The following is a 45,932-nucleotide window of genomic DNA, read 5'->3' as shown; positions in this document are numbered from 1 at the left end:
CACTAAAGCCTGATTTAGCAGCGCAGCCAATCTGGGTGAGTTTATCTTCTTGTCTGAGTTTCATGTATAGCTTTACCTGTTCTGTTGTGACTCGTTTTCTTGCCATACCTTAATCTTAATTATCTGTAGCTTTATTGATTAAGGAATAGCCTACATGATTCAACCGGCAATTCTAGTTGTCGTGATCGGTAAAGCTAATTGTCACCTAATAGATCTTGCTATAGCAATGCGCCAGCGTTTGAAAAATTTTTATAGTGTCATTAAAGCGCAAGATGAATATATTAAGTTTGTGATGCTAACTGGCGTTTCAAAGTTTAGCAAAGTCAGCTTGTTTAGTGACTTAAATAACCTAAAAGATATTACTTTAGATGCTAAATATGCTGATATTTGTGGTTATACGCAATTAGAGCTTGAAGTATCTTTTAAAGCGCATTTAGATCAGGGTAATGTTGACAGAAACTTGTTAAGGCGCTGGTATAATGGTTATAACTTCGCAGGAAGTGAAAAGCAAAAAGTTTATAATCCCTTTGATATTTTACTGTTTATTGATGAAGGCTATCATTACCAAAACTACTGGTTTGAAACGGCAACACCGACTTTTTTAATTAAAATGATTGAGAAGTATCGCTATTTTATTCCCAATCTTGAAAATGCTATCGTCGGTGAGGATGTCTTAAAAACTTTTGATGTGGATAATATGCCTATTGAGACCTTATTATTTCAAACAGGATATTTAACGGTGAAAAATACGACAACGATAGGCACGCAATATGCTTATGTTTTAACTTATCCAAATCTAGAGGTTAAGGCTAGCTTAAATGGTGCTCTGGCGAGTGTTGCAACTAATATGATGGTCAAAAATCAACATTTGCAATATATTGCCCAAGCTTTACTGCAAAATGATTTTGAAAGCTTATTTCAGATCTTTACCAGTCACTTTGCTTCAATCCCAAATGATTGGTATCGTAATAATGATATTGAGAGGTACGAGGGATTTTATGCCAGTATTGTCTATAGCTTTTTGGCAGCACTTGGCTATGATTTGATCGCCGAAGATGTGACAAATCATGGGAAAATTGATTTAACACTTGTGATGCCCTATAAGGTGATGATTATTGAATTTAAACTACAAAAATATGGTGATGCCAAAGAGGCTGTTGCGCAGATTAAATCACGTCAATATGCACAAAAGTATGAGTCTTATAATAAACCAATTTATTTAATTGGGATGAGTTTTGATGATAAACAGCGCAATATGGCTGATTTGGCAGTGGAGAGATTTTAAACTAATTATGAGTTATGAGTTATGAGTTATGAGTTATGAGTTATGAGTTGAAGGTTTGATGTGTAATTAAAAGGCTCTTTGCTTTGTAGTAAAATTGTAAAAAAATCTCTGATATGCTTGTGATGGAATAGCAAAAAGTATATGATCTTGACCTTAAATTACGGCTGCCCACTGTTAATTGGTGGTTATTTTATATTTGTAGAAGATAGGACTTAAAATTAGACTTATGAAAGGTATTATTCTGGCCGGTGGTAGTGGTACACGACTTTATCCAGCAACTTTAGGTGTGAGTAAACAGTTGATTCCCGTGTATGATAAACCGATGATTTATTATCCATTATCCGTGTTGATGTTGGCAGGAATCAAAGAAATTGCGGTTATTACAACAGAGCATGATCAGGCAGCATTTCAACGACTTTTGCAAGATGGTAGTCAATGGGGTGTGCATTTTGAATATATTGTACAACCATCGCCAGATGGTTTAGCGCAAGCTTTTATTTTGGCTGAGGATTTTCTGGCAGGTGATTCAGCTTGCTTGGTTCTTGGTGACAATATTTACTTTGGACATGGCTTGCCAAAGTTGTTAATTGATGCAAGAAGTGATGTTGAAAACAATGGAGGCGCACAGGTGTTTGCCTACTGGGTGTCGGATCCTGAACGTTATGGTGTTGTGGAGTTCGATGAAAACAAGCAGGTGCTTTCCGTTGAAGAGAAGCCTAAAAAGCCAAAATCAAATTATGCTGTAACGGGTCTTTATTTTTATGATGCAGATGTTTGTAAACTTGCTAAAGAGGTAAAGCCCTCGGATAGAGGAGAACTTGAGATATCCTCTTTAAATGACCTTTATTTTAAGCAGAAAAAACTTAATGTACAAACTATGGGGCGAGGCTATGCTTGGCTTGATACTGGTACGCATGAAAGTATGATGGAAGCCTCAAGATTTGTCTCTACAATTGAACATAGACAGGGTTTGAAAATAGGCTGCCCTGAGGAAATTGCCTATCATAATGGCTGGATTGATAAAGTTCAGGTATTAAAAATAGCAAAACCATTATCAAAGACGCATTACGGTAAATATTTAAAAGAGCTAGTGAATTAATTTATGAAGATTATTACAATGGCTATTCCAGAGGTTAAAATTATTGAGCCCAAGGTTTATGGTGATCATCGCGGCTTTTTTTATGAAAGCTTTTCTCAGGATCGTTATCAAGAAATGCTCGAAATGGACTATCAATTTGTGCAGGATAATCTATCGCGCTCAACCAAAGGCGTGCTACGCGGACTTCATCATCAACGAGAACACACGCAAGGTAAGCTGGTAAGTGTCTTAAGAGGTTCAGTTTTTGATGTTGCTGTCGATATACGGGTTGGCTCACCAACTTTCGGTCAGTCTGTAGCTGTTGAGTTAAGCGAAGAAAATAAACGGCAGTTTTGGGTGCCGCCGGGCTTTGCACATGGCTTTGTTGTATTAAGTGAAACAGCAGACTTTTTCTATAAATGCACGGATTATTATTACCCGCAGTCTGAGCTGGCATTGAAGTGGGATGATCCAAAGCTTGAAATTCAATGGCCGGTTTCAGGTATGACTTTGTCGTTATCACAAAAGGATCAAGAGGCGTTGACGCTCGATGAGTTGTTGACGCGAGGTTTATTGCCAAGCTATCAGGATTGGAGTTGATTTATGCATATCTTAATCATTGGTAAGAATGGTCAGGTTGGCTATGAGTTAGTTCAAGCATGCAAAATGCGCAATATTTCTTTCGATGCAACAGCGCGTGATGAATTAGATTTAACTGATCTTCAGGGTATAAATCGCTTTTTTGCTAGACACCATAACTATGATTTTGTGATCAATGCGGCTGCTTATACTCAGGTAGATAAGGCTGAAGATGAGCCTGAATTGGCTGATCTTGTTAATCATCAGGCAGTAGGCGTGATCGCGCAAATGTGTCAACAGTACGATATCCCGTTATTGCATATATCAACGGATTATGTGTTTGATGGAAAAAGCGAAATTTTATACAGTGAAGAGGATGAAGCAAATCCATTGAACATATATGGTAAGACTAAGCATGAGGGAGAGAAGGCAGTTATTAAATATTTGGACAAATATATAATATTGAGAACAGGATGGATATTTGGGCGTCAAGGTGAAAATTTTGTCAAAAAAATTGCCAGTCTGGCATGTGAAAAAAAATCACTAAATGTTGTGGGAGATGTCTATGGTTGCCCGACTTCAGCTATAGATGTTTCTCGAGTGCTTTTAGAAATTATATTAAGCCCAATCAAAGTTTGGGGGCTTTATCATTATAGCGCTTTTCCTTTAACAACATGGCACCAATTTGCATGTGCAGTTTTACGGTATGTGCCAGTTAATAATGTTGAATTTGTGCAACCTATACTAAGTCATCAGTTTTACCAAAAAGCTTTGCGTCCAAAACATTCAGGCTTGAATGGTAATAAATTAAAAGCTGATTATCATATTGCGCAAAATAACTGGGAAAAATATATTGCGGGATGTTTAAGTGATTGATTCTTGAATATTGGATTATGATAAGTGAATAGGTTGAATTTAAACAAGCGAGTATTAATAGTTATTGTGAGTTACTATCCTAATAAAAGTTTTTTTGATCATAATTTGAAGCTTGAAAAATTTAATTATCTTATTGTTGATAATACTCCCAATTTAAATAGTTCATTTGTTGAAAGAATATCACAATATGAAAATGTAGACTTGAGCTTAAATGGAAACAATTTGGGCATTGCAAAGGGGTTTAATGTTGGTTGTGATTTTGCACGTAAAAATGGCTATCAATTTGTGGTTACAATGGATCAGGATAGCTTTTTGAATGAAGATATAATAAATGATCTAGTTGATTTCTATGATCATAATGAGGATAAAAAAAGCTTGGCAGTAATATCGCCGAGACATATTAGTAATACTAATCGGGCCTTAAACAATGTTGTCTATGATGCTGATGGTGTTTACGAAGGAATTGCAACTATGTCTTCGGGTAATTTATTACCATTAAATATTTGGAATGAAATTGGTGGTTTTGATGAAAAATTGTTTATAGATATGGTTGATACAGATTATTATATAAGGGCAATAATGTGTGGCTTCAAAGTAATAACTTTACGAGATGTTGAAATGGGGCATGTTTTAGGTGAGCTAGAGGAAAGACACATTTTGGGGCGCGCAGTAGCCGTTCTTGGTCATAACCATATTAGAAAATATTACCAGATACGCAATGCTTGTTATATTATGGCGCAGTATGGAAAGTATAATTATGTAGCAATGGTGTTTGATAAATTTATGATAAAAACTCTATTAAAAGTAATATTGTTTGAAAAAAATAAACTAAAAAAAATGAAATACATGTTAAAAGGGTATATAGACTTTAAAAGAAAGCGCTATGGGAGTATTTGATGTCTTCTGTTAGAAATATGTTTTCTTGAGCAAAATAATAATTGAAAAAGGATCTAGATGTGAATAAAAAAGATAATAAGACAATTTTGGTGACGGGTGGAGCTGGCTTTATTGGTGCTAACTTTGTTGAGTACTTGTTAGGAAAATATCCAGAATACACCGTTGTGAATTTAGATGCCTTAACTTATGCCGGAGAGTTAAGCAATCTGTCGTCTATCAGCAATAGTGAGAAATATATTTTTATTCATGGTGATATTGGAGATAGAACTTTGATTGAAAGCATCTTTAAAAATTATAATATTCAAGGTGTAATCAATTTTGCAGCGGAGTCTCATGTAGATAACTCTATCCACTCGCCTTTATCATTTATTGAGACGAATATTAAAGGCACATTTACACTTCTAGATGTAGCTTATAAGCACTGGATGGAGAGACCGTTTGTATACAAGAAACCGTTTAATAATAGTAGATTTCTCCATATCTCCACAGATGAAGTTTATGGAAGTTTGGGAGCGGAGGGACTATTCACCGAGACTACAGCATATGCTCCAAATTCGCCGTACTCAGCATCTAAAGCCTCAAGTGATATGTTGGTGCGAGCATATCATGAAACATATGGTGTAAATACAATTGTGACTAATTGTTCCAATAACTATGGTCCAAAACAGCATGATGAGAAATTTATCCCAACGATAATTCGCAAAGCACTTTCTCATGAGAAAATTCCTGTGTATGGTGACGGTCAAAATATTAGAGATTGGCTATATGTAATTGATCATTGTAAAGGTGTTGACTTAGCATATCACTTTGGCGAAAGCGGGCAAACTTATAATATTGGTGGTAGAAATGAAAAAACAAACTTAGAAATTGTTGATGCGATTTGCACTATTCTCGATAAAGAGGTTGCTATAAAATCTAATATGATTAAATCCTATAAAGACCTGATATCATTTGTAGATGATCGGGCTGGGCATGATAGACGTTATGCAATTGATGCCAAAAAAATAGAAACTAAGCTTGGATGGTGTGCAGATGAAAACTTTGAGTCTGGAATTAAAAAGACAATTCTTTGGTATATTAATAAATATCTATAATGAGCGGTAATATGAACATACTTACTAAGCAGTCGTTTCAGATTATAAGAACGCTAACAGTGAATCATTTGAAAATCAAATATAAAAGAACTTCCTTAGGATTTTTTTGGTCACTATTAAACCCTCTTTTTACTGTGGGTGTCATTTCATTGGTGTTTTCTGCCATTATGAAAATGGACTTCTCTCACTTTGTGGCATTATTTTTTCCCGCGTTTTTAGCATGGACTTTTTTTGCTAACTCAATTAATGCTTCAACTTTATCAATTGTAAGCAATGAATCCCTTTTAAGAAAAACACCTATAAATGTTATGATTTTTCCTTTAGTAAGTGTATCTATCAGCTTTGTTGAATTTGTTTTAACTTCAGTCGTATTCCTAATTATTTTAGTTATTGTAGGATATATTCCAAGCCTGTCCCTAATCTGTCTATTTGTTTCGGTAATATGCTTGCTTTTAGCCACGATTGGAGTATCACTCTTAGCGAGTGTGGTATCAACGTTTATGAGGGATGTCGCATATCTCATAGGTGTTTTTATACAGCTTTGGTTTTACCTTACACCTGTGCTTTATCCAAAAGAGTTTCTTATTGGGAAATATAAAATATTGGAGTTGATACTTACATTTAATCCAATGGTTTACATTATAGAAATGTTTCGAGACCCCATAACATATCACAAATTTATATCAACAGATACGTTGTTAATTAGTGGTATATTTTCAGTCGTGGTTTTTCTACTGGGAGTGTGGGTTTTTAACAAAAATAAGCATAAGTTAGTATATAGGTTATAAGTAAAAATGGACAAACTAATCAATTTCAATGATGTTTCTTTTGAGTATTTAAAAGTTATAAATACTTCTACTGGGTTAAAGGAAAATATTTTAAAGTATATTACTAATTTTGGTAGGAATGCATATAAAGAAGAAAAACATGAAGTTTTAAATCATTTAAATTTCAAATTGGAGAATGGTGATAGGCTTTGCATTATTGGGAAAAATGGTGCAGGCAAAAGTACTTTGCTTCGACTGATTACTGGAATATATAGACCTACACAGGGACAAGTTAATGTACAGGGGAAGATTTCTTCGTTAATAGAAATTGGTGCGGGTATGGATCCTGAATTAACGGGTAGAGAAAACATTTACATAATGGGTTTGATATCAGGGTTTAGTAAAAAAGAGATAAGAGCAAAGGAACAAGAAATTATAGACTTTGCAGATATTGGAGATTATATTGACGTCCCAGTGAAGTATTACTCGACAGGAATGGGCGGGAGGCTTTCTTTTAGTATGGCAACGTCAATACACCCAGATATATTAGTAGTGGATGAGTTGTTCGCAGGTGGTGATATTAACTTTATAAATAAGGCTTCTACAAGAATTGAACAGATTAAACAAGATGCATCTATTTTTGTTTCGGTTACCCATGATATGAAGTACGCAAAACAATTTTTTAATAAAATTTTATATTTAAAAAATAACCAAATGGAATACTTTGGTACTGATATAGAAAGTTGTATTAATCAATACATAAATGATAATGTTTGTTAAGTGAGGGTAATTAAGATGGAAAATATACAAGTATTTAAACCAAGTTATAGAGTGGATGAAACTTTGGCGTTAATTCGCGATTGTATGGAAATTGGTTGGACAGGAATGGGGTATAAAACATTAGAGTTTGAGGCGCAATGGAAAGAATACACAGGGGTGAGCCATGCACACTTTCTAAATTCAGCGACCGCTGGACTTCATGTGGCAATTGCATTGTTAAAGCGCAAATATGGGTGGGAAGATAATGATGAAATCATTTCAACTCCGTTAACATTTGTATCTACAAACCACGCAATAAAATATGAGAATATGCAACCTGTTTTTGCTGATGTCGATGAATATTTATGCCTGGATCCTGAAGATGTTAGAAGAAAAATAACAGGAAAAACTCGTGCAGTCATTTTTGTGGGTATTGGCGGGAGCACGGGTCAGCTAGAAGAAATTGTTAATCTATGCAAGGAAAATAATTTAAAACTTATTCTTGATGCTGCTCATATGGCAGGCACAAGATTAGATGGAGTTCATGTCGGGCTTGAGGCTGATGTAACCGTATTTAGCTTTCAGGCTGTGAAAAACCTACCGACATCTGACAGTGGTATGATTTGTTTTCTTGATGAGGAACTTGATAAAATGGCAAGGGAATTTTGCTGGCTAGGAATTAATAAAGATACCTATGCAAGAAGCTCAAACGATGGTTCGTATAAATGGAAATATGATGTACCGACTGTAGGTTATAAGTATCATGGAAATTCTATTGTCGCATCTATGGGCATTGTTGCGTTGAAATATTTGGATCATGATAATGCCTATAGAAGACAAGTTAAATCATGGTATAAAGAGTTACTTGTAGATGTTAAAGACCTAGAATTTGTCAAGACCCCAGAAGCTTGTGAGTCATCAACACATATTTGTGCAATTATGTTGGATAATCGAGATGAAGTAGTTGACAGGTTAACTCAGGTAGGCATTTATCCAGGGGTGCACTATATTCCTAATAATCAATATGCTCCGTATAAAGATCAAGATGGGAAAACGCCTAGATCTGATACAATCGCAAAACGTTTACTATCGCTTCCAATACATCTTGGAGTGACCAGAACTGATGTTGAGCGAGTTTGCAAAGAATTAAAAAAAATTTTAAGGGGATAGCTTATGTTACATGGGAAAAAAGTGAGACTCAGATATTATGAGCCAGAGGATTTTTCCTTGGTTCATAAGTTGAGAAATTTACCCGAGTCTTATGACTATTTTTATGAGTATGAACCTATTAATTCCTATATGACTAAGAGTTGGTGGGAGAGTTCTTTCACAAGAAAAAATGAAAAGAACTTTATAATTGCTAATATACAGACAAACGAGGCAATTGGAACTTGCGCTCTTGTAGATATTGATTTTAGAAATGGGACTTGTGAGTTTGGGCGACTTTATGTTGATGAGTCCAAAAGTTTCTTAGGTGCATCGGTTGAGGCGGAATTATTATGTCTAGAATATGCCTTTTATCATATGAATATAAGAAAAATATGCCTAGAAATATTCTCTGATAATAAGCAAGTAATCTCCTTGCATAAACAGTTTGGTTTTGAAAAAGAAGCAGAGCGTAAAGCCCATGTATATAAGAATGGTGAGTATAAGGATATTTCGATTTATTCAATGTTTAAGGCAGACTTTATAAATATGCAAGAAAAAATAAAAAATAAATTAGATAGGATGCAATAGATTTATGGATGGTTTTGGAGAATAAAATAAAAATAAAATTAGATAATTATTGATGAAATACAAAGGGTATCAAAATAGATAAAGGTTATATGTATGTGCCTTTCTATTGATTTGTATGGTAGAATCAAGAGGTTGTCACAATCGTTTTGCAATGCTCCTAAGAACTATCAAAACGTATTAAGAAAGAGTGGAATTGTTAAATTAAAAAAGGTCAGGTCCAATGTCCAAAAGAAAGCAGATTGAAGATATTATAATCGAAGCATTAAAGGAAATTAAGGATGAGTTAGATGTTGATGTATTCGATCAAGAGATTACTGAAAATACGACTCTTTATGGGAGAAATGGTGCTTTAGATAGTTTGACATTAGTCTCATTAGTAGCAGATATAGAGGATAGGGTCTCAGAGGAATTTGCAGTTGACCTTGTTTTAGCAGGCGACAAGGCGATGAGCCGTACTACGTCTCCTTTTAGAACTATAGGTTCTTTAACTGACTATATTGAAGAACTTTTGTTGGGATAAGGGTGTTTTATGTCTAGAGTCATTCTTATCACTGGGGCGCGCAAAGGAATAGGAAAAGAGTTAGCTGAATATTATCTGGCTAATGGCGATATTGTAATAGGCTGCAGTCGAGGCAATGCTAGTATAGATCACGTGAACTACCGACATTTTGAGCTAGATGTTTCTGATGAAGCTAAAGTTGTTCGTATGGTTCGCTTAATTAAAAAAGAATTTTCTAGAATTGATATTTTGCTTAATAACGCAGGGATCGCTTCTATGAACCATTTTTTGACAACCCCGGTTAATACTGTTGACAATATATTTTCAACAAACTTTCTAGGGACATTCATAATTACTAGGGAAGTCTCAAAAGTTATGATGAAACATAAATATGGAAGAGTCGTAAATTATACCACTGTGGCGTCGCCGTTAAGGCTGGAGGGTGAAGCAGTTTATGCGGCTAGTAAAAGAGCTGTCGAATCTTTGACACAAACCATTGCGAAAGAGCTTGCTCCGTATGGTATTACAGTAAATGCAATTGGACCAACCCCAATAGAGACAGACTTAATAAAAGCAGTACCTAAAAACAAAATTGAGGAACTTCTAAATCAACAGGCCATAAAAAGATTTGGAACTTTTGATGATGTGAAAAATGTAATAGACTTCTTTATTAAAGATAGTAGTTGTTTTGTAACTGCTCAAATATTGTATCTCGGCGGAGTTTGTAATTAGATGAAAAATAGTTGGCTTATAAATAGAGTGATAGAATATGGCTCTCAAACTGCAATTGTACATAACAGTGAGGCTTATACGTATGCCGATGTGTTCGCATTAATGCAAAAGTTCAAAATTGATCTTGTAGATAATGGTGTACATGAAAGAGATGTTATCATGGTGCTTTCTGATTACTCTTTGGCGAGTATAGCCTTATTGTTAGCTTTATATGAAAATAATAATATTATCGTTCCAGTTACTACCTCAATTGTTACAGAGGTAGATGCTAGAATTGAAGAGTCTTATTGTGATAAAGTTATCTCCATAATTGGCTCAGATCTACATATCTCGGATAGAAAGTCAGAAGGTAAGCATGAGTTAATTATAACTCTTCAGAAGGAGGGATGCTCTGGGTTAATTCTTTTCTCTAGTGGGAGCACAGGAAAACCAAAAGCAATGGTGCATAATTTTGATAATTTGGTAAATCATTATCAAGCTAAGAAGGCAAAACAAATCAATATGATTTTATTTTTAATGTTTGATCATATTGGTGGATTAAACACATTACTAAATATATTGGCAATGGGGGCCACAATGATTATTCCATCCAGTCGGGATGCGGAGCATATTTGTGAGCTTGTTCAAGATTATAATATTAGAGTATTACCAGCGTCTCCCACCTTTTTAAATTTAATTTTAATGAGTGAAGCGTATAAAAAATATGATTTAAGCTCTTTAAGAATGATAACGTATGGAACTGAGTCAATGCCCGACTCATTGCTTTTAAGTCTCAAAAAAGTTTTTCCCAAAGTTAAACTTTTACAAACTTTTGGTACAAGTGAAACGGGTATAGCAAATACATCGTCAAAGTCTTCGGATTCTACGTATATGAAAATTGATGATCCTGATCTCCAATATAAGATTGTGGAAGGTGAATTATGGTTAAAAAGCACTACACAGGTAATGGGTTATTTAAATGCTTCAATGGACAGTTTTACTAATGATGGGTGGTTTAAGACTGGCGACTTGGTTGAAGATACGGGAGATGGGTATATCAAAATTACGGGGAGAAGCAAGGAGGTGATTAATGTCGGAGGAGAGAAAGTTTTACCTAATGAAGTTGAGTCAGCCATTTTATCTATCCCTGAAATAAAGGACGTTTTGGTATATGGAGAAAAAAGTGCTATTACAGGAAGTTCAGTTGTTTGTGATGTGGTGCTAAATTTTGAACTTTCTTCACGGGAAGTCAAAAAAATTATTAGGGCTTACTGTAAGTCAATTCTTGACATGTATAAAATTCCAACGAAAGTTAACGTGGTTGATGCATTAAACGTTAGTGAGAGATTTAAAAAGATTAGGAAAAAAGATAAGCTCTATTAGTCTGAAAATGATTAGAGAGTAAGGTCGAATCTGAGCAGCGACTATGAAGTATGCTGGGTATAAATTGACTGGTCTTTACTTCATGTTTTTATCATTTTGCTGGAAAACCCAGCAGTAAAATGATGATAGATAAGAATCACCATCTTATGGATGTTTTATATGCAGAAAAATACAATAAGTTATAAACCAAGGGTTCTAGCAATAGTTCCATCTCTAATCCCATCTGTAACTATAGGAGTGGTAAGACCAATGCTTGCACTTCAAGCGGAAGGTCAACTGTCCTTTTCTGTTACTTTATCTTGCTTTTTTAAAGAGAAGTACTTAGAAAATGTCGACTGTATTATTTTTTGCAGAAACTCACTTCCCAGTGAGGAGTGGATTATTAAAAAAATTATTGAGTCTGAAATTCCATACATCTATGAAATAGATGATAATTTTTTTGAGATTCCAGTAGACACTTTAATAGGTCGTATGCATCGGCACCCCTCTAATTTAGTTACTTTGAAAAATTTTGCTAAGCATGCAGCATTAATTAGAACTTATAGCAATATTTTGGCAAATAGCTTGCGTTTGATAAACCAGAATGTTGAAGTAAATAAAGTGTATTTTGATGTAAGCCTTATTGAAAAACTTAAAAAAGACAATCAAAGTGGTTGTGTTAAAATTGTTTATGCAACATCAAGAATTGAAGATGATCAGCAGCTAATTATCTTAGAAGCATTATCCAGAATTGCTATTAATTACAAAAAGAAAGTACAAATTTACTTCTGGGGTGGAGATGAGAAAGCTCTACCAAAACATTTGAAAAATGTTCACTATTTAAAACCGATTAGAAATTATGCTGAATTTATCAAGAAGTTTTATGAACAAGGGTTTGATATTGGCTTAGCACCTATCTTCCAAGGAAAATTTTTTAACTCTAAAACAAATAATAAATATAGAGAATACGGAGGCTGCGAAATTGCAGGAGTATATTCAAGGCAACCATTATATGAGTCGTGTATTACAAATGAGGAAAATGGCATTTTAGTTGATAATAGTGTTGAAAGTTGGTTCAATGGAATTGATCGTCTCATTAATGATCAAACGCTAAGGCAAAAAATTATTGCAAATGCGAAGAGTGATATTGAAAAAAATTATAGTTTTGATATTTTTTGCGATGGCTGGGTGAAAAATATTTTAGAGGTGACTAACTCGGTGATAAGAACATCTAGTGTTGGCGGAAACGACCTGTGCAATAAAGGAGGCTACACACAAGCTGTGCTGCTATATACTCAGGATATTGTTGGAAGTTTTAAGTTGAGTAGGCTAAAAAAGCTTCTTATGAAGAAAGCTTACCCAAGAGGTGCTTTGTGTGAGATTGTTGATGAGGTGGTTATACAGGAACCTGATGAGCTACTGGACTTAGAATTTATTTATTTACAAAGAAAGAATTTTTTTATCCTTTGTAATGATGAGAAGGTTATTAAAGCGATTGATCAACTTAGTAGCAAGTTTAGGCTTAATAGTATATTGCTTACTGAGATTGAGGAGACTGACTTTATAAGAAAAATGCACGTTGTTAAAATTTCACCAGAGCAAAGTGTAGATTTATATGAGACCTTTTATGAAAATATTTATATAAAAATAGAAGAAATGATGAGGCAAGTGTTTTTATTTCAAACAGTTGAACATCACTCTAGACTTTTTACAAGCACTTTAAGTTGGGTTAAGCGTAGTCGATTCGGAAAGCTTATCAGAATAATATTAGACTTATGTGTAAGATTAAGGCGTAAAACAGAAATATTAATCGAGCTTTATCTGATTAATCACCGCAAATAACTTTCATAAGAAGCTTTTCTAATATTTTTTCTAATATTATTTGAATTTAAACAAGTGTAAGATATACAGCGAATTAGATTGGATAAAATATTTTGGAAATTATTTAAGTGTCACAGGCAATAAAATTAGTAACTTCAGTAGTGTTATATGAGGAAAAGGAAGAGGACTTAGTGAGTCTCCTTAACTCATATAAAAAAGCCGTTGAATTTGCTAATAAGAAATACCTGTTGACGACTTCTCTGGTATTTATTGAAAACTCTACAAATCCTGAATCTAAAGAGCTGTTGTCAAGCTTGATACAAGAGTTAGGTTTGGCTCATTGCTATATCAAAACAACTAATAATATTGGTTATGGCGCGGCACATAATTTGAGTTTGCCGCATTCAGATGGTCAATATCATTTGATTTGCAATGCCGATATTATCATCAAAGAGGATGCGCTATTGCATGCTTTAGAGTATATGACTTCTTTCAATGATGTAGGCTTGATTACACCCGCTGTATATGGCAAAGATGGGCAGCGCCATCATTTATGTAAGCGTAACCCCAAGCTCTTTCATTTATACTTAAGACGTTTCGCGCCAAATATTTTACGCAGATATTTTCAAGACTACTTAGACGCTTACGAATATCGAGATCGTTCATATAATGACATTATTGAGCAGGTTCCTTTTTGTACGGGATGTTTTATGTTTTTTAAAACAGATGTCTTAAAAAGTTTGCAAGGGTTTGATGAGCAGTTTTTCTTGTATATGGAAGATGCAGATTTATCGCGCCGCGCGCTTAGTTATGGTAATAATGTTTATTTACCACAGTGCCAAGTAATACATGCATGGGGGCGGGGGTCGTATAATTCCAAAAAGCTAAGAAATGTTGCTATTCAATCAGCGTTAAAGTACTGGCGAAAATGGGGTGGGGTGTTTTAATGTTATCCGAGTTCCGAGTTCCGAGTTCCGAGTTCCGAGTTCCGAGTTCCGAGTTCCGAGTTCCGAGTTCCGAGTTCCGAGTTCCGATAAGGTTGAGAAGATGGAACCAATAATTTCGGTGTGTATGGCGAGTTTTAATGGTGAGCGTTATATTGCTGAACAGATTGCTTCAATATTGAGGCAATTACCTAAAAATGCTGAGTTTATTATTTCTGATGATGGGTCGAGTGACCAAACACTTAGTATTATTAAAAGCTTTAACGATGCGAGAATCCAATTATTGCAAGGGCCAAAGCAGGGAGTGGCTCGGAACTTTGAGTTTGCTTTGCGTCATGCAAAGGGTCAATACATATTTTTAGCAGATCAAGATGATGTTTGGTTAGATAACAAAGTAGAGTTGATGTTTGAAGCATTGCAAACATATCCGGTGGCAATCTCAGACGCAAAGGTTGTTGATGGTGACCAAAGCACAATAGCTGAGTCACTTTTTAAGTATATTGGTTTTAAAAGAGGGTTTTGGGTTAACTGGATTCATAACCGCTATTTAGGATGCACAATGGCTTTTCAACGTGAGTTTGTTGAACAGACTTTACCATTTCCGCAAACTATCCCCTCAGTACACGATTGGTGGCTAGGTTTGATTGCCGAGAAGCAAAACCAAGTTAAGGTCATTAATAAACCGCTGATGTTATACCGCCGCCATGGTGCGAACTTATCAACCGTGGGTAATAAATCTAAATATAATCTCTATTCTAAACTGTCCTTTCGCGTTAAACTCTTACTACAGTTGTGTCAACGGTTTAAATCATCGCGTGAGCTTAAAAAACATAACGAAAATACTTATCATTAGATAGTTTTTCGCGTTAAACTGCTGTCACTTTATACTAAGCTGTAAGAACCACCTTAAGTTATAGCTGCTGTGTGCAGTGACATATAGGTGTGGAGATGGGTATGCAAAGAAAAATTTCCGTGATTGGGTTAGGCTATGTTGGCTTGCCGGTGGCAGTGGCTTTTGGCAAAAAACAGCAGGTTGTTGCATTTGATATTAATCAAAACAGAATCACCGCTTTAAAATCTGGATATGACTCAACTCTGGAAGTTGCTGATATGGACTTGCAGCAAACAGACTTGCTTTTGACGCATGATATGAATGATCTTAAGCTTGCAGATTTCCATATTGTTGCCGTACCTACCCCCATTGATGATGCGAATAAACCTGATCTCTCGGCGCTATTAAGTGCTTCAAGAGTTGTCGCATCTGCGCTTAAAAAAGGTGATATTGTTGTTTATGAGTCGACTGTTTATCCGGGGGCTACTGAAGAGGATTGTGTGCCAATATTGGAAAGCGAATCAGGGCTAAAATATGGTGTGGACTTTTTTGTGGGGTACTCTCCTGAGCGGATTAACCCAGGAGATAAAAAGCATACGTTTACCAAAATTCAGAAGGTGGTTTCAGGGCAAACGCCCGAGGTTTGTGATATTGTTGCATCGGTTTATTCATCTGTTGTTGAGGCGGGTGTCTACAAAGCAAGTTCTATTAAAGTGGCTGAAGCAGCGAAGGTCATTGAAAACGCACAGCGAGATCTCAATATTGCATTTGTCAATGAGCTATCCAAAATTTTTCATTTAATGAATATCGACACGCAAGAGGTTCTTGATGCTGCTGCGACTAAGTGGAATTTTGTGCGGCTTAACCCAGGTTTGGTCGGTGGGCACTGTATTGGTGTGGATCCATATTATTTAACGCATAAAGCAGAAAAATTAGGATATCATCCAGAGGTTTTGTTAGCGGGTCGCAGGATTAATGATGGGATGGCAAAATATGTTGCTGAGCAAATTGTTAAGTCGATGATTCGTGCAGGAAAACTCATTAAAAATGCCAAAGTTGCGTTGCTGGGCGTGACCTTTAAAGAGGACTGTCCGGATATACGTAACTCGAAAATTTTTGATCTGATTGATGAGCTTAGAGATTATGATATTAGTGTGGATGTGCATGATGCCTATGCAGATCCACTAGAGGTAGAAAAATATCAGTCGATTAAGTTAAAAACAAATCATGAGCTGATGCGTGAATCCTATGATGTGTGTATCGTTGCTGTGGCGCATAGTGCGTATAAAGATGTGATGCAATTGCCAAAGCATGATATTTTGATCGATGTGAAATCAATATATCAAAAGAGTTTATCTCAATTTAGATTATAGGAGAGGCAGTATTCATGCACTATAAAAACTTACCTTTTAAGAAATCTGATATTGTGTTAGTCACCGGTGGCGCGGGCTTCATAGGCTCTAATTTGTGTGAAGCACTACTTGAAATGGGTGTGCAGGTCAGATGTCTTGATGATCTATCAACGGGTAAAGTGGAAAATATTCAGTTATTTGAAGGGTATGCAAATTATACTTTTATACAAGGTGATATAAGAGTTTTTGAAACCTGCTTAAATGCCTGTAAAGAGGTTAAGTATGTATTGCATCAAGGGGCATGGGGCAGTGTGCCAAGAAGTATCGAAATGCCTTTGGTTTACGAAGATATTAATGTCAAAGGGACGCTAAATATGCTAGAAGCCGCTAGACAATCAAATGTTGAAAAATTTGTTTATGCGTCAAGTTCGTCTGTTTATGGTGATGAACCAAATTTGCCAAAAATTGAAGGTCGTGAAGGTAATGTTTTGTCTCCTTATGCCTTTACCAAAAGAGCCAATGAAGAATGGGCAAGACTGTATACTAAACTCTATGGATTAGATACGTATGGTATGCGTTACTTTAATGTCTTTGGCAGAAGGCAAGACCCAGATGGTGCTTATGCAGCTGTTATTCCCAAATTTATCAAGCAATTGCTAAATGAGGAGTCACCAACGATTAATGGTGATGGTAAACATTCGCGAGATTTCACATACATTGAGAATGTCATTCAGGCAAATTTAAAGGCATGCTTTGCAGAAAGCAAGTATGCTGGAGAAGCGTTTAATATCGCTTATGGTGGTCGAGAGTACCTGATTGATTTATATGATGTCTTATGCAAAGCATTGGATAAGGATATTAAGCCAATTTTTGGTCCTGAACGAGCAGGAGATATTAAGCATAGTAATGCTGATATATCAAAAGCAGTGAAGATGCTTGGTTATAAGCCTGAGTATGATTTTTTAAAAGGGATAGATGAAGCGATTGATTGGTATAAATTATCATTTGCAAAATAATACTATTTCATTTTGGATAGGAGCGAGCTTGTCAAGCAATGTATAACAAACATATCTTTAGCAAACTAAAGTTATTTGCAGCAACTTCTTCGGCACAATATGTCAGTATGCTCGTTGGAGTATGTGGTTTAATTATCACAGTTGCAAAATTTGGCGTATATGGCAGAGGTGAATATGCTGTTGCTTACTCCATAGTATCTACTTTTGGGTTGTTATTCGGCTGGAGTTTAGGGCGGTCAGCAATTTATTTTATTAAAAACACCAAACTGACTGCAAAAGAGTTTTTTGTACGCCATTTAATGTCAATTATGCTGTTGTTTTTGCTGCTAATGGTAAGTGCTGTTGTAATATTCTTAATGCTGTTATGGCTTCTCCCTAGCTTTAAAGGTGATCTGAAACCACTGTACTTAATGATTATGTTAGTGTCGTTACCCTATACTATGTGGCAATTTTGTGGAACATTTTTCTATGCGCAAGTCTCAAAAATTGGTATTCAAAGCATTGTTGTCATTATCAATAGAGTATTGTTGCTGGTATTGTTAGTCATCTTGATTTATTACTATGACTATGATTTGGTATGGTTATTTATTATTTTCTCAGGTATTAATTTGCTAAGCTTTTTGGTTGAATTCTTTATATTTACTTCTCTTATTAGACCCAAGTATCAACTTAATTTAGCATTTATGATAAAGCTAGTAACTAAGGGAGGTGTAGTTCATTTAGATTCAATTTTTGGCACATTTATATTTTCGACGAATGTAATCTTTGTCAACTATGTTTTGGGAACTGAGAGTGCTGGAATATATAGTATCGTAATACAATTTCACTCTTTACTTTTCATTCTACCAACAGCAGGATTAATGTTGATGCAAAAGGAATTAGGGACTATCGGGTTGAACCATGTCAAAAGAGATTTTGCCCTTTATTTTGCTGCTTGTATACTACTTATGCTTGTGTCAATTCCATTTATTTACTATGCAATTTATTGGATTTTTCTATTAAGTGATAAACAAAGTGGGCATCAGTTAGAAATTTTTTATTTATTTCTATGCATTCTTCCTGCCTTTTTATTAATGTCTGCAACGCAGATATTAAACCCAGTTTTGGTATATCTTAATAAGGTGAATGAATTACTTAAATATACGCTTGTCTTAAGCATTTTTAACATCGTTATCCTTGTTATTTGTCTAAAGTATATAGGATTGCTTGGTAGTGTTTTTGCAGTAACTGCAACAAGTTTTGCAATGCTATTAGTTTACTTCTGGCTGTTGAAGTCATATAAGAACAATGTAAAAAAGTATCGGACAGGTTTATGAAGAAAAAATTACTGATTATTAGTTATCATTATGCGCCTATGTCATCATGCCAGAGCAATAAATTTGAACTATTGATCCCTCATTTGAAAAAAGAATATGAGCAGATTGATGTCTTAAGTTCATTCCATAATGGGCTGGAACATTATGAACTAGTTGATAATGTCAATGTATATCGTGTAAATCACAACGCTTTGGTGAGAGACTATCAACCCAAACAATTACAAGGGATACAAAATACTTTGCCTGTGAAAAAATCTAGACTAAAGATGATGGCAAAAAAGGCATTTCACTTTTTCATGTGGCCAGATTTTGCCTTTCTGTGGATTAAACCCGCTACATCTAAAGCCATACAATTACATCAAGCCAACCATTATACGCATGTGATATCGTTGTGTTACCCATTTAGTTGTCACCTGGTTGGCTATGGTTTAAAAAGAAAATTCCCAGAGATAAAGCTTTATCTAGATTATATTGATCCCTTTTCTTTATTGATGGCGCATGAACAGCCGTCAAATAATGTCAGGTTATATGGATGGCTTAACCGGTCGATGGAGCGTAAAATAAATCGTCGTGCCAGTAAGGTGTTTGTCAGTGCGGAGGCCTATGCAAGTATGCAAACTTATCACTCAGTGTTGAACGTTCAGGTTTGTGCTCCTTGGTTAACCATTTCAAGAGAAGGTTACCGTAACTCAGAACCTTATGACTTTAAATATAGCGGTGCGAAATTGTTGTATATAGGCACATTTTTTAAGTCCATACGAGACCCAAGTTTTGCGTTGACTGTGCTAAGCAAGTATTTAGAGACTAATCAAAAAGCTTTTTTTGTTGGCGACAAGGTTGATTGTGATGATATATGTCGAAAGTTTGAATTAGGATTTCCAAATAATTTTTCAATGCTTTCGCAGGTGGGCAAATCTACTGTTTTATCGATGATAAAAGGGTGTGATATATTAATCTTCATTGATAACTTGAGCGCTAAGCAACTACCAAGCAAAATACTAGAATACCTATATGTCAAAAAGAAAATACTCTTTTTTGCAAAAGATAGGAAGGCACCAACCTATCAATTTTTATTAAGAGAAAATTTAATTGGAGATCATCTTTATTTTATTTTTGAGACAGAGAACAAAGAGCTCAATATGGATGATATTCAGCATTTTTTGACACAAGAAAATATAGTTTTTCCAGATTTTCCTGATAAATTATATCCCGAAACTATAGCAAGAACATATGGGTAATATATAGAGTATGTGCGGAATAGTAGGAATTGTAGCAAAGCACCCAAATGAGGAGTATGTTACAAAATTAAAAAGATCTGTTGATATGCTTAAGCATCGCGGTCCCAATGATGATGGGGTATGGGCTGAAGATAACGTTTATTTGGGGCATGTGCGACTGTCTATCCATGATTTATCAGCGGCAGGTCACCAACCGATGTTGTCGCACTGTGGCAGGTGGGTGATCGCATTTAATGGTGAAATTTACAATTATTTAAATTTAAAAAATGCTTTATCTAAAGACATGTCTATGCCATTTCAAAGTGACACTGATACTGAGGTTCTTGTTAATGCCATTGCAGTTTGGGGTGTAGAGACCACCTTAAAACAAACTACAGGTATGTTTGCATTTGCCTGTTGGGATAGGTATGAAAAATGCTTATATCTAGCAAGAGATCGCTTTGGTGAAAAACCTTTATATTATGGCCATGTGACTGATGATTTTGTGTTTGCTTCAGAGCTTAAAGCAATACAGGTAAACTATATTGACGCACTTAAAATTGATCAAAATGCCTTAGTTGACTACATGAGGCTTGGCTATGTGCCAACACCACGATCTATTTACAAAGGAATTAAAAAATTATCACAAGGAAGTTACCTTTGCGTTAAGCCATCTGGTGAGAGTAAGATCATCAACTACTGGAGTGCAAAGGATGAAATCAATCAGACGCCAGCTTATCAAGGGAGTTATGAGCAGGCTAAGAATGATGTGGAAAGGTTATTAAAAGAATCGATCTCCTTACAGCTAAGCGCGGATGTTCCCGTAGGTGCTTTTTTATCTGGAGGTGTTGATTCATCGCTTGTTGTTGCAATGATGCAATCCATGCGAACAAGCAAAGTGAATACTTTTAGTATTGGTTTTGCGCAAAAAAACTATGATGAAGCTCAACACGCGCTTGCTGTTGCTAAACACCTTGGTACGCAGCATACGGAGTTATATATCTCAGAAAAAGAAGCATTAGACTTAATTCCTGATTTAGCGCATATTTATGATGAACCATTTGCCGATTCTTCACAAATTCCCACTTACTTAGTCAGTAAATTGGCAGCTAAATCTGTTAAAGTGTCTTTAACTGGTGATGGTGCAGATGAGCTATTTGGTGGCTATACTAGACATTGGCAAGCGCCTTTTATTAAACATAAACTCGTAGACAGTGCTCTTTATAGAAATATACTACGATTAACGCCTGCTAGTCTTCTGACTTATGCCAAACAGACAAAATGGCATAAAATTGCAGAACAATTAGCGCGTTTAAAGAAACTTGATTTCAAAGGTAATGACTCTTTATTTTCGATCTACAGCGCATTGCGTGCACAAAATTTTGCCTATGAAGACTTGGTAATGGGCGTATGTGTTGAACAGAAAGAGCAATCGTCTCAGTCTTTGCTGGAAAAGACATCAGCAGAGCAAATTATGTATTGGGATAGCCAGCATTATATGATGGATGATATTTTAACAAAAGTTGATCGCAGTGCCATGGCAAACTCGCTAGAAACACGCGTTCCATTTCTAAATCATCACCTTTTTAAGTTGGCATTTAGTTTGCCGCTTAGTTATAAAATTAATGCTAAAAGAGGGAAAGTAATACTTAAAGACATATTGCATCAATATGTACCACAATCTTTGGTTGAACGCCCTAAAATGGGTTTTAGTATTCCTTTAGCGCACTGGCTTAAAGGCGAGTTAAAACCCCTGGCAGAGTACTACTTGTTTGGTGAGAAGTTAGCACAAACTAATATGATCAATATCAATTTGACTCATCATTTCTGGACAAAATTTCTAGCAGGAGAAAATAGTTATCAAAATATCCTATGGAATATTTTGATGTTTTCTCGATGGTTAGAAAAGTGGCATTAAAGGAAAGAAGAATGAAAACTCTACATATATGTGCTATTTTCCATGATGTATCTAACGGACCATCATTTTCTGTGCCGGCAATGATAAAAGCATTAAATGAAAGTGATGTTGTTAGTGATTTGGTCAATGTAACGCATGAACGAGCTAAGCTTTTCATTGTTAATAAGTACCCTTTTAGATATTTTGACTACAAAGATTTTTCATTTAAATCTATACAAGATTATGACCTTGTGGTGTTTCATCAATTTTGGGAAAAGCAGTTTATTGGTTTGGCTGCATATTGCCGCTTAAAAAAAATTCCTTACATTATTGTGCCAAGAGGATCATTAACTAAAAATGCATTGAAGCGAAAGTGGTGTAAGAAGCTTTTGTTCTCACCGCTTTATGGGTTGTTTGCATTAAATGCTAAACTTTTGCATTTCTTAACAATTTCTGAGCAGAGCCATTCTTTAAATTTATGGCGAAACACAATCGTTTTACCAAATGGTATTGATATGAAAATTGAAGCAGTAATGGATTACCCAAAGGATAGGTTAACCTACCAAAGGCTATTATATCTTGGAAGGCTTGATCCATATACCAAAGGTTTAGATCGATTATTAGAAGCGGTAGCAAAGTCAAAAAAAATATTCCAACAATATGACTATATTCTTGAGATGTATGGTTCCGATGAGCCTAAAGGCGGTAAAGCCGAACTTGAGAGACTAATTCAAAAACATCAATTGCAGGATGTAGTCAAAATTCATCAAGCGGTCTATGGGCAAGAAAAAGAGGAAATCATTAAAAGTGCTACCTTTTTCATTTTGCCTTCTCGATTTGAAGGTCATCCGATGGCGGCGATGGAGTGTTTATCTTATGGTGTTCCTGCTCTTGTTACTCGGGCAACAAATATCGCAGATGAGGTTTTAAAATACCGCTGTGGTTTTGTGCTTGAAGTGGATAGTTTTGCACAGGATTTGGTTGATGCCTTGCAAAGCAGAGAATCAATTGATCATAATGGTGCAAAAAAACTATGTGCTGAACTATTTTCATGGACGCATATCAGTGCTAAATTAAGACAAGCTTATCAAAAAGCAATTAATAGGAATCATTAAATACTATGTTTAAAAACAAAACACTACTCATCACAGGGGGCACAGGATCTTTTGGTAATGCCGTGCTAAGACGTTTTTTGGCAACTGATGTTGCTGAAATTCGTATTTTCTCACGTGATGAAAAAAAGCAAGATGATATGCGTAAAGCATATAATTCGTCGAAGTTAAAATTTTATTTGGGTGATGTTCGAGATATTAACTCCATTCGTGATGCGATGCATGGCGTGGATTATGTATTTCATGCTGCGGCATTAAAGCAAGTCCCTTCCTGTGAGTTTTACCCGATTCAAGCAGTGCAGACAAATGTATTGGGTACTGAGAATGTGTTAAATATCGCGATTGAAAACAAGGTGGAAAAAGTCATTGTATTGAGCACAGATAAAGCGGTTTACCCAATTAATGCGATGGGAATGTCCAAAGCCTTGATGGAGAAAGTTGCAGTGGCTAAATCACGCAACCTTGATGATGCGGTTACGACGATTTGTTGTACGCGCTATGGTAATGTTATGGCATCGCGTGGTTCAGTCATACCATTGTTTATTGATCAAATTAAAAATAATAAGCCAATTTCAATCACCGATCCGCAAATGACACGCTTTATGATGAGTCTTGATCAGGCAGTAGAGCTGGTTTTATTTGCGTTTAATAATGGTCATAATGGCGATATTTTTGTGCAGAAAGCACCGGCTGCGACCATAGAGTTGTTAGCAAAAACACTAAGAAAACTACTTAATGCGCCAGATCATCAGATCAAAATCATAGGCACGCGCCATGGTGAGAAACTCTATGAAACTTTGCTGACACGTGAGGAAATGGTCAAAGCAAGAGATTTGGGGGAGTACTATCAAATCCCTGCGGATGGGCGAGATCTTAACTATGATGTTTATTTTGAGGAAGGTGCCGAAGTAGTAACACAAGCTGATGAGTATCATTCACACAACACGCATCGTTTGAATGAAAAAGAGCTTATCGATTTGCTATTTAGTTTGCGCGAGATTCAAGAAGATTTACAAACTCTAGGAATTGTAAAGTGATAGAAAGCACAAAAGCAGCAGACGTGGAAAAAGTAAAAAAAGCGAAAAAAATGAAAAAAGCAATGAAAGTGATGACGATTGTTGGCACACGTCCGGAGATTATCAAGCTAAGTCGTATTATTGCTGAGCTTGAAAAGCAGATGGATCATGTTTTGGTGCATACGGGGCAAAATTTTGATTATGAGTTGAATGAAATATTTTTTAATGAAATGGGGATCAAAAAACCGGATTTCTTTTTAGATGCGGTAGGCGAGAGTACCGCACAAACCATAGGTAATATTATCTTTAAAGCAGATGAAGTGATTGAAAAAGTGAAGCCAGAAGCCATCTTACTCTATGGTGACACCAATAGCTGTCTATCGGTTATTGCTGCAAAGCGCCGCAAGATTCCGGTATTTCATATGGAAGCGGGAAATCGCTGCTTTGATGAGCGCGTGCCTGAAGAGTTAAATCGCAAGATTGTTGATCACCTGAGTGATATTAATCTGCCTTTAACCGAGCATGCGCGAAGATATTTAATCAATGAAGGCATTAAACCTGAAACTATTATTAAATCGGGTTCTTGTATGCAGGAAGTATTGCAATTTCATCAGGCGGATATTGCTAAGAGCAAAGTATTAGATCGTTTATTATTAACTGACAATGGCTATTTTGTATTAAGTGCGCACCGCGAGGAAAATATCGACTCAGACGTAAACTTTCAGCATTTAATCGAGACTTTAAACACCTTATGTAGCTTCTATGGTAAAAGGATCATTTTTTCAACACATCCCAGAACAATGAAAAAAATACAAGCGCTTGAGGCTCAAGTATTAAACCCATTGGTTGAAATTATGAAGCCGCTAGGTTTTTTTGATTACATTAAACTGCAGCAACATGCATTTTGTACCATTTCGGATAGCGGGACAATTGCCGAGGAAGCCTCGTTGTTAGGATTCCCTGCGATTACAATTCGCAATGCGCATGAACGACCTGAAGGGATGGATGAAGGTGTTTTGATTATGTCTGGTTTAAGAAAAGAAAGAGTGCTGCAATCTGTTGAGATTATTACATCGCAATATGCACAATATGGCGCAACAAGAGTTGTAGCAGACTATGATGCCCCGAATGTTTCCACCAAAATGGTGCGCATTATCCAAAGCTATACGGATTATATTAATCGTACTACATGGAAGAAAAACATATGATAAAGGTTTTGGTGATTGGTGCTGGTGGTATGCTTGGACATTTGCTTGTGCAATACCTAAGAGAGACTGCTAGTTATGAATTATTTACTGCCTCAAGAACACCTAAAAATGAATCACATCATTTTCAGCTTGATGTCTATGAGCGTGACAAGTTAGAGAAGCTGATTGAAAACATAGCACCGAACTATGTGATTAATTGTGTTGGTGTGCTTGTGCAAGACGCACAAAATCACCCAGATAATGCAATATATGTTAACGCTTACTTTCCGCATTTCTTAGATAGACTTTCTCAAGCACTTAACTATAAGCTTGTCCACATATCCACAGATTGTGTGTTTGATGGTAAAAAAGGCGGATATACAGAAGTTGATATCCCTAATGAAACAAACTTTTATGGTCGCTCGAAGGCATTAGGTGAGGTTGTTAATGATCGCAACTTAACCATTCGCACATCAATCATTGGTCCTGAGACAAAAGCGCAAGGTGTTGGATTATTCCATTGGTTTATGCAGCAAAAAGGAGATATTCAAGGCTTTAGTAAGGCAATCTGGTCGGGTGTTACTACTTTGGAGCTTGCCAAGTTCATTCATTTCTTAATGCTGAATCAGCTGCCACTTAATGGTTTAATTCATTTGGGTAATAACCAGCGCATATCAAAGAAAGATTTATTGTGCATTTGTCAAAAAGTATTTAATAAGCGTGATGTTAATATTCAGGATAATGCGGTGTTTGAGTCAGATAAAAGCTTTATAAGTACGCGAAGCACTGTTGATTATATTGTTCCTGATTATGAGGTGATGATCGTTGAGATGCATCACTGGATTAACATGCATAGGGCACATTACCCTATGTATCAGCAGCAAAACTAGTATATACTGCCAAATTGAATTTAAGTGAAGGGTAAGTTAACCATAATTTAGGTAAGATGAAGATACTAATTCTGACAGATGACTATTTGCCAAAAAGTAAGAAAGCCTCAGCGAAAATGTTGCATGAGTTAGCATGTGAGTTTATAAAACGTGGGCATGAAGTCAGTTGTGTTACCCCAAACTCATATGGTGAAGCAGATTATCAGCTATTAGATGAAGTGAGGATATATCGTTTTAAAACAGGAAAGGTCAAGGACACAAACAATCGATTGAGACGTGTGATAAATGAATGGCAATTCTCACGCAAAGCTTGGAAACTGGTGATAGACCAAGGTTTTAAGCCAGATGCGGTTGTTTATTACTCGCCATCAATTTTCTTTGGTAAGGCAGTTGCCAGAATAAAACAGCATTTTAATATCCCAAGTTATCTTATTTTAAGAGATTTTTTCCCGCAGTGGGTTATTGATCAAGGGATTATCAAAGAGAACTCGCTTCCTGCTAGAGTGTTACGTAAATATGAGGATATCAATTATCAAGCAGCCGATCGCATTGGTGTGATGTTACCGGCGAATTTAGATTGGTTTAATCAGTTTACACGTAAACAATACCAAAGTAAGGTTGAAGTGCTTTACAATTGGGTTGATGCCAGTGCATTAGCTGAGATAAAGCCAGATGTGGGTTTTAGGAAAAAGTATCAGCTTGAAGATAAAGTTATTTTTATTTATGGTGGCAATATTGGGCATGCGCAGCGTATAGAAAATATTGTTGAGCTAGCCCGTAGATTAAAGCTACATCCTAAAGCACAGATTGTTTTAATTGGACAAGGGAGTAAATATCAATTTATTTCAGAGATCATTCAAAAAGAGCATCTAAACAATATTTTACTATTGCCAGGGTTGCCGCAGTCTGAGTATTTTGCCATTCAAAAAGTAGTTGATGTAGGTTTATTTTCGCTACATAAAGATCATAAAACACATAACTTTCCCGGAAAAGTATTGGGTTATTTAAGCCAACCAATGCCGATACTTGGTTCAGTAAATCCTGGAAATGATTTAATTGATGTTGTTGAGGGAAATAAAGCAGGCTTTGTTTCGATTGCCGATGATGATGAAATGCTTTATCAAAATGCTTTACAACTGCTAGACAATAAATCGTTACGACAAGAATGTGCGGTTAATGCACAAAAGCTAGTCTCATCATTATTTTCTGTTGAAGTAGCGGCTGATAAGGTAATAGAAGTACTGAATAAGTGGTAATTATAAAAATTGCCATGTAAGAAAATAATACTTGTATTATGATAACCCAAGTTATCACAACCTGGGTTATTATAATTATGAAGTTTTATAACCGAGAAGATGAGTTAGCACTTGGCGATATTGATGGTCTCCTTAAATAGGGAAAAGGCAAAAATATGAAAAAACTCCCGATTGGTATCTCAAGTTTTGAGAAAATTATTAATGAAAACTATGTTTATATTGATAAAACTAAGCATATTGATCAGCTGGTGAACAAAGGCGCGGGGCGTTATTTTCTATCTCGTCCTAGACGCTTTGGTAAGTCGTTGTTGATTGATACAATCAAACACGCCTTTGAAGGTAATAAAGCATTATTTAAAGGTCTCCATCTTGAGAATTATTGGGATTGGCAAACAATATATCCTGTAATACACCTTAATTTAGGCATAAGCTCGAGCTATCATAGTAAAGAGCGCTTTTTTACTGAAGTGCATAGTATGTTGGATGAACATGCAAAGAAATATGGTGTCGTATTAAAGCAGACAGATTATGGCGTTAAGTTTGGAGAATTAATTAGGCTACTACATGAAAAACATCCACAGGGCATTGTTGTATTGGTGGATGAATATGATAAGCCCATCTTGGATAATATCACTAGTAATGAATTAGCGATGCAAATGCGTGAAATTCTGAAAGGTCTTTATACTTACATTAAACAGAATGATGAATGTATTAAATTTACTATGCTAACCGGCGTTTCAAAGTTTAGCAAAGTCAGTTTATTTAGTGATTTAAATAATTTAGATGATATAACTTTAGATGCTAAATATGCTGATATTTGTGGTTATAACCAAGCAGAATTAGTAGAAACTTTTAACGAGCATTTGCAGCAAGGTAAAGTTAATTATGACTTATTAAGACGTTGGTATAATGGTTATAATTTTGCAGGAAGTGAAAAGCAAAAAGTCTATAACCCTTTTGATATCTTATTATTTATAAGTAAAGATTTTCATTATCGTAATTATTGGTTTGAAACAGCAACACCAACATTTCTAGTGAAAATGGTGCAAAAGAATCGCTATTTTATCCCTGATTTTGAAAGTGTTGTAGTCAACGAGCATTTGTTGAGAACCTTTGATGTTGATAATATGCCGATTGAAACACTTTTATTTCAGACAGGATACTTAACGATTAAAGAAATGTTTCTCCGTGGGCATGTCATTGCTTATCGATTGAGCTATCCAAATTATGAGGTCAAATATAGTCTTAATAACAGCTTGGCAACAATAGCGACAAATGACAGTAAGAAAAATCAAGTGATAGATCATATGATTAGCGCTTTTGAAAGAAATGATTTTGAGCGTTTAGGTGAAATTATATGTAGTCATTTTGCAAGCATCCCGCATGATTGGTATCGTAATAATCATATTGATCAATACGAAGGATTTTATGCCAGTATTGTTTATAGCTTTTTGGCAGCACTTGGTTATGATTTGATTGCTGAAGATGTGACAAATCACGGGAGAATTGATTTGACACTTGTCATGCCAGATAAGGTAATGATTATTGAGTTTAAACTACAAAAATATGGTGACGCCAAAGAGGCTGTTGCCCAGATCAAGTCACGTCAATATGCTCAAAAGTATGAGTCTTATAATAAACCAATCTATTTAATTGGGATGAGTTTTGATGACAAACAGCGCAATATATCTGATTTGTATGTTGAAAAGTATGAATGTTAAATAAGGTTTGTGATTAAATGAAAACAACAACTATTTTTGGTTTAACAGCTAGTCAGTTTGTTGAGCTAATGTGCATTCTAGATAAAAATAAAGCATCTCTTAACGAGGTGGTCTTATTTGGCTCAAGAGCAAGGGGCGACTATAAGCCTGCTTCAGATATTGATCTAGCAGTTGATTATAAAGGTGACACAATCAGTTTGAACCAACAATTTGAAGAAAGCACTTTACCTTTCATAGTTGATATTGTTGACATCAAATTATGCAGAGATAAAAAAATATATCAGCATGTATTGTCAGATGGTATTATGCTGATCAAGAATCATCTTGAAGAGAAAAATTGGATGTCATTGGCGTTATTAAATGAAAAGCTGGATGATTTTAACTCGGCTTTAATGCGTTTGGAAGAGGCGATTGAAAAAGATATCTATAAAGATGATATGTATTTAGATGCTACGATCCAGCGGTTTGAATTTTGTTATGAGCTTTGTTGGAAATTGATTAAAGCTTATTTAAAGTACGTTGGCATTGATGTTAATAGTCCAAGAGCAGCTTTTCGTGAGGCGTTTAAAGAAGGATTGATTTCTGAAGTTAGTATCTGGCTTAAGATGCTTGATAAAAGAAATCTGACATCACATACTTATCATGAGGATATGGCAAAAGATGTTTATTATGCCATTAAAGATGATTTCTATGACTTATTGGCGGGATTTAGAGATAAGATATCGATTTTAGTGAAAGAGTTACTTAAGTAAAGAAACAATATATCAGAAATATAAGCTTATCTGAGTTGGATTTCCTAAACTAAACCGCAGGCAAAATCAGCGTTTTTAGTATATACTCCAGTGCCATAGAAATTTATTTAATTGAGCTGCATGAATAAGTCATCGGTTATTAGTTTTATTTTGGAGGCACTTGTTTTTGTGCTACTTGTCTGGGCTTACGAATATATATGGAGTCTCAGTCAGGAAAGTATTGTATTTATGATCGTGATTTTTTGTTTTAGCTGGTTGTATCGTTATCAACGTTCGACAAGATTGCTTGAGTATTATTCACATATTATTATCGTCTCATTGTTCTTTTTTGTTATTGTTGCTTTGGTGACGATTGTATTGCGTAAAGCATCACATGTTTTTTTAGTGGGTGGCTGCGCCATTATCAGTTGGTTGGTGATTGTTTGTGTTGCACGTTTTGTGATTATTCGTGCCTTTGGACATCCTTATCGCATTTTGATGCATCCACAACTTATGTCAAAAGTTGCAATGAGTCACAAAGTTAAATTGATTCAAAAAGCTGAAGTGACACCTCATGATCTTAAAACGATTGATGCCATCGTGGTTGATCGAAAGTTTCAATATAGTAATAATTGGAATCAGTTAATTTTTCACGCAAGCCAGCACGATATCCCTGTATTTACGTTAACAGCCTATGAAGAGCTTATTGAACAAAGGTTGTCCTTAAGTCAGTTGCAGGAAAACTGGATGTATGCTGGATTTAATATCCCATTGTGGTATCGCTTGCTTAAAAATAGTTTGGAATTCTTGTTGTCACTTATTTTGTTACCCTTACTCATCGTTGTTTTTGCATTGGTGGGTATGATTATTTTAATTACCATGGGCAGACCAGTATTTTATATGCAATCAAGAATGGGCTTTAATAACAAACCGTTTAAAGTATATAAATTCAGATCAATGGTTAAAAATGCTGACAAATCAGGTGAAACGGTAGCAGGAGATATGCGTGTTACCAAATTTGGTGCGTTTATGCGTAAATTTAGAATTGATGAATTGCCGCAGTTTTTAAATATTCTAAAAGGTGATATGAGTCTTATCGGTCCACGCCCTGAATGGATAGAAACCGCGCGACAGTTTGAAAAAGAAATCCCGTTATATCGATTAAGACATATTGTAAGACCGGGGATCACAGGGTGGGCGCAAGTGACTCAAGGGCATACGACAGGTGCTGATGGTAATTATGAAAAGCTGCAATATGATTTATATTATGTAAAACATTACTCACTTATTATGGATCTTAAGATTGTTATGAAGACGATTTATACCATTTTAACTGGGTTTGGCGCTAAATGATGGCAGTAACCGCTGAAACAAAATCACAACGCTTGACAGCTGCTACTGTAATCCTCGAAAATACTTTACCTATAGACTTGTTGCTTTGCTTAAAGTGAAAGCAAGCCGAATGAAAACAATAACATCTGGAGTGAATAATGCCTGTAATTACTTTGCCGGACGGGTCGCAGCGTGCGTTTGAGAAACCTATTTCTGTGTATAACATTGCCTTGGATATTGGGCAGGGCTTAGCGAAAGCCACCTTGGCTGGTATTGTTAATGGCAAAGAAGTAGATACGAGTTTTATTGTGGAGCATGATGCAACCTTGACCTTAATTACGGCAAAAGACGATAAGGGTTTAGAAATTCTACGTCACTCTTGTGCGCACTTGTTAGCGCAAGCGGTCAAACAGCTTTATCCTCATGCGCAGGTAACAATTGGTCCTGTGATTGAAGATGGCTTTTATTATGACTTTGCTTATGAGCGTGCGTTTACCCCTGAAGATTTAGAAAAGATCGAAAAGCGTATGTATGAATTAGCGGCACAGGCGGAAGATGTGACACGTGCTGTTAAATCACGTGATGATGCGATCACTTACTTTGAAGCTATTGGCGAGAAATATAAAGCTGAAATTATTGCTGATTTGCCGCAAGGAGAAGTATTAAGTTTATACTCACAGGGTGATTTTACTGATTTGTGTCGTGGACCACATGTGCCAAATACATCGCATCTAAAGGCTTTTAAATTAATGCGTGTGGCGGGCGCTTATTGGCGTGGAGACTCAAAGAATGAGATGTTAACGCGTATTTATGGCACGTGCTGGGCGGATAAAAAGCAGTTAAAGCAATATTTGACACGTCTTGAAGAAGCTGAGAAGCGCGATCACCGTAAGATTGGCAAGGCGCTTGATTTATATCACTTTCAAGAAGAATCCCCTGGTATTGCTTTTTGGCATCCAAAGGGCACTGCTATTTGGCGTGTTGTTGAGGATTATATGCGTTCATCGAACGAAAAATATGGCTGTACTGAGATCAGAACGCCATTGATTGCTGATATCTCGATGTGGCAGAAGTCAGGACATGCCGCAAAATATGCTGAGAATATGTTTATGACGCATTCGGAAAATCGTGAATATGCGATTCGCCCAATGAATTGCCCAACTTGCGTTCAGGTTTATAATCATCATTTGCATAGCTATCGTGACTTACCGATTCGCATGGCAGAGTTTGGTGTTGTCCACAGAAATGAGGCATCGGGTGCTTTGCACGGGTTGTTGCGTGTCAGAAGTTTCACACAAGATGATGGGCATATTTTCTGCACAGAGGCGCAAATCGAAGCTGAAGTGGCGCAAATGGTTGAGCAATGTTTTGAGGTTTATCGTGATTTCGGCTTTACTGATTTTGATGTCAAACTCGCACTTCGTCCTGAAAATCGTGTCGGCTCCGATGAGATCTGGGATAAATCAGAAAAAGCCTTAGCCGATGCGCTTAATAATCAAAAGGTGGCTTTTGAGTATTTGCCTGGAGAAGGTGCTTTTTATGGACCAAAAATTGAATTTCATTTAAAAGATGCGATAGGCCGCAGTTGGCAGTGTGGTACGATTCAGCTGGATTTATCGATGCCGATGCGCTTGGGTGCGACATTTATTGATGAAAATAGTGATAAGCAAGTGCCGGTGATGTTGCATCGCGCGATCGTTGGTTCACTCGAGCGTTTTATTGGTGTCTTGATTGAACATTATGCGGGTAAATTGCCAGTGTGGTTGTCGCCGATCCAAGTGGTGTTGACTGGAATTAGCAATAAACAAGATCAATATCTCAAAGAAGTTGAGCAAAAATTAAGAAAACTTGGTATTCGTACACAAATTGACTTGAGAAATGAAAAAATAGGGTTTAAAATCCGCGAGCACACTTTAGCACGAGTGCCGTTTATGGCGATTGCTGGAGAAAAAGAGCAGTCTTTGGGTCAGATCACCGTCAGAAAACAAGATGGTAGCGATCTGGGTGCATTAACGATTGATGCACTTGCTGAGCTTTTGTTGTCAGAAATTGAGAAAAAAGGTCGAGTAAGCCTAGAAAACCTAAATTAGGAGTTTGAGTTATTAACAAAGCAGACCAGAAAGTGCCGATTAATGAAAATATTAAGGCAAAAGAAGTCCGTTTGATCGGACCGGAAGGAGAGCAAATTGGCGTTGTGTCGTTAAGACAAGCGTTAACACAGGCAGAAGAACATGGTATGGACTTGGTGGAAATCTCCTCACAGGCAGAGCCACCAGTGTGCCGTATCATGGATTATGGCAAATTCTTGTTTGAACAAGGCAAGAAAAAAGCCGCTGCAAAAAAGAAGCAAAAGCAGATGCAGGTCAAGGAAATTAAAATCCGTCCTGGAACTGATGTTGGGGACTATCAGGTAAAACTACGCAACCTGATAAAGTTTCTAGAAAGTGGCGATAAAGTCAAGATCACTGTTCGTTTTAGAGGTCGTGAGATGGCGCATCAAGAGTTAGGTGTTGATATGCTTAAACGCTTGGAAGCTGACTTAGACGAATACGGCGTGGTTGAGCACCGACCGAAAATGGAAGGTCGCCAAATGGTTATGGTCTTAGGACCTAAGAAAAAATAATCGCATGTCAGGCGCAAGCTTGAACATGTCATAAAAATGGTAAAATGCGGAGTATATTATGCCAAAAATAAAAACAAACCGAGGTGCTGCTAAGCGCTTTAAAAGAACTGGTAAGGGTGGTTTTAAGCATCGTTCAGCGAACCGCGCTCACATTAACACGAAGATGACAACTAAGCGTAAGCGTCATTTACGTGGTATGTCTCAAGTTGCTAAAGCAGACGTACCAAGTTTGAATCAACAAATGCCGTATGCATAAGTGTTAGTAACAATTTTTTAAAGTGGAGTAGATTATGCCTAGAGTAAAAAGAGGCGTGGAAGCACGTCGTCGTCATAAGAAGATTTTAAAACAAGCCAAAGGCTATTATGGTGCGCGCTCGCGTGTGTACCGTGTTGCTAAGCAAGCGGTTATCAAAGCAGGTCAATATGCGTATCGTGACCGTAAGCAGAGAAAAAGACAGTTCAGAGCACTTTGGATTGTGCGTATCAATGCCGCAGCGCGTCAGCATGATCTAAGCTATAGCCTATTTATAAATGGCTTGAAAAAAGCGAACATTGAGCTTGATCGTAAAGTATTGGCTGAGTTAGCAGTATTCAACAAAGATGCATTTGCGCAATTAGTTGAAAAAGCAAAATCAGCATTAGCAGCTTAATAGTAAGCGCGAGTTGAATTAAAGGGTGTGCTGGAAGCAGTACACCCTTTTTTTATGCGTACTTTTTAATTATCTAAAATCGTATGATTTTGTGTCTGTTCATTGAGGATAAATCCTGTCATGGTAACTGCTGTTAACAAAGGGTTACTTTAATAGTTGCTTATACTATGGTATTTATTTTGACTATTATTGAGTAGAGAATATAAAACGCTAGGGGAATGCTCTAATGCAGAATGTAAAAAGTGGAAAGAATCAATATATGAGCTTTTGGATGCTAGTGGCGCTAGTTTCTGGCAATATGGTTGGCTCGGGGATATTTTTATTGCCATCAGGTTTGGCAAAGTTTGGTTCAATTAGTATTTTGGCGTGGATTTTCACGGCCATTGGTTCGGTGTTATTAGCACTTGTTTTTTGCAGCTTTAGTCGCTTGGTACCCAAGGTTGATGGGGGACCTTACACTTATGTACGTGTGGGGATGGGTAACTTTCTAGGCTTTCAAAGCGGTTTTGGCTATTGGGTGTCATTATGGGTAGGAAACTGCGCAATCTCTTTGGCAATGGTCGGGTACTTGAGTTTCTTTTTCCCGATTTTGTCAGATAAGTTAATGACTGCGATTACTGCGATTGGCATTATTTGGATCATTACTTTCTTTAATATGTTTGGTGCGCGCACGGTTGGATGGCTGCAACTACTATCAATGATTGGTAAAACGATTCCGTTGCTTTTTATCATTTTTTCTGGAGTTTGGTATATTCATCCAGAGTATTATTTAGAGTTTAACCGTACCGATAGCTCAAGCTTAAGTGCATTAAGTGCTGCTGCTTCATTGACCCTTTGGGCGTTTATTGGTTTGGAGTCTGCCGCAGTGACGGCAAGCAAAGTTAAAAACCCACAAAAAACCATTCCATTGGCGACATTAACCGGCACATTGATTGCGGCATTTATTTATATCGCGAGTTCTACAGTGATTATGGGTATGGTGCCCGCAGCAGAGCTTGCAAACTCGAATGCGCCATTTGCTCTAGCTGCAACAGAAATTATTGGTCAGGCTGGTGGTGTCTTTATTGCCATCGCTGCAGTGATTGCGTGCTTAGGCACACTTAATGGTTGGATTATGGTAACGGCAGTGGTCTCAAAATCAATTGCTCAAACTAATCTTTTCCCAAAAATATTTGCCAAAGAAAATCGCTATGGTGCACCAAGTTTTAGCTTGATCTTATCAGGCGTGCTCATGACGATATTATTGTTATTGACGATGTCAAAAGCTTTAGTTGAGCAGTTTGAGTTGATCATTCTTATGGCAGTTTTAACCGCATTAGTCCCTTACTTTTACACGACGATATCGAATATTCTAGTGATTAAACAGCAAGATAAAAACAGCCCATTTTGGCAAATGTCGATTATTGTTGCCGTACTCGCGTGCGCTTATTCATTCTGGACAATATTAGGCTCAGGGCAGGAAGTTGTCTACTATGGCATGATTCTGTTCTTTCTGGGCACACCAATTTATGCGATTGCTGAGTGGGTTAATTTACAAAGAAAAGGTCAGTAGATCTCACAAAATCATTGAACGCAAAATAATCATCTGTATAATGCCCTATGCAATCATATCATTGATTAATTAACGTTACGCATTTTAGAAAAAGTGCGTAACTTTGGTGATTCAATCAATAGAATAAAACGACACAGAGTATATAGATGCAAGATACGGCAATTGAGAAAGTAGTAACAAAAATAAACCTAATGAATTTCTGTCAAAAAGACTTGCAAATCTACTTTGCAAGTATTGACGAGAAACCATTTCGAGCCAAACAAGTGTTTAAGTGGATTCATCAAAAGGGTATCACATCTTTTGATGACATGAGTGATTTAAGTAAAGCCTTGCGTCAGAAGCTGATGGATGTGGCTGAAGTGGTCGCTCCTAAAGTGGTATTAGATAAGCCATCAAATGATGGCACGCATAAATGGCTTATCGATGTGGGTGGTAATCTGGTTGAAACCGTTTATATCCCAGAAGGCGCGCGTGGTACATTGTGTGTATCTTCACAAGTGGGTTGCACGTTGAACTGTAGTTTTTGCTCAACGGGCAAGCAAGGCTTCAATCGTAATTTAACCATTGCTGAAATTATTGGTCAAGTGTGGACAGCAGTGCGTGCATTATCAAAGCAACAAGGTGAGCATGATAGACACGTGACCAATGTGGTGATGATGGGCATGGGTGAGCCATTGATGAACTTTGATGCTGTAGTCAGTGCGATGGATATTATGATGGATGATCTGGCATATGGCTTGTCAAAGCGTCGTGTGACACTAAGTACATCGGGTGTTGTGCCGCGTATTTATGATCTACTTGAGCAGTCAGATGTCTCATTAGCCGTATCACTACACGCGCCAAATGATGCGCTTCGCAATGAACTGGTGCCGATTAATAAGAAATATAATATTGATGAGCTAATGGCAGCATGTAAGCTTTACGCGCAACGTGGTCCACATAAAGAAATCACCTTTGAGTACACGCTAATGGAGCATGTTAACGACGAGCTTGAGCATGCAAAAGAGCTAGTAACACTATTGAAGTCAAAACAGGTTCCGGCTAAGATCAACCTTATACCATTTAACCCATATCCTGGTACGCCATATAAGAAGCCAAGCAATAACCGAACACATCGCTTTCAGCAATATTTGATGGAAGCAGGTTTCGTGGTAACGATTAGAAAAACCAGAGGTGATGATATTGATGCAGCATGCGGTCAACTTGCAGGCAAAGTGCAGGATAAAACCAAGCGTCAGGCGCGATATCAACGTAGCTTAAGTGAGGCATAATGCTAAAAACAAGGAATCCATTGGTCAAGGCAGGACTTTTTATATCGATTGTAATGATAGCTGGGTGTGCTAGCAATTCCAAACAATTACCAGATATCCCCGAGGCACCTACTGTTGATTATGCTAAAGCGGCAAAGATTAATGCTGAATTAGCCGTTGTTTACGCGCAACGTGAGATGCTTGATCGTGCCAAAGAGAAGCTCTTAAAAGCCAAGTCACAAGATGCTAATGTGCCGACAATTTATTATGCCGAAGGCTTGTATTATCAAAACTTAGGCATGCCAGATCTTGCTGAGCGCTCTTATGAAAAAGCATTACGTATGGCACCAGATGATTTCCAAGCCTATAATTTCTATGCGCAATTTTTATGCATGGATAAGCATCAATATCAACAAGCCAATAGTTTATTTCAGCGCTCAATTGTCCTGCCAAAAAATATTAATTTAGCTGAGACTTTTACCCTTTATGGGCGTTGCTTGTTAGAACAGGGTGATAGTAAACAAGCCAAGCGCTATTTTGAGAAAGCGATAGATCAGGGGGCTGGAAGTACTTTGTCTTACTGGGAGCTTGCGCAACTTGAGTATCATGAAAGAGACTATAAAGATGCGCTTAGTATGGTTAATCGTTATATTGAATTAGCGGGTAAGACACAAGAGAATATCAAGCTTAAGATGGATATATTACAAGCCTTAGGTAATTACAATGAAGCGGCAACCTTACGCTTGCAGCTGAGCTCGAAATTGTACGAGTAAGGTATCTAGATGATTCTATCGATGACCAAGCGCTTGTTTAGAACCAATCGCAGGCTGTGTGTTTATCACAATGAGATTGATCACAAACGCAAGACGTTACTTTTTTTGCATGGTATTACCGGAAGTGCAATTAACTGGCAGGCGCAATTTAGGAAGTTCTCACCTGAGTATAATATCGTGGCTTATGACTTATATGGTCATGGGCAAAGTGGTCGCCCTAAAAAAGTCATTGAATGCTCAATGGTGCAAAGTGTGCTTGATGCACAAAGCGTGATTGAATATTTCAAACTTGAAAATATCACGATTATTGCTTATGGCTATAGCGCATTGATTAGCTTGCTGTTATGTGAAAAATATCCGAAATTGATTCAAAAACAATTATTAATTAATCCGATCCCTTATGAACAATTAACCGATGTGCCATGGTATTTACAATGGCCATTTTCATGGGGCTATCGTTTTTTTCGTTTAAATGAAGCACAAGTTGAGTCGCAGGGCAATAATAGTGCTAGCTTGCCACGGTTATGGGTGATTAGAGCATATTACCAAGCATTATTAAGCTTGCCTGCTTTGGATATACACTCAAGTAAGTTACGCATTAAAACTATGGTGTTGCGTTCAGTAAAATATCTGCCAGCTAAGCGTGAGCGGGTTGATAACTTCTACAAGGTCTTTTATCGTGCACGTGTTAAACCGCTTGAAAGCATTTCACCTTTTCCAATGCGACAATCGAAAACACGGGTTAATCACTTTTTAAGTCAGACGATCGATGAGTTAAATATTCATGCCTTTCGCAATCTGGTATTTGAGGGCGCAGGTGTCAGAGGAATTGCCTATAGTGGTGCGATTACTGCACTTGAATCATTGGGCGTTTTAAAAAATATTCATCGTTTTGCAGGTACTTCAGCCGGTGCGATTTATGCGATTTTGTTGGCAGTTGGCTTTAATGCCAAAGATGTCGAGGAAATTGTAAGTAAGCTTGATTATCGGCTATTTATGGATGCTAGTCGCAATTTTATCAGTAACTCAACACGTTTAATTACTGATTTTGGCTGGTATAAAGGAGACTTCTTTATCAGTCATATGGCTGAGCTTATTGCGCGAAAACTTGGCGATGGTTATATCGATTTTGCGACAATGAAAAAACTAACCGGTAATGATTTATATATTATTGGCACTAACCTTACCAAAGAGTGTGCGGAAGTTTATAGTGCTGAGACAACGCCAACGATGCAAGTGGTCGAAGCACTTAGAATCTCGACATGTATCCCGATGTTATTTCGCGCAGTTAAGCGCAAAGATGGGGCTCAAGAGAATGTTCTTGTCGATGGCGGACTAATTTGGAATTGTCCTTTAGAATTATTCGATGATAAAAAGTATATGCACAATACGCTTAATGCCTTGTATGACGGTGCGTCAAATGATGAAGTGTTTAATACCGAAACCTTAGGCTTTCGTTTAGATCCTAAAGAAGACCCCTTAAAGCAAATGCGCAAAGGTTCACAAGGGTTTCATAAGATAGGGCATATTTTTGAATTCACCCGAGAGTTTATGAAGTTTTATTCATTAGCCTCACTTAAGCGACACTTAGAGCCAAGCAATTGGAATCGTGTTGTTTTCGTTGATACCTTGGATATTATGGGCACGGATTTTGAGATCAGCCAAGAGGAAATCTACCAATTAATTGAGCAAGGAAAAACAGGCGTATATGAACACTTTTCTTGGCGAATGAGTGAAAATGGGGTAAAGTTCCCGCAGTAATTGAATTTATTCTACGAAGTACATAAAAATGCGTAATCAAAACAAGCAAAACAACCAAAATAACAAAAATAATCGAAATCCTAAATCAAATAGTGATCATAAAGACAAGCTGCAGAAACTCTTAGCGTTAGCAGGTCTTGGTTCACGGCGCAAGATGGAGGAGAAAATTCTCGCTGGACGCGTGAGTGTGAATGGTAAAGTTGCACAAATCGGCGATCGTGCGTCATTTGATGATAAGATCATTGTCGATGGCAAACCATTACGTAACCAAGCAGTTGTATTATCGCGTCCGCGAGTGATTATTTATAATAAGCCAGATGGCGAGATTTGCACAAAGAGTGATCCTGAAGGGCGCAAAACAGTATTTGATGCCTTGCCAAGATTGAAAATCGGGCGTTGGATTATGGTGGGGCGCTTAGATATTAACACCACAGGATTATTGCTATTTACTACTGATGGTGAGCTTGCTAATCGCTTAATGCATCCATCATATGAAGTTGAGCGTGAATATGCCGTGCGTTTATTCGGTGATATTGAAGATAGCGTGATCGAGCAGCTTAAAATGGGCATTATGCTTGACGATGGTGAGGCGAAGTTCAGCACTGTGCGCTTTGTAGGTGGAGAGGGCATAAACAAATGGTATCATGTGACCTTGTCAGAAGGTCGAAATCGTGAAGTAAGACGAATGTTTGAAGCTGTTGGCGTGCAAATAAGCCGTTTAACACGTGTGCGTTATGGCAATCTTACTTTACCTAGGTATTTAAGTGCCGGTAAATCAGAAGAGCTAAGCCCACAGGATGTTAATGCTTTGCGTCAAAGTGTTCAAATGAGACGTTTTTATTTCCCTAAGAGTTTATTGGATAAATTAGATCGTAAGCGTTAATAATGAATCAAACAATCCTGCCAGAATTAAATTCAGATGAGCGTTTGCGTGTGGCAGAAATGTATGCTCATATTGCCAAGGTCATTGCTAATAACAAAGCACCCATTAGCTTTCAGCGTTTTATGCAAGAGGCGCTATATGCGCCAAGTTTAGGGTATTACACAGCAAATAAACCAAAGCTTGGTGAATCAGGTGACTTTATGACAGCACCGATGAGCTCAAGCCTTTTTGGGCAAACCTTTGCCTTACAATTTGCGGATATCTTGCCAAAACTGGGTGGCAATCCGGTCATTATTGAGTTTGGTGCGGGTACGGGAAAATTTGCTTTGGATTGTCTGCAACAGCTTAAGTCTCTTAATGCTTTGCCTCATGCTTATTATATTATTGAGCTAAGTCCTGATTTGAAGCTTGAGCAACAACGCTTATTAAAGTCAGTAGGGGATTATCACCAGCATATTCATTGGTTGGATAAATTGCCAATAGAAAAGCTTGATGCCATTGTCTTTGCCAATGAAGTAATCGATGCCATGCCGGTTGAGTTGATATCTATTAAGGATACAGCAGCAAAACGCATGATGGTCGATCATCAACAAGATCAATTTATTTGGTGTGATCAAGAGATTACGGATCCGTTATTAGCAGCAGCGATTAATCGCTTACCATTACAAAGATTATTATCCATTGAAGATTACCAAACTGAGATTAACCTATGGATTGAGCCATGGTTAACATCAATTCATAGCGTGTTAAACCGTGGTGTGGTTTTTATCTGTGATTATGGTTATCAGCGTGATTTGTATTACAGCAGTGCGCGTAGTAAAGGCACATTGCAATGTTATTTCAAGCACCATGTGCATGATAATCCGTTGATTTATGCTGGTGTGCAAGATATCACGGCACATGTTGATTTTACAGCTATTGCTGAATATGCTGAAAATCTTGGCTTTGTGCTTGATGGTTTTGCCACACAAGGCAGTTTTTTAAGCCAAGCAGGAATTATGTGTGCTTATGAAAAGCAGCAAACAGATTTAAATGAAAAAGAGAAATTACGATTAAATCAAGAATTGAAATTACTGACACTAAGCACTGAGTTAGCTGAGAATTTTAAAGTCATGGCGTTATCTGTTGACTATGATGATGTGATTGAAGCATTTGATGATATTGATGTAAGTTATTTATTGTGAAATATGTAAAAGATATAAAAGTTAAAGGAGTTGTAAATTGTTTAAAGAAAATGCATTAACACCTGAGCATATTTTTAGAGCGTATGATATTCGTGGGACTTATCCTGAAGATCTAAATGAGAACGTTGTGTTTAATATCGGTGTAGCATTCGCGCAACAAGCACGTCTACACGGTGAGCAGAAGGTTTTTATCGCGCGAGATGGTCGTTTATCAGGCCCAAGCTTATTAAAGTCATTAGCAGACGGTTTGCAAGCCGGAGGCTGTGACGTGATTGATGTTGGAGCGGTGCCAACACCTGTACTTTATTTTGCTGCGAAAACACAAGGCAATGGCACCGGGATTATGTTGACAGGTAGTCATAATCCCGCGAATTACAATGGTCTTAAAATGATGATTGGCGGGCACACCTTAGCGCAAGATGATATTCAAGTATTAAAGAAAATCATTATAAAAGGTGAAGCAAAAGAATATAAAGTTGGTGCTTATCAATCACTTGCGATTGATGATAAGTACATTGATTATATTGCCAAACAAGAAAAGCTTGCTAAACCGTTAAAAATTGTGATTGATGCAGGTAATGGCATCACAGGTGAAATTGCTCCTAAATTGTTTAGAAAGCTAGGATGCGAAGTCATTGAGCTATTTTGTGAGATTGATGGCACATTCCCAAATCATCATCCTGATCCAAGTAAGCCTGCTAATTTAAAAGACCTTATCGCTGCGGTTAAAACACATAATGCTGATGTTGGTTTGGCCTTTGATGGTGATGGTGATCGCTTAGGTGTGATCACACCTAAGGGTGAGAATATCTTCCCAGATCGTCAGTTGATGCTTTATGCCGAAGATGTATTAAAAGTCCATCCACAAGCGACCATCTTATTTGATGTTAAATGTACTAAGAATCTTGCTGAATTTGTTGAGAATCTAGGTGGCAAGCCGGTGATGTCACAAACAGGACATGCGCTGATTAAAAAGAAAATCAAAGAAACGGGTGCTGAGCTTGCCGGAGAGATGAGTGGGCATACGTTCTTTAATGATCGCTGGCTTGGTTTTGATGATGGTTTATACACGGGAGTTAGATTATTAGATATTCTGGCAAATAGTGATGCGTCTCTAGATCAAATCTTTGCACGTATTCCACAAAGTATCAACACCCCTGAAATCAATATTGAAGTCACTGAAGAACAAAAATTTGCGGTGGTCGATAGCTTAGTGAAGCAGGCAGATACAAAGTTCAATAATGCAAAAGTCATTACCATTGATGGTGTGCGTGTTGAGTTTGAAGATGGCTGGGGATTGGTTCGCGCATCGAACACCACACCATGCTTAGTCTTGCGTTTTGAGGCAGATAGCGAAGAGGCGCTAACGCGCATTAAAGATGATTTTAGCCAGTGGGTTGAGTCGGTTATAAATACCTGTGCCGTATGATCTGCCTGATAGTTTTATCCCGCTCATAAATCATTTTAGTAACTGGAGTTACTTGGAAAAAGCATAAGGAGCACATGTATGCGTGTGATATTCACAATAATTTTAGCTGTTGCTGCAACACAGTTAAGTCCTGCTAATACTCAGCTTGAGAGAACACTAACTTCAGCAATTGGCACTTATCATTTAGAGAGTGCACTGGTTGCGGTAAAAGTGATTAATGCAAAAGAGGGTAAAACGGTATTAGCATTCAATAGTCAAAAGAACATAATGCCAGCAAGTATTGCCAAGCTTTTGACAGCGGCAGCGGCATTGTTGAGCTTGGGGCAAAATTATCAATATAAAACGAAACTTTATTATGATCGCAAAGATCAAAAAGGCGTTGATAATGTATATATTGATTTATCAGGTGATCCAAGTTTGACATCTGAAGCATTGGCAGCGTTGCTTCAGGGTCTTTCGCAGCATCATATTAAATCAATTGCGGGAAATATTTATCTCATTAATCAACAATTTCAAGGACGCGATTATCCGATTAACCAAAGTCAAAGTGATAGTGTGTTTGGCTTTGGCACGCAAAGCTCAGCATATACTTTGAATGAAAACCAAGTGATTTTAAAGCTTCAATCTCAAGAGAATTATTTCAAGGTGGATAAGCTCGGTGGCGAGACAATAGATTATGATAATAAGCTGTTAGCCGCTGACGATAATATGCTTAAAACGTGCCAGTTTAATGCAAGTATGACTGCGCAAAATAAGCTTATTTTAGCAGGCTGTTTACCAAAAGGGGATTTCACCTTTAAATTTGCGATTACCAACCCTCACAAAATGTTTGAGAAAGTGTTGCAACAGCAACTTAAAAAGCTAGATGTAGGCTTCAAAGGTAGTATCAAAGAAATCAATGGTAAACCCGCTAGCCTCAAACTCATCAGTCTACATAACTCACCTGATTTATCTGCTTTGCTTAAGCATATGCTTGTGCTTTCTGATAATCTTTATGCGCAAAGCTTATTAAGAACTTTAGGTTATAAAGCACATCAAGTAGGCAGTCTGGTCAGTGGTAAAAATGCCATGCTGGAAATTTTGCATAAAAAGCTTGCACTTAATACGGATGATATTCAATTGGAAGATGGTGCAGGCATGTCAGAAAATGATTTGTTAAATACGGATTTCATCGTTGATTTGCTTTATAAAATGCAATCACAGAAAAGCTTTAATATTTTCAAAATGTCACTTCCAGTCTATGGACAATCAGGCACTTTAAAATGGCGTAATAATCAAGAATTGGTGGGTAAAGTCTTTGCCAAAACAGGCTCAGGAACAACATCTATAGCGTTATCTGGTTATATCAAAGCGCAGGATGGTCAGCAGTATGTGTTCTCGATCTTGATTGGAAATCTACTCACATCACAGAAAAAGCAAGCGCTTCAGTTACAAGACGATATCTTGCAAACGCTGTATCTACCTAAACAGTGAAAATTTAACGTCTTCTAAGGGCAAGTTTAACAAAATTAAGATCTTGTTTCTGTCTTAACTTTGCTAAACACCCTATCCTCCCCCCAGAGTATTGCAATAATGTATTAGCTTTCTTTGAACTGGCTAAGATGGGGTTAGATTATCAATAATCTGTTAATTAATAAACATACCGAATCATACAAAATGTATTGCGCCTGAAGTGGATGAGGTTAATTGCTCTTTTGTTTTTTAAGTGAGCGACGCTTTTTAATTATTTCAATAATTGCAGGCATGATTGAAACAAGAATAATCGCAATAACAAGGTAGCTGAAGTTTTCTTGCATAAACGGAATGTTACTAAAGAAATAGCCAAGATAGGTGATTGATCCGACCCAGATAAATGCGGCAATAACACTTAAAGTGATAAAGCGGCGATAGGGCATCTCACCCATACCAGCAGCAAATGGCGTGAAGGTGCGAATAATCGGCACAAAACGCGCAATAATAATGGCTTTGGCACCATACTTTTCAAAAAACTGATGGGTTTTTTCAAGATGAGAGGTTTTAAGAATTTTAGCATCAGGTTTAAAAAGCTTCTCACCAAACAAATGACCCACCCAATAGTTAACGTTATCACCCAAAATTGCAGCAAACGCTAAGACAAACACCATTAAATGAACATTTAGATTGGTGGTTGCGGTAATAATACCAACGGCAAATAATAAAGAATCACCGGGCAAAAAAGGCATAATTACTAAGCCAGTCTCGCAAAAAATAATTAAAAATAACAGCGCATAAGTCCAAAGTCCAAAGGTGTTAACTAGTGTGTTCATATGAACATTTAGGTTGAGTACAAAGTCAACAAGGTAGTGTATCAAATCCATAAAACAGCGAAGGCCTTCTCTTAGCAAAATTAAGTTGGCTGCATTATAACGAGAGATTGCTAGAGGGGCTATGAAAACCTTATTAACTATACCCAACTTGGTAAGCAAAATTTCTGAAACGTAGACAGCATAAGGCATTGAGCCATACACAAAGTTGAGTTAAGGCACTACAGATTTTTTTTGATTTTTTGTGGAGACGTGATCGAC

At 37.0% G+C, this 45,932-nt stretch carries 42 protein-coding genes; 41 read left to right on the top strand and 1 reads right to left on the bottom strand.

Going from position 1 to position 45,932, the window contains the following annotated elements:
- Positions 1 to 154 precede the first annotated feature (154 nt).
- The 41 genes from F3D68_RS08805 (at position 155) to dacB (ending at position 44,862) form a co-directional block, all read left to right on the top strand.
- Positions 155 to 1,285 carry an AAA family ATPase gene (locus tag F3D68_RS08805; RefSeq protein WP_151194068.1) on the top strand — a complete coding sequence of 377 codons (1,131 nt, stop codon included), beginning with the start codon at positions 155 to 157 and terminating at the stop codon, positions 1,283 to 1,285.
- 226 nt (positions 1,286 to 1,511) lie between these two features.
- On the top strand, positions 1,512 to 2,384 hold the full coding sequence (gene rfbA, locus F3D68_RS08800; RefSeq protein ID WP_151194067.1) for a glucose-1-phosphate thymidylyltransferase RfbA: 873 nt from the start codon (positions 1,512 to 1,514) through the stop codon (positions 2,382 to 2,384).
- Positions 2,385 to 2,387: 3 nt separating this feature from the next.
- Entirely contained in the window at positions 2,388 to 2,963 is a 576-nt protein-coding gene (rfbC, locus tag F3D68_RS08795; protein WP_151194066.1) for a dTDP-4-dehydrorhamnose 3,5-epimerase, read from the top strand.
- Between the two features lie 3 nt (positions 2,964 to 2,966).
- A complete protein-coding gene (rfbD, locus tag F3D68_RS08790) occupies positions 2,967 to 3,818 on the top strand; it encodes a dTDP-4-dehydrorhamnose reductase (protein WP_151194065.1) in 852 nt (283 codons plus the stop codon).
- Positions 3,819 to 3,851: 33 nt separating this feature from the next.
- Positions 3,852 to 4,715: a glycosyltransferase gene (locus F3D68_RS08785; RefSeq protein ID WP_191092771.1), complete on the top strand. Its 864-nt coding sequence runs from the start codon at positions 3,852 to 3,854 to the stop codon at positions 4,713 to 4,715.
- A 59-nt stretch (positions 4,716 to 4,774) separates the two neighbouring features.
- Positions 4,775 to 5,809 (top strand): dTDP-glucose 4,6-dehydratase, encoded by a 1,035-nt coding sequence (gene rfbB / locus F3D68_RS08780; RefSeq protein WP_151194063.1) that lies wholly within the window; start codon positions 4,775 to 4,777, stop codon positions 5,807 to 5,809.
- On the top strand, positions 5,809 to 6,597 hold the full coding sequence (locus F3D68_RS11520; RefSeq protein WP_151194062.1) for an ABC transporter permease: 789 nt from the start codon (positions 5,809 to 5,811) through the stop codon (positions 6,595 to 6,597). Before rfbB ends, F3D68_RS11520 begins: the two co-directional genes overlap by 1 nt.
- 6 nt (positions 6,598 to 6,603) lie before the next feature.
- Positions 6,604 to 7,356 carry an ABC transporter ATP-binding protein gene (locus F3D68_RS08770; protein ID WP_151194061.1) on the top strand — a complete coding sequence of 251 codons (753 nt, stop codon included), beginning with the start codon at positions 6,604 to 6,606 and terminating at the stop codon, positions 7,354 to 7,356.
- Positions 7,357 to 7,371: 15 nt separating this feature from the next.
- Positions 7,372 to 8,505 (top strand): DegT/DnrJ/EryC1/StrS family aminotransferase, encoded by a 1,134-nt coding sequence (locus F3D68_RS08765; RefSeq protein WP_151194060.1) that lies wholly within the window; start codon positions 7,372 to 7,374, stop codon positions 8,503 to 8,505.
- A gap of 3 nt (positions 8,506 to 8,508) precedes the next feature.
- The gene (locus F3D68_RS08760; RefSeq protein ID WP_151194059.1) at positions 8,509 to 9,072 is read left to right on the top strand and encodes a GNAT family N-acetyltransferase; all 564 of its coding nucleotides are present in this window, start codon (positions 8,509 to 8,511) and stop codon (positions 9,070 to 9,072) included.
- Between the two features lie 220 nt (positions 9,073 to 9,292).
- Positions 9,293 to 9,592, top strand: coding sequence for a hypothetical protein (locus tag F3D68_RS08755; RefSeq protein ID WP_151194058.1), 300 nt, complete (start codon positions 9,293 to 9,295; stop codon positions 9,590 to 9,592).
- Positions 9,593 to 9,601: 9 nt separating this feature from the next.
- A complete protein-coding gene (locus F3D68_RS08750; protein WP_151194057.1) occupies positions 9,602 to 10,303 on the top strand; it encodes an SDR family NAD(P)-dependent oxidoreductase in 702 nt (233 codons plus the stop codon).
- Positions 10,304 to 11,665, top strand: coding sequence for an ANL family adenylate-forming protein (locus F3D68_RS08745; RefSeq protein ID WP_151194056.1), 1,362 nt, complete (start codon positions 10,304 to 10,306; stop codon positions 11,663 to 11,665).
- 159 nt (positions 11,666 to 11,824) lie between these two features.
- Entirely contained in the window at positions 11,825 to 13,486 is a 1,662-nt protein-coding gene (locus F3D68_RS08740; protein ID WP_191092769.1) for a glycosyltransferase, read from the top strand.
- Between the two features lie 107 nt (positions 13,487 to 13,593).
- Positions 13,594 to 14,412, top strand: coding sequence for a glycosyltransferase (locus F3D68_RS08735; protein ID WP_151194054.1), 819 nt, complete (start codon positions 13,594 to 13,596; stop codon positions 14,410 to 14,412).
- 100 nt (positions 14,413 to 14,512) lie between these two features.
- Entirely contained in the window at positions 14,513 to 15,262 is a 750-nt protein-coding gene (locus tag F3D68_RS08730) for a glycosyltransferase family 2 protein (protein WP_224728277.1), read from the top strand.
- Between the two features lie 101 nt (positions 15,263 to 15,363).
- Positions 15,364 to 16,614 carry a nucleotide sugar dehydrogenase gene (locus F3D68_RS08725; protein ID WP_224728276.1) on the top strand — a complete coding sequence of 417 codons (1,251 nt, stop codon included), beginning with the start codon at positions 15,364 to 15,366 and terminating at the stop codon, positions 16,612 to 16,614.
- A gap of 14 nt (positions 16,615 to 16,628) precedes the next feature.
- Positions 16,629 to 17,609, top strand: a complete 981-nt coding sequence (locus tag F3D68_RS08720) for an SDR family oxidoreductase (RefSeq protein ID WP_151194052.1) — start codon at positions 16,629 to 16,631, stop codon at positions 17,607 to 17,609.
- Between the two features lie 38 nt (positions 17,610 to 17,647).
- A complete protein-coding gene (locus F3D68_RS08715; protein ID WP_151194051.1) occupies positions 17,648 to 18,925 on the top strand; it encodes an oligosaccharide flippase family protein in 1,278 nt (425 codons plus the stop codon).
- On the top strand, positions 18,922 to 20,163 hold the full coding sequence (locus F3D68_RS08710; RefSeq protein WP_151194050.1) for a glycosyltransferase family 4 protein: 1,242 nt from the start codon (positions 18,922 to 18,924) through the stop codon (positions 20,161 to 20,163). The genes F3D68_RS08715 and F3D68_RS08710 overlap by 4 nt, the downstream gene beginning before the upstream one ends.
- A gap of 10 nt (positions 20,164 to 20,173) precedes the next feature.
- Complete coding sequence (asnB, locus tag F3D68_RS08705; RefSeq protein ID WP_151194049.1) at positions 20,174 to 22,060, top strand: asparagine synthase (glutamine-hydrolyzing); 1,887 nt, start codon at positions 20,174 to 20,176, stop codon at positions 22,058 to 22,060.
- Between the two features lie 11 nt (positions 22,061 to 22,071).
- On the top strand, positions 22,072 to 23,154 hold the full coding sequence (locus tag F3D68_RS08700; RefSeq protein ID WP_191092768.1) for a glycosyltransferase: 1,083 nt from the start codon (positions 22,072 to 22,074) through the stop codon (positions 23,152 to 23,154).
- A 5-nt stretch (positions 23,155 to 23,159) separates the two neighbouring features.
- Complete coding sequence (locus F3D68_RS08695) at positions 23,160 to 24,188, top strand: polysaccharide biosynthesis protein (protein WP_151194047.1); 1,029 nt, start codon at positions 23,160 to 23,162, stop codon at positions 24,186 to 24,188.
- 23 nt (positions 24,189 to 24,211) lie between these two features.
- Entirely contained in the window at positions 24,212 to 25,375 is a 1,164-nt protein-coding gene (gene wecB, locus F3D68_RS08690; RefSeq protein ID WP_224728275.1) for a non-hydrolyzing UDP-N-acetylglucosamine 2-epimerase, read from the top strand.
- Positions 25,372 to 26,244: a dTDP-4-dehydrorhamnose reductase family protein gene (locus F3D68_RS08685; protein ID WP_224728274.1), complete on the top strand. Its 873-nt coding sequence runs from the start codon at positions 25,372 to 25,374 to the stop codon at positions 26,242 to 26,244. The genes wecB and F3D68_RS08685 overlap by 4 nt, the downstream gene beginning before the upstream one ends.
- A 56-nt stretch (positions 26,245 to 26,300) precedes the next feature.
- Entirely contained in the window at positions 26,301 to 27,500 is a 1,200-nt protein-coding gene (locus F3D68_RS08680) for a glycosyltransferase family 4 protein (protein ID WP_151194045.1), read from the top strand.
- Positions 27,501 to 27,655: 155 nt separating this feature from the next.
- Entirely contained in the window at positions 27,656 to 29,221 is a 1,566-nt protein-coding gene (locus tag F3D68_RS08675; protein WP_151194044.1) for an ATP-binding protein, read from the top strand.
- 17 nt (positions 29,222 to 29,238) lie between these two features.
- Positions 29,239 to 29,973 (top strand): HI0074 family nucleotidyltransferase substrate-binding subunit, encoded by a 735-nt coding sequence (locus F3D68_RS08670; RefSeq protein ID WP_151194043.1) that lies wholly within the window; start codon positions 29,239 to 29,241, stop codon positions 29,971 to 29,973.
- A 120-nt stretch (positions 29,974 to 30,093) separates the two neighbouring features.
- A complete protein-coding gene (locus F3D68_RS08665) occupies positions 30,094 to 31,305 on the top strand; it encodes a sugar transferase (protein ID WP_151194042.1) in 1,212 nt (403 codons plus the stop codon).
- A gap of 137 nt (positions 31,306 to 31,442) precedes the next feature.
- The gene (gene thrS, locus F3D68_RS08660; RefSeq protein WP_151194041.1) at positions 31,443 to 33,374 is read left to right on the top strand and encodes a threonine--tRNA ligase; all 1,932 of its coding nucleotides are present in this window, start codon (positions 31,443 to 31,445) and stop codon (positions 33,372 to 33,374) included.
- Positions 33,375 to 33,385: 11 nt separating this feature from the next.
- Positions 33,386 to 33,907, top strand: coding sequence for a translation initiation factor IF-3 (gene infC / locus F3D68_RS08655; protein ID WP_151194040.1), 522 nt, complete (start codon positions 33,386 to 33,388; stop codon positions 33,905 to 33,907).
- Positions 33,908 to 33,965: 58 nt separating this feature from the next.
- Positions 33,966 to 34,163 carry a 50S ribosomal protein L35 gene (gene rpmI / locus F3D68_RS08650; RefSeq protein WP_117003270.1) on the top strand — a complete coding sequence of 66 codons (198 nt, stop codon included), beginning with the start codon at positions 33,966 to 33,968 and terminating at the stop codon, positions 34,161 to 34,163.
- A 34-nt stretch (positions 34,164 to 34,197) separates the two neighbouring features.
- Positions 34,198 to 34,557: a 50S ribosomal protein L20 gene (gene rplT, locus F3D68_RS08645; protein WP_117003271.1), complete on the top strand. Its 360-nt coding sequence runs from the start codon at positions 34,198 to 34,200 to the stop codon at positions 34,555 to 34,557.
- Between the two features lie 226 nt (positions 34,558 to 34,783).
- Positions 34,784 to 36,109 carry an amino acid permease gene (locus F3D68_RS08640; RefSeq protein WP_151194039.1) on the top strand — a complete coding sequence of 442 codons (1,326 nt, stop codon included), beginning with the start codon at positions 34,784 to 34,786 and terminating at the stop codon, positions 36,107 to 36,109.
- A 146-nt stretch (positions 36,110 to 36,255) separates the two neighbouring features.
- Entirely contained in the window at positions 36,256 to 37,380 is a 1,125-nt protein-coding gene (gene rlmN / locus F3D68_RS08635; RefSeq protein ID WP_151194038.1) for a 23S rRNA (adenine(2503)-C(2))-methyltransferase RlmN, read from the top strand.
- Positions 37,380 to 38,132, top strand: a complete 753-nt coding sequence (gene pilW, locus F3D68_RS08630) for a type IV pilus biogenesis/stability protein PilW (protein ID WP_151194037.1) — start codon at positions 37,380 to 37,382, stop codon at positions 38,130 to 38,132. The genes rlmN and pilW overlap by 1 nt, the downstream gene beginning before the upstream one ends.
- A gap of 9 nt (positions 38,133 to 38,141) precedes the next feature.
- Entirely contained in the window at positions 38,142 to 39,893 is a 1,752-nt protein-coding gene (locus F3D68_RS08625) for an alpha/beta fold hydrolase (protein WP_151194036.1), read from the top strand.
- Between the two features lie 28 nt (positions 39,894 to 39,921).
- Positions 39,922 to 40,776 (top strand): 23S rRNA pseudouridine(2605) synthase RluB, encoded by an 855-nt coding sequence (gene rluB, locus F3D68_RS08620; RefSeq protein ID WP_151194035.1) that lies wholly within the window; start codon positions 39,922 to 39,924, stop codon positions 40,774 to 40,776.
- A gap of 2 nt (positions 40,777 to 40,778) precedes the next feature.
- Positions 40,779 to 41,960, top strand: coding sequence for a class I SAM-dependent methyltransferase (locus F3D68_RS08615; protein WP_151194034.1), 1,182 nt, complete (start codon positions 40,779 to 40,781; stop codon positions 41,958 to 41,960).
- A 37-nt stretch (positions 41,961 to 41,997) separates the two neighbouring features.
- On the top strand, positions 41,998 to 43,389 hold the full coding sequence (locus F3D68_RS08610) for a phosphomannomutase/phosphoglucomutase (RefSeq protein ID WP_151194033.1): 1,392 nt from the start codon (positions 41,998 to 42,000) through the stop codon (positions 43,387 to 43,389).
- A 78-nt stretch (positions 43,390 to 43,467) separates the two neighbouring features.
- Positions 43,468 to 44,862, top strand: a complete 1,395-nt coding sequence (dacB, locus tag F3D68_RS08605) for a D-alanyl-D-alanine carboxypeptidase/D-alanyl-D-alanine-endopeptidase (RefSeq protein WP_151194032.1) — start codon at positions 43,468 to 43,470, stop codon at positions 44,860 to 44,862.
- A 209-nt stretch (positions 44,863 to 45,071) separates the two neighbouring features.
- On the opposite strand, the gene F3D68_RS08600 is transcribed toward dacB, so the two are convergent.
- Positions 45,072 to 45,725: a DedA family protein gene (locus F3D68_RS08600; protein WP_117003280.1), complete on the bottom strand. Its 654-nt coding sequence runs from the start codon at positions 45,723 to 45,725 to the stop codon at positions 45,072 to 45,074.
- Positions 45,726 to 45,932 lie beyond the last annotated feature (207 nt).

The organism is Cysteiniphilum sp. JM-1 (assembly GCF_008711525.1).
Lineage (GTDB): Bacteria > Pseudomonadota > Gammaproteobacteria > Francisellales > Francisellaceae > Caedibacter.
The sequence above is the reverse complement of the archived record's forward strand: the minus strand, read 5'-3'. Positions and strand labels throughout refer to the sequence as shown.

Bases quoted from the DNA above. Each gene is read 5' to 3' on its own strand.
- F3D68_RS08700 (WP_191092768.1), top strand. From the start codon at position 22,072: ATGAAAACTCTACATATATGTGCTATTTTCCATGATGTATCTAACGGA.
- F3D68_RS08750 (WP_151194057.1), top strand. From the start codon at position 9,602: ATGTCTAGAGTCATTCTTATCACTGGGGCGCGCAAAGGAATAGGAAAA.
- F3D68_RS11520 (WP_151194062.1), top strand. From the start codon at position 5,809: ATGAGCGGTAATATGAACATACTTACTAAGCAGTCGTTTCAGATTATA.
- F3D68_RS08805 (WP_151194068.1), top strand. From the start codon at position 155: ATGATTCAACCGGCAATTCTAGTTGTCGTGATCGGTAAAGCTAATTGT.
- F3D68_RS08710 (WP_151194050.1), top strand. From the start codon at position 18,922: ATGAAGAAAAAATTACTGATTATTAGTTATCATTATGCGCCTATGTCA.
- F3D68_RS08665 (WP_151194042.1), top strand. From the start codon at position 30,094: ATGAATAAGTCATCGGTTATTAGTTTTATTTTGGAGGCACTTGTTTTT.
- F3D68_RS08615 (WP_151194034.1), top strand. From the start codon at position 40,779: ATGAATCAAACAATCCTGCCAGAATTAAATTCAGATGAGCGTTTGCGT.
- F3D68_RS08725 (WP_224728276.1), top strand. From the start codon at position 15,364: ATGCAAAGAAAAATTTCCGTGATTGGGTTAGGCTATGTTGGCTTGCCG.
- F3D68_RS08685 (WP_224728274.1), top strand. From the start codon at position 25,372: ATGATAAAGGTTTTGGTGATTGGTGCTGGTGGTATGCTTGGACATTTG.
- asnB (WP_151194049.1), top strand. From the start codon at position 20,174: ATGTGCGGAATAGTAGGAATTGTAGCAAAGCACCCAAATGAGGAGTAT.
- F3D68_RS08640 (WP_151194039.1), top strand. From the start codon at position 34,784: ATGCAGAATGTAAAAAGTGGAAAGAATCAATATATGAGCTTTTGGATG.
- F3D68_RS08730 (WP_224728277.1), top strand. From the start codon at position 14,513: ATGGAACCAATAATTTCGGTGTGTATGGCGAGTTTTAATGGTGAGCGT.
- F3D68_RS08745 (WP_151194056.1), top strand. From the start codon at position 10,304: ATGAAAAATAGTTGGCTTATAAATAGAGTGATAGAATATGGCTCTCAA.
- rluB (WP_151194035.1), top strand. From the start codon at position 39,922: ATGCGTAATCAAAACAAGCAAAACAACCAAAATAACAAAAATAATCGA.
- pilW (WP_151194037.1), top strand. From the start codon at position 37,380: ATGCTAAAAACAAGGAATCCATTGGTCAAGGCAGGACTTTTTATATCG.
- rfbC (WP_151194066.1), top strand. From the start codon at position 2,388: ATGAAGATTATTACAATGGCTATTCCAGAGGTTAAAATTATTGAGCCC.
- rpmI (WP_117003270.1), top strand. From the start codon at position 33,966: ATGCCAAAAATAAAAACAAACCGAGGTGCTGCTAAGCGCTTTAAAAGA.
- rplT (WP_117003271.1), top strand. From the start codon at position 34,198: ATGCCTAGAGTAAAAAGAGGCGTGGAAGCACGTCGTCGTCATAAGAAG.
- F3D68_RS08755 (WP_151194058.1), top strand. From the start codon at position 9,293: ATGTCCAAAAGAAAGCAGATTGAAGATATTATAATCGAAGCATTAAAG.
- F3D68_RS08715 (WP_151194051.1), top strand. From the start codon at position 17,648: ATGTATAACAAACATATCTTTAGCAAACTAAAGTTATTTGCAGCAACT.
- F3D68_RS08675 (WP_151194044.1), top strand. From the start codon at position 27,656: ATGAAAAAACTCCCGATTGGTATCTCAAGTTTTGAGAAAATTATTAAT.
- rfbA (WP_151194067.1), top strand. From the start codon at position 1,512: ATGAAAGGTATTATTCTGGCCGGTGGTAGTGGTACACGACTTTATCCA.
- F3D68_RS08670 (WP_151194043.1), top strand. From the start codon at position 29,239: ATGAAAACAACAACTATTTTTGGTTTAACAGCTAGTCAGTTTGTTGAG.
- F3D68_RS08625 (WP_151194036.1), top strand. From the start codon at position 38,142: ATGATTCTATCGATGACCAAGCGCTTGTTTAGAACCAATCGCAGGCTG.
- rlmN (WP_151194038.1), top strand. From the start codon at position 36,256: ATGCAAGATACGGCAATTGAGAAAGTAGTAACAAAAATAAACCTAATG.
- F3D68_RS08770 (WP_151194061.1), top strand. From the start codon at position 6,604: ATGGACAAACTAATCAATTTCAATGATGTTTCTTTTGAGTATTTAAAA.
- rfbD (WP_151194065.1), top strand. From the start codon at position 2,967: ATGCATATCTTAATCATTGGTAAGAATGGTCAGGTTGGCTATGAGTTA.
- F3D68_RS08740 (WP_191092769.1), top strand. From the start codon at position 11,825: ATGCAGAAAAATACAATAAGTTATAAACCAAGGGTTCTAGCAATAGTT.
- F3D68_RS08760 (WP_151194059.1), top strand. From the start codon at position 8,509: ATGTTACATGGGAAAAAAGTGAGACTCAGATATTATGAGCCAGAGGAT.
- F3D68_RS08765 (WP_151194060.1), top strand. From the start codon at position 7,372: ATGGAAAATATACAAGTATTTAAACCAAGTTATAGAGTGGATGAAACT.
- F3D68_RS08680 (WP_151194045.1), top strand. From the start codon at position 26,301: ATGAAGATACTAATTCTGACAGATGACTATTTGCCAAAAAGTAAGAAA.
- F3D68_RS08695 (WP_151194047.1), top strand. From the start codon at position 23,160: ATGTTTAAAAACAAAACACTACTCATCACAGGGGGCACAGGATCTTTT.
- F3D68_RS08720 (WP_151194052.1), top strand. From the start codon at position 16,629: ATGCACTATAAAAACTTACCTTTTAAGAAATCTGATATTGTGTTAGTC.
- thrS (WP_151194041.1), top strand. From the start codon at position 31,443: ATGCCTGTAATTACTTTGCCGGACGGGTCGCAGCGTGCGTTTGAGAAA.
- dacB (WP_151194032.1), top strand. From the start codon at position 43,468: ATGCGTGTGATATTCACAATAATTTTAGCTGTTGCTGCAACACAGTTA.
- F3D68_RS08600 (WP_117003280.1), bottom strand. From the start codon at position 45,725: ATGGATTTGATACACTACCTTGTTGACTTTGTACTCAACCTAAATGTT.